At 30.6% G+C, this 57,671-nt stretch carries 56 protein-coding genes, 1 tRNA gene and 1 pseudogene (2 of these 58 running past the window's edge); 40 read left to right on the plus strand and 18 right to left on the minus strand.

All coding sequences use genetic code 11. The annotated features are described in order from the left end of the window. Window positions 1-35 carry the beginning of a catalase/peroxidase HPI gene (katG, locus tag Q0739_RS08950; RefSeq protein ID WP_298238378.1) on the minus strand. 2,161 nt of this gene lie to the left of the window's left edge, so only the first 35 of its 2,196 coding nucleotides appear in the window; it begins with the start codon at window positions 33-35; the stop codon falls past the left edge of the window. A gap of 214 nt (window positions 36-249) precedes the next feature. Here katG and tpx point away from each other — a divergent pair, with 214 nt between their 5' ends. From tpx to ribB, 6 genes are all read left to right on the plus strand, one after another. Then, a complete protein-coding gene (tpx, locus tag Q0739_RS08955) occupies window positions 250-747 on the plus strand; it encodes a thiol peroxidase (protein WP_298238379.1) in 498 nt (165 codons plus the stop codon). Window positions 748-760: 13 nt separating this feature from the next. Beyond that, window positions 761-1,129 (plus strand): diacylglycerol kinase family protein, encoded by a 369-nt coding sequence (locus Q0739_RS08960; protein ID WP_298238380.1) that lies wholly within the window; start codon window positions 761-763, stop codon window positions 1,127-1,129. A gap of 64 nt (window positions 1,130-1,193) precedes the next feature. After that, window positions 1,194-3,584 carry a DNA translocase FtsK gene (locus Q0739_RS08965; protein ID WP_298238381.1) on the plus strand — a complete coding sequence of 797 codons (2,391 nt, stop codon included), beginning with the start codon at window positions 1,194-1,196 and terminating at the stop codon, window positions 3,582-3,584. Between the two features lie 7 nt (window positions 3,585-3,591). Next, complete coding sequence (locus Q0739_RS08970) at window positions 3,592-4,230, plus strand: outer membrane lipoprotein carrier protein LolA (RefSeq protein WP_298238382.1); 639 nt, start codon at window positions 3,592-3,594, stop codon at window positions 4,228-4,230. After that, window positions 4,227-6,248 (plus strand): LptF/LptG family permease, encoded by a 2,022-nt coding sequence (locus Q0739_RS08975; RefSeq protein ID WP_298238383.1) that lies wholly within the window; start codon window positions 4,227-4,229, stop codon window positions 6,246-6,248. The genes Q0739_RS08970 and Q0739_RS08975 overlap by 4 nt, the downstream gene beginning before the upstream one ends. Window positions 6,249-6,282: 34 nt before the next feature. After that, the gene (gene ribB, locus Q0739_RS08980; RefSeq protein WP_298238384.1) at window positions 6,283-7,425 is read left to right on the plus strand and encodes a 3,4-dihydroxy-2-butanone-4-phosphate synthase; all 1,143 of its coding nucleotides are present in this window, start codon (window positions 6,283-6,285) and stop codon (window positions 7,423-7,425) included. A gap of 3 nt (window positions 7,426-7,428) precedes the next feature. Here the strand turns inward: ribB and Q0739_RS08985 are convergent, their stop codons facing one another. Together Q0739_RS08985 and Q0739_RS08990 are read right to left on the minus strand one after the other, a co-directional pair. Then, window positions 7,429-8,622, minus strand: a complete 1,194-nt coding sequence (locus tag Q0739_RS08985; protein WP_298238385.1) for a DegT/DnrJ/EryC1/StrS family aminotransferase — start codon at window positions 8,620-8,622, stop codon at window positions 7,429-7,431. 145 nt (window positions 8,623-8,767) lie between these two features. Further along, window positions 8,768-9,397, minus strand: coding sequence for an NAD(P)H-dependent oxidoreductase (locus tag Q0739_RS08990; protein WP_298238386.1), 630 nt, complete (start codon window positions 9,395-9,397; stop codon window positions 8,768-8,770). Window positions 9,398-9,618: 221 nt separating this feature from the next. Here Q0739_RS08990 and Q0739_RS08995 point away from each other — a divergent pair. From Q0739_RS08995 to Q0739_RS09015, 5 genes are all read left to right on the plus strand, one after another. Further along, window positions 9,619-9,703, plus strand: a tRNA-Ser gene (locus Q0739_RS08995). 240 nt (window positions 9,704-9,943) lie between these two features. Beyond that, window positions 9,944-11,164, plus strand: coding sequence for a site-specific integrase (locus Q0739_RS09000; RefSeq protein ID WP_298238387.1), 1,221 nt, complete (start codon window positions 9,944-9,946; stop codon window positions 11,162-11,164). A 38-nt stretch (window positions 11,165-11,202) separates the two neighbouring features. Beyond that, window positions 11,203-12,177: a hypothetical protein gene (locus Q0739_RS09005; protein ID WP_298238388.1), complete on the plus strand. Its 975-nt coding sequence runs from the start codon at window positions 11,203-11,205 to the stop codon at window positions 12,175-12,177. Window positions 12,178-12,262: 85 nt separating this feature from the next. Beyond that, window positions 12,263-12,562, plus strand: a complete 300-nt coding sequence (locus Q0739_RS09010; protein WP_298238389.1) for a helix-turn-helix domain-containing protein — start codon at window positions 12,263-12,265, stop codon at window positions 12,560-12,562. Between the two features lie 187 nt (window positions 12,563-12,749). Continuing rightward, window positions 12,750-13,223, plus strand: a complete 474-nt coding sequence (locus Q0739_RS09015; protein ID WP_298238390.1) for a helix-turn-helix domain-containing protein — start codon at window positions 12,750-12,752, stop codon at window positions 13,221-13,223. 188 nt (window positions 13,224-13,411) lie between these two features. Here Q0739_RS09015 and Q0739_RS09020 read toward each other — a convergent pair whose 3' ends face one another. Then, window positions 13,412-13,630, minus strand: a complete 219-nt coding sequence (locus Q0739_RS09020; RefSeq protein WP_298238391.1) for a hypothetical protein — start codon at window positions 13,628-13,630, stop codon at window positions 13,412-13,414. Window positions 13,631-13,640: 10 nt separating this feature from the next. Then, entirely contained in the window at window positions 13,641-13,844 is a 204-nt protein-coding gene (locus Q0739_RS09025) for a hypothetical protein (protein ID WP_298238392.1), read from the minus strand. A gap of 166 nt (window positions 13,845-14,010) precedes the next feature. On the opposite strand from Q0739_RS09025, the gene Q0739_RS09030 reads away from it, so the two are divergent. The 11 genes from Q0739_RS09030 (at window position 14,011) to Q0739_RS09080 (ending at window position 28,423) form a co-directional block, all read left to right on the plus strand. After that, window positions 14,011-15,090: a hypothetical protein gene (locus tag Q0739_RS09030; protein WP_298238393.1), complete on the plus strand. Its 1,080-nt coding sequence runs from the start codon at window positions 14,011-14,013 to the stop codon at window positions 15,088-15,090. A 113-nt stretch (window positions 15,091-15,203) separates the two neighbouring features. Further along, complete coding sequence (locus Q0739_RS09035; protein WP_298238394.1) at window positions 15,204-15,413, plus strand: helix-turn-helix transcriptional regulator; 210 nt, start codon at window positions 15,204-15,206, stop codon at window positions 15,411-15,413. Next, window positions 15,400-18,570 (plus strand): helicase-related protein, encoded by a 3,171-nt coding sequence (locus Q0739_RS09040; RefSeq protein WP_298238395.1) that lies wholly within the window; start codon window positions 15,400-15,402, stop codon window positions 18,568-18,570. The genes Q0739_RS09035 and Q0739_RS09040 overlap by 14 nt, the downstream gene beginning before the upstream one ends. Next, window positions 18,571-19,383: a DUF4391 domain-containing protein gene (locus Q0739_RS09045; protein WP_298238396.1), complete on the plus strand. Its 813-nt coding sequence runs from the start codon at window positions 18,571-18,573 to the stop codon at window positions 19,381-19,383. It abuts the gene before it with no gap. Beyond that, window positions 19,337-21,319: a site-specific DNA-methyltransferase gene (locus Q0739_RS09050; RefSeq protein WP_298238397.1), complete on the plus strand. Its 1,983-nt coding sequence runs from the start codon at window positions 19,337-19,339 to the stop codon at window positions 21,317-21,319. The genes Q0739_RS09045 and Q0739_RS09050 overlap by 47 nt, the downstream gene beginning before the upstream one ends. Window positions 21,320-21,324: 5 nt before the next feature. Next, window positions 21,325-24,342, plus strand: a complete 3,018-nt coding sequence (locus Q0739_RS09055; RefSeq protein ID WP_298238398.1) for a DEAD/DEAH box helicase family protein — start codon at window positions 21,325-21,327, stop codon at window positions 24,340-24,342. A 9-nt stretch (window positions 24,343-24,351) separates the two neighbouring features. Further along, window positions 24,352-24,930 (plus strand): hypothetical protein, encoded by a 579-nt coding sequence (locus Q0739_RS09060; RefSeq protein WP_298238399.1) that lies wholly within the window; start codon window positions 24,352-24,354, stop codon window positions 24,928-24,930. Next, window positions 24,923-25,750: a hypothetical protein gene (locus tag Q0739_RS09065; RefSeq protein WP_298238400.1), complete on the plus strand. Its 828-nt coding sequence runs from the start codon at window positions 24,923-24,925 to the stop codon at window positions 25,748-25,750. Before Q0739_RS09060 ends, Q0739_RS09065 begins: the two co-directional genes overlap by 8 nt. Before the next feature lie 14 nt (window positions 25,751-25,764). Further along, complete coding sequence (locus Q0739_RS09070; protein WP_298238401.1) at window positions 25,765-27,504, plus strand: hypothetical protein; 1,740 nt, start codon at window positions 25,765-25,767, stop codon at window positions 27,502-27,504. A 5-nt stretch (window positions 27,505-27,509) separates the two neighbouring features. Beyond that, the gene (locus tag Q0739_RS09075) at window positions 27,510-28,136 is read left to right on the plus strand and encodes a hypothetical protein (RefSeq protein ID WP_298238402.1); all 627 of its coding nucleotides are present in this window, start codon (window positions 27,510-27,512) and stop codon (window positions 28,134-28,136) included. 2 nt (window positions 28,137-28,138) lie between these two features. Beyond that, complete coding sequence (locus tag Q0739_RS09080) at window positions 28,139-28,423, plus strand: helix-turn-helix domain-containing protein (protein ID WP_298238403.1); 285 nt, start codon at window positions 28,139-28,141, stop codon at window positions 28,421-28,423. A 9-nt stretch (window positions 28,424-28,432) separates the two neighbouring features. Here Q0739_RS09080 and Q0739_RS09085 read toward each other — a convergent pair whose 3' ends face one another. Further along, window positions 28,433-28,657 carry a helix-turn-helix transcriptional regulator gene (locus tag Q0739_RS09085; RefSeq protein ID WP_298238404.1) on the minus strand — a complete coding sequence of 75 codons (225 nt, stop codon included), beginning with the start codon at window positions 28,655-28,657 and terminating at the stop codon, window positions 28,433-28,435. A 95-nt stretch (window positions 28,658-28,752) separates the two neighbouring features. On the opposite strand from Q0739_RS09085, the gene Q0739_RS09090 reads away from it, so the two are divergent. After that, entirely contained in the window at window positions 28,753-29,256 is a 504-nt protein-coding gene (locus Q0739_RS09090) for a hypothetical protein (protein ID WP_298238405.1), read from the plus strand. A gap of 1,100 nt (window positions 29,257-30,356) precedes the next feature. On the opposite strand, the gene Q0739_RS09095 is transcribed toward Q0739_RS09090, so the two are convergent. From Q0739_RS09095 to Q0739_RS09140, 10 genes are all read right to left on the minus strand, one after another. Next, window positions 30,357-31,442: a Fic/DOC family N-terminal domain-containing protein gene (locus tag Q0739_RS09095; RefSeq protein WP_298238406.1), complete on the minus strand. Its 1,086-nt coding sequence runs from the start codon at window positions 31,440-31,442 to the stop codon at window positions 30,357-30,359. Window positions 31,443-31,857: 415 nt separating this feature from the next. After that, on the minus strand, window positions 31,858-32,586 hold the full coding sequence (locus tag Q0739_RS09100; RefSeq protein WP_366140782.1) for a hypothetical protein: 729 nt from the start codon (window positions 32,584-32,586) through the stop codon (window positions 31,858-31,860). A gap of 126 nt (window positions 32,587-32,712) precedes the next feature. Beyond that, a complete protein-coding gene (locus Q0739_RS09105) occupies window positions 32,713-32,961 on the minus strand; it encodes a universal stress protein (RefSeq protein WP_298238407.1) in 249 nt (82 codons plus the stop codon). A gap of 71 nt (window positions 32,962-33,032) precedes the next feature. Then, window positions 33,033-33,863, minus strand: a complete 831-nt coding sequence (locus Q0739_RS09110; protein WP_298238408.1) for a universal stress protein — start codon at window positions 33,861-33,863, stop codon at window positions 33,033-33,035. A 10-nt stretch (window positions 33,864-33,873) separates the two neighbouring features. Further along, window positions 33,874-34,716, minus strand: coding sequence for a universal stress protein (locus Q0739_RS09115; RefSeq protein WP_298238409.1), 843 nt, complete (start codon window positions 34,714-34,716; stop codon window positions 33,874-33,876). A gap of 23 nt (window positions 34,717-34,739) precedes the next feature. Beyond that, window positions 34,740-35,588: a universal stress protein gene (locus Q0739_RS09120; protein WP_298238410.1), complete on the minus strand. Its 849-nt coding sequence runs from the start codon at window positions 35,586-35,588 to the stop codon at window positions 34,740-34,742. Between the two features lie 432 nt (window positions 35,589-36,020). Beyond that, window positions 36,021-36,419 carry a hypothetical protein gene (locus tag Q0739_RS09125; RefSeq protein WP_298238411.1) on the minus strand — a complete coding sequence of 133 codons (399 nt, stop codon included), beginning with the start codon at window positions 36,417-36,419 and terminating at the stop codon, window positions 36,021-36,023. Between the two features lie 6 nt (window positions 36,420-36,425). Then, on the minus strand, window positions 36,426-37,274 hold the full coding sequence (locus Q0739_RS09130) for a universal stress protein (protein WP_298238412.1): 849 nt from the start codon (window positions 37,272-37,274) through the stop codon (window positions 36,426-36,428). 87 nt (window positions 37,275-37,361) lie between these two features. Next, window positions 37,362-38,417, minus strand: coding sequence for a response regulator (locus tag Q0739_RS09135; protein WP_298238413.1), 1,056 nt, complete (start codon window positions 38,415-38,417; stop codon window positions 37,362-37,364). Next, window positions 38,414-40,294, minus strand: coding sequence for a PAS domain S-box protein (locus Q0739_RS09140; RefSeq protein ID WP_366140783.1), 1,881 nt, complete (start codon window positions 40,292-40,294; stop codon window positions 38,414-38,416). The genes Q0739_RS09135 and Q0739_RS09140 overlap by 4 nt, the downstream gene beginning before the upstream one ends. 105 nt (window positions 40,295-40,399) lie before the next feature. Between Q0739_RS09140 and Q0739_RS09150 the strand changes: the two genes are divergently transcribed. The 7 genes and pseudogenes from Q0739_RS09150 to Q0739_RS09180 all read left to right on the plus strand — a co-directional run bounded on the left by Q0739_RS09150 (window position 40,400) and on the right by Q0739_RS09180 (window position 44,968). Further along, window positions 40,400-40,822, plus strand: a complete 423-nt coding sequence (locus Q0739_RS09150; protein ID WP_298238414.1) for a hypothetical protein — start codon at window positions 40,400-40,402, stop codon at window positions 40,820-40,822. Between the two features lie 4 nt (window positions 40,823-40,826). Beyond that, window positions 40,827-41,126: a thioredoxin gene (gene trxA / locus Q0739_RS09155; protein WP_298238415.1), complete on the plus strand. Its 300-nt coding sequence runs from the start codon at window positions 40,827-40,829 to the stop codon at window positions 41,124-41,126. 12 nt (window positions 41,127-41,138) lie between these two features. Continuing rightward, complete coding sequence (locus Q0739_RS09160) at window positions 41,139-42,218, plus strand: efflux RND transporter periplasmic adaptor subunit (RefSeq protein ID WP_298238416.1); 1,080 nt, start codon at window positions 41,139-41,141, stop codon at window positions 42,216-42,218. Then, window positions 42,218-43,480 (plus strand): FtsX-like permease family protein, encoded by a 1,263-nt coding sequence (locus tag Q0739_RS09165; RefSeq protein WP_298238417.1) that lies wholly within the window; start codon window positions 42,218-42,220, stop codon window positions 43,478-43,480. Before Q0739_RS09160 ends, Q0739_RS09165 begins: the two co-directional genes overlap by 1 nt. A 1-nt stretch (window position 43,481) precedes the next feature. Continuing rightward, on the plus strand, window positions 43,482-44,156 hold the full coding sequence (locus Q0739_RS09170) for an ABC transporter ATP-binding protein (protein ID WP_298238418.1): 675 nt from the start codon (window positions 43,482-43,484) through the stop codon (window positions 44,154-44,156). Window positions 44,157-44,224: 68 nt separating this feature from the next. Then, window positions 44,225-44,392 (plus strand): annotated as a pseudogene (locus Q0739_RS09175) (DnaJ domain-containing protein); the annotation flags it as partial. A 267-nt stretch (window positions 44,393-44,659) separates the two neighbouring features. Next, window positions 44,660-44,968 (plus strand): hypothetical protein, encoded by a 309-nt coding sequence (locus Q0739_RS09180; protein ID WP_298238419.1) that lies wholly within the window; start codon window positions 44,660-44,662, stop codon window positions 44,966-44,968. 156 nt (window positions 44,969-45,124) lie between these two features. On the opposite strand, the gene Q0739_RS09185 is transcribed toward Q0739_RS09180, so the two are convergent. Continuing rightward, window positions 45,125-47,215 (minus strand): TonB-dependent receptor, encoded by a 2,091-nt coding sequence (locus Q0739_RS09185; protein WP_298238420.1) that lies wholly within the window; start codon window positions 47,213-47,215, stop codon window positions 45,125-45,127. A 78-nt stretch (window positions 47,216-47,293) separates the two neighbouring features. After that, the gene (locus Q0739_RS09190; RefSeq protein WP_298238421.1) at window positions 47,294-47,695 is read right to left on the minus strand and encodes a hypothetical protein; all 402 of its coding nucleotides are present in this window, start codon (window positions 47,693-47,695) and stop codon (window positions 47,294-47,296) included. 136 nt (window positions 47,696-47,831) lie between these two features. On the opposite strand from Q0739_RS09190, the gene Q0739_RS09195 reads away from it, so the two are divergent. The 10 genes from Q0739_RS09195 to Q0739_RS09240 all read left to right on the plus strand — a co-directional run. Further along, window positions 47,832-48,305 carry a hypothetical protein gene (locus Q0739_RS09195; protein ID WP_298238422.1) on the plus strand — a complete coding sequence of 158 codons (474 nt, stop codon included), beginning with the start codon at window positions 47,832-47,834 and terminating at the stop codon, window positions 48,303-48,305. Window positions 48,306-48,416: 111 nt separating this feature from the next. Then, entirely contained in the window at window positions 48,417-49,070 is a 654-nt protein-coding gene (locus tag Q0739_RS09200) for a DUF6799 domain-containing protein (protein WP_298238423.1), read from the plus strand. Window positions 49,071-49,417: 347 nt separating this feature from the next. Beyond that, window positions 49,418-50,392, plus strand: coding sequence for a hypothetical protein (locus Q0739_RS09205; protein WP_298238424.1), 975 nt, complete (start codon window positions 49,418-49,420; stop codon window positions 50,390-50,392). Between the two features lie 11 nt (window positions 50,393-50,403). Continuing rightward, on the plus strand, window positions 50,404-50,826 hold the full coding sequence (locus Q0739_RS09210) for a DUF4405 domain-containing protein (protein WP_298238425.1): 423 nt from the start codon (window positions 50,404-50,406) through the stop codon (window positions 50,824-50,826). Window positions 50,827-50,864: 38 nt separating this feature from the next. Beyond that, window positions 50,865-52,175, plus strand: coding sequence for a TolC family protein (locus Q0739_RS09215; RefSeq protein ID WP_298238426.1), 1,311 nt, complete (start codon window positions 50,865-50,867; stop codon window positions 52,173-52,175). Between the two features lie 100 nt (window positions 52,176-52,275). Next, window positions 52,276-53,355, plus strand: a complete 1,080-nt coding sequence (locus Q0739_RS09220; protein ID WP_298238427.1) for an efflux RND transporter periplasmic adaptor subunit — start codon at window positions 52,276-52,278, stop codon at window positions 53,353-53,355. 125 nt (window positions 53,356-53,480) lie between these two features. Then, window positions 53,481-56,675, plus strand: a complete 3,195-nt coding sequence (locus tag Q0739_RS09225) for an efflux RND transporter permease subunit (protein WP_298238428.1) — start codon at window positions 53,481-53,483, stop codon at window positions 56,673-56,675. Window positions 56,676-56,772: 97 nt separating this feature from the next. Beyond that, entirely contained in the window at window positions 56,773-57,078 is a 306-nt protein-coding gene (locus Q0739_RS09230) for a hypothetical protein (RefSeq protein ID WP_298238429.1), read from the plus strand. A gap of 11 nt (window positions 57,079-57,089) precedes the next feature. Then, window positions 57,090-57,278 (plus strand): DUF2892 domain-containing protein, encoded by a 189-nt coding sequence (locus tag Q0739_RS09235; protein ID WP_298238430.1) that lies wholly within the window; start codon window positions 57,090-57,092, stop codon window positions 57,276-57,278. A gap of 268 nt (window positions 57,279-57,546) precedes the next feature. After that, window positions 57,547-57,671 carry the 5' portion of a nicotinate-nucleotide adenylyltransferase gene (locus Q0739_RS09240; RefSeq protein WP_298238431.1) on the plus strand. Its footprint extends 373 nt past the window's final position, so 125 of the gene's 498 nt are visible here — the first part of the coding sequence; its start codon is at window positions 57,547-57,549; its stop codon lies off the right edge, out of view.

A 57,671-nucleotide genomic window follows, 5' to 3' on the forward strand; every position in this document is an offset into this window, starting at 1 on the left:
GGACATTTACCTAGGTCGTCATTATTATTTCCCATTGATATTTTATTTTAATTTGTTACACTCTAAATTTACTAATTACTTACCAAAACTCAAGCTTTTCATATTTTAATAAATTATGTTTTAATTGAAAAAATTTATAGTAACCTATATCTTTTATAGAAATAAAGTAATTTTTTATAGCTTTTCAAAAATTTATCTTTTTTTACAATTTTATATGCTTACTTTTAAGCCTCAATAAAAAATAAAAAAATGGCAAGTATAACATTAGGAGGAAATCCAGTTGAAACTATTGGAAGTCTTCCAGAAATTGGATCTCAACTTCTTGATTTTAAATTAACAGCTAAAGATCTTTCAACAAAAACACTTCAAGATTTTAAAGGTCATAAACTAGTACTAAATATTTTTCCAAGTGTAAATACGGGTGTTTGTTCTGCTTCTGTAAGAAGCTTTAATAAAGCAGCGGCGAAATTAGAAAACACTAAAGTTCTTTGTATTTCTAGGGATCTTCCTTTTAGCCAAGAACAGTTTTGTGCAGCAGAAGGTCTTGAAAATGTTGTAATGCTATCTGATTATAAAGATGGTACATTTGGGAAAGACTACGGCTTAATTATGTTAAATGGTATTTTTGATGCTTTACTTTCTAGAAGCGTTATTATAGTTGATGCAAATGGTAAGGTAATTTATACCGAACAAGTTCCAGAAATAGGTCAAGAACCAAATTACGAAGCCGCTTTATCTGCATTGTAACCACTCTTTATTAATGACTAAAAAAGAATCTTTTTTCTTAAGCAGAATTAAAAGTGTAGGCTATGCTTTTAAAGGAGCCGTATTACTTTTAAAGACAGAAGCCAGCATTAAAATACAGTTTGTATTAGCTCTAATAATTACGGCAGCGGGATTTTTTTTTAATATTTCTACAAATGAATGGATAGTTCAATTTTTAGCCATTGGTTTGGTAATGAGTATTGAAGGAATAAATACAGCTATTGAAGAGATTGCTAATTTTATTCACCCAGAACACCATAAGAAAATTGGACTCATTAAAGATATAGCAGCAGGAGCCGTATTTATCGCTGCTGTTTTTGCTAGTATTGTTGGTTTAATTATTTATCTTCCAAAGATTTTTTAAAATACTATTACCCTTAGGATAAACGTTAGTAATTTGTATTTTTGCTTAAACCAATATTTCGTTAATGGCGAAGAAAAAAACTAAGACTAAATCAATACCAAAAAAGAAACTTAAAATGCCGAGTTTTAAGTTAAATAGCCAGCAAAAACTCATATTTGGTAGTTTCTTGGTTCTATTTGGTGTCTTATTATTTATAGCATTTGTATCGTTCTTTTTTACAGGTAAATCAGATCAAAGTGCTATTTCAGATTTTTTATCTCGTGAAGTTCAAACAGAGAATTGGCTAAGTAAAACTGGAGCTTGGTTAAGCGACTTTTTTATTCAACGTGGTTTCGGAATTTCCTCATTCATTTTTTCAGGTTTAATATTCTTATCTGGAGTTTATGTATTAATGGATATTAATAAGTCTAAGTTAAGAACCCATTGGTTTTGGGGAACTTTAATAGTTATTTGGCTCTCAACATTGCTTGGTTTTTTTGCAAATAAAAATGATCTTCTTGGTGGCACTATAGGGTTTGAAGTAAATACGTTTTTACAAGACTTTATTGGTAAAATAGGAACTATCGTTCTTCTTCTTTTTGGTCTTATTACCTATCTAGCTATACGTTTTAAAATTACAGCACAAAGTTTTGTAAGCTTATTTAAATCGGCAAAGAATGATTTTAAAAGTGAATTTAAAAATGAATCTGAAGATGATTTTGTCGTAACTGTAGATAATAATTTATCTGAAGAAGCCGAAGCTATTAAAACAGCTTTTGAAATTCCGCTAGAAAAAGAAGAACCAACAAAAAACACCATTGAAAAAGATAGCAAACCTCCAACTCCGTTAGAAGTTGAAGTTAAAAATGAAGATGCAACCGAGGAAGAAGAACTTGAAATGGAGGTTGAAACGGTAAAAGAAGAACTCTCTGAAACCGACAATCTATCTAATAAACTTGTTGAAGATTTTGGGTTATTTGATCCAACATTAGAATTAGGGAATTACAAGTTCCCTCCTATTGATTTACTAAAAAAGTATGATACCGAAGGCATTACTATTAATCAAGAGGAATTAGAAGAAAACAAAAATAAAATTGTTGAAACGCTCAATAATTATAAAATAGGAATTGCAAGTATAAAAGCTACGATTGGTCCAACAGTTACCTTATATGAAATCGTACCAGAAGCGGGAGTTAGAATTTCAAAGATTAAGAATTTAGAGGACGATATTGCGTTGTCTCTTTCGGCACTAGGTATTCGTATTATCGCTCCTATACCTGGAAAAGGAACCATTGGTATTGAAGTACCAAACAAAAATTCTACTATTGTTTCGATGCGATCTGTTATTGCGTCTAAAAAGTTCCAAAGCTCAGAAATGCAATTACCAATAGCTCTTGGTAAAACCATTAGTAATGAAACCTTTGTTGTAGATCTTGCCAAAATGCCTCACTTACTTATGGCTGGAGCTACTGGACAAGGTAAATCGGTAGGTTTAAATGCCGTTTTAACATCGTTACTTTATAAGAAACACCCAGCAGAAGTTAAATTCATTTTAGTAGACCCTAAAAAAGTTGAGCTTACTTTATTCAATAAAATAGAGCGTCATTATTTAGCAAAATTACCAGACAGCGAAGAAGCAATTATTACAGACAATACAAAGGTTATTAATACATTAAATTCTTTATGTATTGAAATGGATAACCGTTATGAACTTCTAAAAAATGCAATGTGTAGAAACATAGCAGAATACAATACAAAATTTAAAGCACGTAAACTTAATCCTAATGATGGGCATCAATTTTTACCATACATTGTTTTAGTAGTCGATGAGTTTGCAGATCTTATAATGACTGCTGGGAAAGAAGTTGAAACTCCTATAGCCCGTTTAGCACAACTTGCGCGTGCTATTGGTATTCATTTAATAATTGCAACACAACGACCTTCTGTTAATGTCATTACAGGTATAATTAAAGCTAATTTCCCAGCACGAATTGCATTTAGAGTGACTTCAAAAATAGACTCTCGAACTATATTAGATAGTTCTGGCGCAGACCAATTAATTGGTCGAGGCGATATGCTTTTTACTCAAGGAAACGATGTTATTCGTGTACAATGTGCATTTGTAGATACACCAGAAGTTGAAAAGTTAACAGACTATATTGGTTCTCAAAAAGCGTATCCAGACGCTTACCTTTTACCTGAGTATGTTGGTGAAGAAAGTGGCACAAGTCTTGATATAGATATCTCAGAAAGAGATAAATTGTTTAAAGACGCTGCAATTGTTATTGTAACCGCACAGCAAGGTTCTGCTTCCTTATTACAACGTAAATTAAAATTAGGTTACAATAGAGCGGGCAGACTAATAGATCAATTAGAAGCTGCAGGAATTGTTGGGCCTTTCGAAGGAAGTAAAGCGAGACAAGTTTTAGTAACAGATTTAGCTGCTTTAGACAATCTTTTAGAAAACGAAATTTAATTTAAAGATGAAAAAAACTATTACCATATTATTTATTGCGCTAACGTTTATGGGTTTTGCTCAAGATTCGAATAAAGGAAAAGCATTACTTAAAGAAGTTTCAGAAAAAGTTAAAAGCTATAATAATATAGCTATTGATTTTAAATACGTATTAGAAAATACTGCCGAAAACATAAAACAAGAAACTCGTGGTGATGTGATAATGCAAGGAGACAAATACATTTTAAACATTTTAGGTGTAACTAGAATTTTTGATGGAAAAACAATGTATAATATTAGTCCAGAAGATGAAGAAGTAACTATATCTTCAGATAATGATGAGGACGATAACATCACACCTAGTAAAATGCTGTCTTTTTACGAAGATGGATATACCTATAAATTAGATATAGAACAAAGTGTAAAAGGTAGAAAAATTCAATATGTAAAATTAGTTCCTATTGATACAAACTCAGAAATAAAACATATTTTACTTGGTATTGATTCTAATACTAAACATATTTATAATTTAATTCAGATAGGAAAAAATGGTACTAAAACGACACTTACCGTTAATTCTTTCAAAACAAACCAAACGTTGTCAAAAACCTTATTTACCTTTGATGCAAATAAATACAGTGATTATTACATCAATAAACTAGATTGAAAATACTAGACCGTTACATACTAACCTCCTATCTTAAGACTTTTATCAGCGTGTTTTTAATTCTCATGCTGATTTTTGTATTACAGACTATTTGGCTTTATATAAAGGAGTTAGCAGGTAAAGACTTGGATTTAGAAGTTATCCTTAAGTTTTTATTCTACATGACACCCAAGCTTATCCCTTTGGTTCTTCCTTTAACAATCCTTCTTGCATCTATAATGGTATTCGGTAATTTTGCAGAAAACTATGAGTTCGCCGCTATGAAATCGACAGGGATTTCTTTGCAACGTGCTATGTCTGGGCTTAGTGTTTTTATAGTAATACTTGGTTTTACCACCTTCTTATTTTCCAATAACGTAATTCCTTGGGCAGAATACAATTCTTATAACTTACGAAAGAACATTGCAAAGCTTAAACCTGCAATGTTTTTAGCTAAAGGACAGTTTAACCCAGTTGGTAATTATAATATTAAGTTTGTAGAGAAAAGTGGTGAGCGTGGTCAATATCTTCATGATGTTATTATTCATATTAAAGCTGCGGATGGTAGAACCAATGCCACAACTATAAAAGCAAATAATGGCGAACTCGTAGGTAAAGAAAGCTCCAATGTGTTAAAGCTTATTTTATTTGATGGTAATTATTATAATGACATTATACCTAAAAAACCTGCAGCAAGAAAGAAGAAACCTTTTGCAAAAAGTAAATTTGAAAAATACATTATTAATATTGATTTAACCAAATTAAATAATGTAGACATAGACGAAAAATCGTATTCAGATAAATACAATATGCTTAACTTAAGTGGTTTAGATAAGGCTATTGATTCTTTATCGGATAAATACCAATCTGATTACGCATCCTTTGCTACAACACTTTATCAGCGTACGAATATCAATAATCTTACAAAAAAAATTGGTACTAATAGCAAAGAGAAAGCAAAGTCAACATCAAAAAACAAAAAAATTAAGGAAAAGAATAAAAAAATTGTACATGACTCTATATACACTACAAACCTTTTAGATTTATACAAAACAAAAAACAAATCTCAAATTGTAAATATTGCCTTAAATTCTTTTAATAGCACCAAGCAAATTATAGTTTCTAAAGAGAATACCATTAAAATTTCTAAAACTAATTTTAAAAAACACATTATCTCATTTCATGAAAAACTAGCACTTGGGTTTGCCTGTGTTATTTTGTTTTTTGTTGGTGCTCCACTTGGTGCATTGATACGCAAAGGTGGTATTGGATTACCTATGGTTATTGCCATTCTACTATTTTTAACATATCATTTTATAGGTATTTTCGCTACTAATAGTGCTAAAACTGGTAATTTCAATCCTATTTTAGCAAGCTGGTTTTCTACACTTGTAATGTTACCCCTAGGTGTCTATTTAACAAGACGTGCCACTGCAGATAGAGGCTTATTTGAAGTAGAAAACATAATAGAACCAATAAAGAAAATTCTTAAAATAAAAGAGAAGGATAAAGTAGATTATAAATTCTTATCCTCTTATAAGAATGAAGAATTAATTGATGTCATTAAAAATTATGAAAACTTAGGACATGATGAAGATACATGTTATGAGGCTATAAAAGTATTAGAACATAGAGGTCTTTCAATTTCAGAATTAAGGGAAAAAGGTTTATCTGTTAATCATTCATTTGACACAACAGAAATAATAGCAAAAAACTACAAAGAACATACGCAATTTGCAATTACGCTATTTTCAATAGGAGCTGTTTTATTAGTCTTATTCTTTGTTTTTAGAAATAATAAGTTGCCTTCTTTAGCCTCAGCATCTATTCAGCTTAGTTTGGCATCTCTATTTTTATATATAATTTACTATATTAAATCTGTATTCAATTTATTTAACTTCTACAAACATATCAAAAGAAAAACTCCTAATTTAATACTTTTGCTACTAGGTCTACCAATATACATGCTTACTTATTTTTTCTTAAAAGTTAAAATGAGAGAAGACTTAAGATTGAATTGTTTAGATAGTTTAAAATAAGCAATATCTTTGCGCTATGATTTTTGAAAAAACCATGACAACTAAAACCGCAACTTTTAAACTAGATTCTATTCATGATGCCATTGATGATATTAGAAATGGTAAGGTCATTATTGTTGTAGATGATGAAAATCGTGAAAATGAAGGTGATTTTGTTGCTGCTGCCGATAAGGTTACACCAGAGATGATTAATTTTATGGCAAAGCATGGTCGTGGTCTAATTTGTGCACCTCTTACAGAAACTAGGTGTAAAGAATTAGAATTAAACATGATGGTTCGTAATAATACCGATCCTATGGAAACTGCTTTTACCGTTTCGGTAGATTTACGAGGTAACGGTGTTACTACGGGTATTTCGGCTAGTGATAGATCGAAAACCATTAAAGCTTTAATTGATTCTAATATTAAACCATTCGAATTAGCACGTCCAGGTCATATTTTTCCGTTAGTAGCCAAAGAGGGTGGTGTTTTAAGACGTACAGGCCATACAGAGGCTGCCATAGATTTTGCTCGATTAGCAGGTTTAGAACCAGCAGGCGTTATTGTTGAAATTATGAATGAAGATGGCTCTATGGCGCGTTTACCAGAGCTATTTGAGGTTGCCAAAAAATTGAATTTAAAAATAGTTTCTATTGAAGATTTAGTGGCATACAGAATGCAACATGACTCTTTAATTGAGAAAAAAGAAGATTTTGAAATAGAAACTCGCTTTGGAAGTTTTAGGTTACGTGCCTACAAACAAACAACTAATAATCAAGTACATATTGCGCTTACAAAAGGACAATGGAAAGACAATGAGAAGGTACTTACCCGAATAAATTCTACTTTAATAAATAATGATATTCTAGGTACACTAACCAATAATGTTGATAAGCAGTTAGAAGACATGTTTCAAGTAATAAATACGGAAGGCAAAGGTGCTATTATATTTATTAATCAGGAATCGCAGTCTATGAATATTTTAAAACGTCTAACTTATTTGAAAGAACACCAATCTACAAATAAAGTTATTAAAGCACCTCGTGTAAATATGGATTCTCGCGATTTTGGTATTGGCGCACAAATACTTCATGATCTCAATATTCATAAACTTCGATTACTTTCTAATGCAGAACAGACTAAACGTGTTGGTTTAATTGGTTATGGGTTAGAGATTGTTGACTACGTAAACTACTAATAATTACAATACATTCTTTATAAGACGTGCCATTTTAGAAGCTCGATCCTTAACCTCTTGTTCTGTCCAAGAAAGTTTTATTAAGCATGATATATTCCTCGATATGTAGTAATCTGATTTTGAAAAATCTTTAGTTTTAAGATATTCTAATCCTTTTTTTACTTCGGTAGAAATTGGATATAACGATTTTAAGTCTTTTAGATGGTGCCACTCTCTTATATAATGCCAATTGTTATTATAATAATTCCAAAACGCATCTACTCCATTTTCTTTAAAAGTTTTTGATACTTTATTTACAGTTTCTAAATCGGGTAAAAAGAAATTTAAAAATGCACAACTTTCTACACCACCCTCTGGAACGGTTCTAAAAGTTACTTCTGGAATTTCTGCTAAGGCTTCTTTAATGATATTAAAGTTTCTTTTTTGAATTTCAAGAAAATCTTGCAAGCGTTTTACTTGTGCTAAGCCTACAGCTGCATGTAGCTCTGAAATACGAAAATTATACCCTAAAAATGGATGTGCTTCTGCGCCTCTATCGCTACCAATATGGTCGTGTCCGTGGTCGCTGTAATGGTCGGCATTTATATAATATGTTTTATTGTTTGTTATTACTGCACCGCCTTCTCCACAGGTTATTGTTTTTACAAAATCGAATGAGAAGCAACCTAGGTCGCCTATACTTCCTAAAGGCTTTCCTTTATACGTGCCACCAATGGCTTGACATGCGTCTTCAATAAGCAATATATTGTGTTTGTCTGCAATGGTTTTTAAAGCATCCATATTTGCCATACTGCCACACATTTGCACTACCATGATGGCTTTTGTTTTTGATGTGATGGCATTTTCTACGGCTTCTGGATTTAAGCCTAGAGTATCATCTATATCTGCTAATACTGGTATTGCACCAAGCATCATAATGGCTTCAAAACTGGCAACAAATGTAAATGTTGGCATGATTACCTCATCTCCTGCTCCTACGCCTGCAGCTGCTAATGCTACAGATACTGCTGCTGTTCCGCTTGATACGAGTTGTACGTGTTTTGATTGAAAGGTGTTTTGTAATTCTGATTCTAGTGCTTTGGCTTTCCAATGGCCGTTTCGCATACCATCGAAACCGTAGCGCATTAAAACACCATTGTCTAGTACATCGTTTACTTCTTTTCTTTCTAAGTCTCCAAATAATTCAAATCCTGGCATATTGTATGATCTTTAATATTAAAACGGACGCTGGCCCTGCGTTAGGGATTGAGGTATTGTTGAAGCTCTTTTTGTGTTGTTGCACCTATGCAACACAAAAAAGCGACTACCGAAAGCCCGACCCTTGGGTAACGCCCTAAATACTTTATAATTCTATTATTACTTCGTTTATGGATTTTCTAACTTTTTTAAAGCCTGCAAACATATCGTCTTTTGCTCTATACCCCACTGGCAGTAACAAAACAGATTTTAAACCTCTATCTTTAAGTTTTAAAATCTCATCGTACTTTTCGGGTATAAATCCTTCCATAGGACATGAGTCTATATTTTCTAAAGCGCAAACTGTCATTAAATTTCCTAAAGCTATATATGCTTGATTAAGAGACCATTTCTGCTGTTTTTCTATAGACTTGTTATCCATAATGTTAAGGAGGTTATTTTTGTAGGGTTCTAATATATCCTCTGGGGTCTCTCTTATAGCTTTTATATTATCGAAATAAGCATTGACATCTTGTTTACTAATAGCATCTTGTATACATATTATTAATAAATGTGAAGCTTCTAACACTTGCTTCTGATTAAACGAATGTGAAACTAACTGCTCTCTTAACAACTCGTTTTCTATAACTAGTAATTTTATAGTTTGCAAACCAAAGGAGGTAGCTGTTAGATTAAATGCTTTTTTTAAAGTTAGTAACTTTTCTTTGGATAGCTTTTTATCAACATCAAACTTCTTGGTTGCGTAGCGCCATTCTAGCTTTTCGATAATATTCATAAATGTTTTAAAATTTATACAAAAATAAGATATGTATTATCTTTTTTGGCATATTGCGTGCGTAATTAATTTATTTGCAGCTTTTAAAAAAAATATAACTAAAAATTGATGCTTTTATTTGAAAGAAATAAAAAAGGGTTCTATATTTGCACCCGCCTACGCAATGCCACAGGCATCACTTGGGCGGGCAAGCCCGTAAAAAGGCAAAAGCATAAGACACTGGAGAAATGGCAGAGTGGTCGAATGCGGCAGTCTTGAAAACTGTTGAGGGTCACACCTCCGGGGGTTCGAATCCCTCTTTCTCCGCAAGAAAAGTTGTCAAAAGACACTTTAAAAGTCAAAACCCTTTAAACACTACGTTTAGAGGGTTTTTTGTTTTTGGTATATATTCAAAATACACATTATATATCAAAGTTAGGTTACCCTATAGGTTACCCTACTAAATGAAAAATATATAGGGTAACTAAATTCTAGGGAATGCTAGGGAGTCCCTAGCTATACTTGAGTTTTACTAAGACTTTTGTCAAACATTAAATTAGTAAAACTATGATTAAAACTTATTTCTTCATTAAAACAGACAAGCGAAACAGTAAAGGAGAATCTCCTATTTATGCAAAAATTGAATTACAGGGAAAAACCTCAACATTAAGTACTGGTAAATATATTACTAAAGACCGTTGGGATGTAACAAATAAGTTAAAAAATACATTACGTGTTACAAGTGAAAAAAATTGCAAAACAACTTTAAATATTATTGAATCTAAAATTGAAAGTATCTATCTAGAACTAGTAAAAGTCAATTCTAACGTTACCCTGAACGACATAAAAAACCAACTTAGTGGTAAAAAACCAAAATCTACCAAAATTGATATTATTAAATTATTTGAAAATCATAATAACTATTTTAAAAGAAAATTTGAAGCTGGAGAACGCTCTAAAGCATCTCTTCAAAAATATAATAGAGCAAAAGGTTTATTATACAATTTCATTAGCCTAAAACACAGAAAAACGAGTTTTAATGTAGTGGATATTGACAATACCTTTGTATATGAATTAGAATCTTTCTTAAAATATGAATCTACTTTTAAAAGTAAAATTGGTATAAATCATAATTCTGTTGTAAAATATTTTCAATGTTTTAAAACAGTCTGCAACTATGGTATAAAAAGAAATATAATTTCTAAAAATCCGTTTTTAAGTTACGATGAAAAACTAATAATAAAAGAAGCTATTTTTCTTACACAGGATGAACTTCATAGAATCGAAAAGAAAACTTTTAGCACTGAACGATTAAACAGAGTAAAAGATATTTTTCTATTCTCTTGCTTTACTAGCTACGCCCCTATTGACATTAAAAATTTAACTAAAAGTAATTTGATAAAAGATAATGATGGTGATTATTGGATTAAAACCAACAGAGCAAAAACAACCATTAAATCTAATGTACCTTTATTACCACCAGTTTTAAAAATAATTGATAAATATTCAGATTTGGAAGGTGACAAACTATTACCTAATATCAGCAATCAGAAAATAAACGAATATCTAAAAGAAATTGCAGACCTATGTAATATTGAAAAAAAGCTAACACATTATGTAGCTAGACATACGTTTGCCACTACTGTAACGCTTGGAAATGGAGTTGCTATTGAAAACGTATCTTCTATGATGGGACATACTCGAATAACCATGACCCAACACTACGCTAAAGTTCTTGATTCAAATATTAAAAATGATATGAAAAAACCTAAATCAAAATACGCATAGTTTTTTATCTTTATTGGCTAATTTAATTTTTAGATTCTATGAGAGAAATTGCAGAGGTTGCAAAAATAATACGTGATACAATTGAGCTAAGAATTGAATATAATGGTGTAGTTCAAAATTTTACGTATCAAGGTAATTGGGTTAATGAAATACAAAAAACTTATTTCGATAAAACAGTTTCTTTAGTTGTAAAGCAGATTGATGAAATTCTAGATTATGACAATCCTAAACACATTGACTATGTTAAAGGGATATCTAATAAATTAAAAAGAAAACTAATCGACATTAATACTTTAAAGACTGATAATTTAGAGAATTTAGATTATCAAATTTACGATTGGGATATGTCTTTAGTATATCCTGTAAATCCACCTAAAGAAAAGACAAAGGAGTTATGGATAAATTCTATATCTGGAAAAGACGATAGATACGAATATGTTTTGCAGATAATTGCTGGTTTTTTTGACATTGATTATGATAATCCAGTCACGCATAACCAAGAAGAACTTAATTTATATTTATTTGAAAAACACTCTGTAAAAAAGGATGACTTACAACTTATTTACGCTAAAGCCCATCTGGCTTATATAATAGAATTACATAGGATTCTGATATTTTCATTACATCAAAAATTTCAAACAATAATTGAGTTTATTGAGGAATTGGAACAATTTAAAGGAGATTATCTACCACAAGAAAACACTAGCAAAAAAGGTAAACTTTACTACAAAGGAGCAAAATATGAACTCGCTTTTTTGTTTAATTTCTTGTATGACTATGATTATGTTATAGGCAGTACTAGAGAGAGTGATTCTATAAGGTACATTAAACACTTTATAAATGAAAGTGAAATGTATTTTTTCAAAGGCAAAGAACCCATAAAAGTAGCGGGAATAGTTAATGATTTCGGACGTATAGGAAATGGTGAAGGTCACGTGGAGAAAGAAATAAAGTTTACCGAAAAACTAATAGAAAATCTTGAAAAACGCCTTGATGAACTAAATGATATGTAAAATTCTAGGGAATGCTAGGGAGACCCTAGCTATACCTAGATAAAACCCAAAAATTTGCATCATAATAATTTAAAAAACTATAATTATGATGACACAAGAATCACAGATTTCAATTATTCCATTTGGAGAGCTTAAAAAGCTTTTACTTCCATTACATAACAAGTTAGCTCAACTTGAATCAAAACTTGATAAAACAAGCTCTAAACCATTAAAAAAGTACTACCGTAACAAAGAACTAAAGTTGCATTTTGGTTTATCACAAAATACTATAATTAAATATAGAAATAATGGTCAAATTCCATTTACTACAATTGGAGATGTTTATTTATACCCTGTTAAGGAAATAGATGAAATTTTATCTAAAAACCTTCAGTCCTACGGTTGAGATTAGAATTTTTAAAATTAAAATTGAAACACCTCGAAGAGGAAACCTATTAATAGTTCTTTTAGTCTAATAATAAGTTTTATCTAATAATTTATATAGTATAATACAGGTCTATTCAGAAGTACTTCAACTTGTAATCTACAAATTTGAACTATACTGTTTTAGATATAACAATTAATAAAATACAATGCCAGAAAATAAAAAGAATTACGACCACCAGTTTACCAAGATTTACAAAAAAGTAAAATCGGCAAAAAACTTAAGTGAATTAGAAAAGCTTATTTTATCAGAAATTATAAGCTACCAAATGCACGGACGCTATTTCTATATGACTAATGACAGTTTAAGTTTAGAGTTTGGATGTAGCCCTAAAAGAATACAAACAGCAATTTCAAACCTAAATCCCATACTTCATAAGGAACATTATTATCCAGTACCACCAGAGGGTGGAAGACCAAAAAAACGAAGAAAACTATTGGTTAAAAATTTAGTTGGAATAATACCTCAAAAAGTACTACTAGAAATGAATATTGATATTGAAGAATTTAAAACTATAGAAGATTTTATAAAATGGGCAAAACTCACATTGGTAACAAGTGAATTAATAACAGCTTTCTTGGAACTAAACCCTATTATTGAAAAAAAACTGGGGAAAATTTAAAATATTCTATAAATGACACTAACCCAATTTATGAATATCACTGATTTTAGTACCATAAAAGCTAATAAATCATTATTGCAGGTTCTCTTTACCCGTACATAGAATTTTATAAAAATAAAATTAAGCAATCAAATGTCATGCAATAAGGCTTTATAAACCAGTATGTTGAGAGAAAGGTAACGGGTAAATCAATCCCCAAATTGTAATTCCAAGCGTTCTGGAGAAGTTAAATACTCAACTTCGTTTAAATAGGCTAATATATTATTCCTCTTCAAATAATTATATTCTTGTACTAATGAATAGTTGGAATAATCAGAAGCTTCTTCATAGTTTAAACTAATATAATTTATTAATTGTTGTTTTAATAATGGCATATACTCTATTGTTGTTTCGTTTACTTCTATCATAATTTTAATTTTATTCTTGATTATTTCTTTTTGGCGCAAAATATTTCAACAAGCTATTGTGTATTCTCCACTTTTTATTTTGCTTGGATAATAGTAATGGTTGCCCTTTATATTTCTTCTTCAGTTCTACCAAACGGTAGCGAAGTGTACGCTCTGAGATGTCACATATTTGCATAACCTCAGCACTTGAATAATAGGTTTTAATCTTTTTCATAATATTGCTTTTACATATAAATAGCACGTGAAATAAAAAAGTTCAGAAATATTTCATGAAGAAGTAAATTTTCCTGAATAGTCCTAAATTTTAACTATTATTGTAATAGAATTTTTCTCTCAAGAATATTAATAGCACTTTTAAAAACTTATTAAAACATATTCTTATGATTAAAAATTTCATTCTATTATTGTTAGTCATTCTACTAACAAATTATTCATTTGGTCAAGTCTTTAAAAATAGCTCTGGTAAAGGCATATTTTTTACAGAAAAAGCAAAACAGTTTACTGTTGAAACTACAGCTTCAGAAAAAACAACAAAATTCGATTTTAAGTTTAACACTTTACTAAATAAAAAAGGTAAAGATTGGTCAACTTCATATTATAAGTTAGCTGACCTAAATAATGACGGCAAAAAAGAAGATACAGAACGATTAAAAACAGTTCAAACTTCGGTTGGGTTAACATTTAAATTGGGAATCGAAAATGAAACTTCTTTAGTCAATAATTTAAATCATCCAGCAATAAGTTTTCAATTTGGTATAATAAAAAGTGTTGATTCACTTAACCAGAATAATTTTGCTAGTGGTGCGCCTATACCATTTTCTTTTGGTTTAACCGTTAGTGGTAAATATGATAACAAAAAGACATTATACGATACCAATAGTGAAACCTTTAGTACAGAACATCCATATAGTTTTTCTGTAGATGGTCATACAGAATTATTCTTCAGAAATATTAACTGGTTCACATTAGGTTTTACTGGTGGTTTTGTAAACACCACCAATTATGGAGACTTAACATCTTTTCAGTTGATTGATTCTGAGGTTATTATTGATAATAATATTACATCATTATCTTCAAAACCTGATGGTAAAATTGGTGACTTAGATAGAGTTAACAACTTTTATTTTAGTGCTTCTCTACCATTATTCCCATTCTCTAAAAAGGAAACCAGAAACATTGCTAATTCGGTGATTGAAAAAATAGGTTTCACACCTTTTTATTACGGAACTTTTGGAGATTCAAAAACGGATAATGCTGGGTGTTTAATTTCTTTTGTAAATAAGTCATTTAGAAACAATGAGTATTCATCATTATTTGATGGAAGTTTCAATTTTGGTGTTGATTGGGCTAAAAAAAGTGGTAATTGGGGGAAGCCAGTTTACTTCATTGGTGGCACACTATCTATTGATGGCATAATTAAAGGCTCAAGACCAGTTGATGAAGATAAAAGCAATAGATAAGTTTCTCTTTTCTGGTTTAATAACTATTTAAATAAATTATTTTATTAGTATTAATTTATACATCATTTAATGATATATAAATACTATATTTATTGATTCAAAAATCTCTCTACATGAATCGAATTAGAATAATCCTTGATGAGAAAGGAATAAAACAAACTTGGTTGGCTGAAAAGCTTAATAAAAGTTACAATATGGTCAACAGCTATGTAACAAATAAGAGACAACCTAGCGTGGATGTTTTATATCAAATAGCAGAACTATTAAATATTAGTGTGAAGGATTTATTAACTGATAACCAAGAGCTGAATGCAGATAATTAACAATAAAGACAGCCGATTACTAGATGTTCTAAAAACAATAGTAAATGAAAAATCCAATATATATTTAAGTTGCAATAACTTCACATCGTTTGCCGTTTTTGAGCTTATCGATATCTTAAAAAACTCAAATAAAGTTGAAGTTTTACTCGATTTTCATACTCAAAACGAAGACGACTTCAAATTCATTCAAAATAATAATGAGAAGCAACTCAATTTAAAATTAGACAGAAAACATAGAATAAATCAGGTTATTAGTTTAATTGAAGATAAAATTCAATTTCGCAAAGGTAGCGTAGGCAATCAGAATATTTTAATTATAGAAAATGAAGGTACTTCTACCTGTTTCACATTAACTCCAATGAATCTGGATTCTGTTAGTTTAGGAGTGTTGCCTTCAGACATACCAATTTTTATCAATTCATTTGAAGACACCAATAATCAATATTTAAGCTTGTTTCAGAACTCGTGGAATAATAGTAATCAGTCATTAAATGATTTAGTCGTAGAAAAATTAGAAAAAGGAACAAGAAGTTATACAGGTGAAGAAATTTATAAATACTGTATTCGTGAGATATTCCATTATTCAACTGTGAATGAAAGAGCGGATGAAAAATTAAAAAAAATTGGGTTTAAAGATTCTAAAATTTGGAGTTTACTTTATAATTTTCAGAAAGATGCTGTCATTGGAGCAATTGAAAAAATAGAGACCTATGGTGGTTGTATCATTGCTGATTCAGTTGGATTAGGAAAAACTTTTGAAGCTCTAGGTGTAATTCACTATTATTCTCTTCAAAACAAGAACATTTTAGTGTTATCTCCTAAGAAATTAAGAGAAAACTGGACACTATATTCAAGGAATACAGATAAAAGAAATATTCTAGCTAAAGACCGTCTTAATTATGACGTATTAAATCATACAGATTTATCCAGAACACGTGGAAAATCAGGCGATATAGATTTAGACACTATTAATTGGGGGATTTATGACCTTGTGGTGATTGATGAATCACATAATTTCCGTAATAATCCTAATAAAAGGGGTATTACACGCTATAGGCGTCTAATGACTGATATTATAAAAGCCAATGTTAGAACACGTGTATTAATGTTATCTGCCACCCCAGTTAACAATAAAATGAATGACCTTAAGAACCAAATTGCATTCATTACTGAAGGTGATGATGCAGCCTTTATTTCTCAAGGAATAGACAGTATTACTCAAGTCATGCGTGATTCTCAACGTAGATTTACTCAATGGTATCGTGATGGTGACCCAGATGACCTTGATGTAAACGAACTAATGGAAAGTTTAGATGGTTCATATTTCAGAATTTTAGACATGCTGACTATTGCTAGGTCAAGAAAGCATATTGAAAAATACTATGACACTTCAAATATTGGTAAGTTTCCAACTCGTTTAAAGCCAGATACTGTACATCCCGAAATTGATACCAAAGGAAAATTTAGAGATATTGGTCAAGTTTATGATGAGATAAGTACACTTACACTAGCCTCTTATACGCCTTTAGGATATGTAAGAGCAGATAAACGAGATTTCTATGAGGAAAAATACGATATGCAAACGCATACAGGTAGCGTATTTAGACAAGTAGACCGTGAACAGAGTTTGATATATTTAATGCGTGTTAATCTCTTAAAACGTCTAGAAAGCTCTATTCATTCCTTTAAGTTAACTACAGAAAAGTTAATTGAATTGGTAAATGCTAATTTAAAGCAACTTAAAGACCATCAAAATGGAGAAACTGATTACGACCTCAACATCACAGATGTAGATATTGATGATACAGAACTGGAAGATTTATTAGTTGGTGGAAAAACCAAAGTATTAATTCAAGATATTGATACTATTCGTTGGAGACAGGATTTAGAACATGATAAGCGCATTTTAACAAAGTTATTAGGGAACATCAAATTAATTGATGTAGAACGGGATGCAAAACTTAAAGAGTTAAAAGACCGCATTTCTGAAAAGGTAGACAAACAACCATACAATAAAGGAAATAAAAAGGCTATTATTTTCACAGCTTTTGCTGATACTGCAAACTATTTGTACAAGGAATTAAGTGGTTGGTTAAAAGAAGAAAAAGGGCTCAATAGTGCTTTAGTGACAGGTTCTGGAAACAACAAAACCAATATGAAGGATTGTCGAAGCGACCTCAGCTCGATTTTGACTCATTTCTCACCTCGTTCAAAAAACAGAAAAGATATTTTTCCAGATGCTACCAGTGAGATAGATATTTTATTTTGTACCGATTGTATTTCTGAAGGTCAAAACCTTCAAGACTGTGATTATCTAGTTAACTATGACATTCACTGGAATCCAGTACGTATTATTCAACGTTTTGGACGTATTGACCGTATCGGCTCTATTAACGAAAGTATTCAGTTAGTAAACTTTTTTCCTTCAATGGAGTTAGACCAGTTTATAGATTTAGTAGCTCGTGTACAAGGACGTATGGTAATGCTTGATGTTTCCGCTACAGGTGAAGATAATGTAATTAGTAGGTCTAACCGTGAAATGCAAGACCTAGATTACCGTAAAAGACAATTAAAACAATTACAAAATCAAGTATTGGATTTAGAAGATATTGATGGAAATATTTCTATTACCGACATGACCTTTAATGATTTTAAAATTGATTTAGAAAAAAGCTCAGACCAACAATTAGCAGATTTAAGTGACATTCCACCAGCATCTTATGCTGTGGTAAAATCTAATCTTTCTGAAGTTAAAGAAGGGGTGATTTACTGCTTAAAAGATACAAGTGCAGATTATAAGGACAAGCTTAAAAATAACATATTGTATCCATTCTTTTTAGTTTACATTAGTCTAGATGGCACACACATGGTTAAACCATCTCAATCGAAAAAAGCTCTAGATTATTTCCGTAAACTATGTATGGGGCAAGATGGTGTATTAACAGATTTAGTGGCTCAATTTGAAAAAGAAACCAAGAACACCAAAAATATGACGGCTTACACCAAAGCTTTAAAAAACACCATTCAAGAAGTTATTGGGGTTCAAGAAGAAATAGGATTAGATTCCCTAGCTAGTCAAGGTGGTACAACATTGTTTAGCAAAGCTATGAGTGATGAAGATTCGTTGGAATTAGTAAGTTATTTAATAATCAAATAAATGGCGTTTCAATATAACAACATATTAAATATTCCTGAACGAAGCATTTTAGATAAACGCTTAACTAAAGCCTTTTTTCTAAAAAATTTCTCGTTATCTGCTGCTGAAAAAAAGCTATTAAATAATAATATTCAAAGCATGACTTGGTTAGCAAGTATTAAACCAGCCACGGTTAATATTCCTGCTGTTATTAATGCAGATTATAATTATGAAGAAATTCAAATTATGGTGTGTACAATTGCGGATAATAAGTTAAACGAACTTGCAGAAAAATGTATGACACTATTTCAAAAGTACATTCCTTACCAGATGCTTGTTATTGTTGAAGATGCTAATGAATTTAAAATCAATGTATGTGATAAGCGTATTAATAAAGCAGAAACAAACAAACGTACTATAGACCGTTCCTTTATAACAAATAATCTATCCAAACTTTATAAAAACAACCTCAGCGAATTATTTTTTAAGGCACTAGATTTTAAAAATTTAGATAAAACCAATCTAGAATTACTTTACAAAAGCTATATACAAGCTGTAGTGCAATTTCAAGCTGCGAGTATTACAGGTAGCTATCAAAAAAGAACAAACAAGCGTACTGTTGAAGATATGCAGAACCTTGAAGCTATAGAATTATTGGAGCGAGACATAATTTCACTAACAAACCAAATAAAAAAAGAAAACCAACTGAACGAAAAAGTACAGTTGAATATTAAAATACAAGAAAAACGTAAAGAGATACAATCTCTTAAAGATACACTAACCAAAGATGAGCATAGAAAAAATAAACAAAGGAGACAACCTCAGTCAAAGTGAAAACATTGTAGAAACCAATATTGACAAACTAAAAGTTTTGTTTCCTGAAATCATTACCGATGGGAAAATAGATTTTAAGATTTTACAAGAAATTTTAGGTAATGAGGTAGAAGAAGATGAAGAATATTTTCAATTTAATTGGTCAGGTAAATCAAAAGCTCGGAGAGAATCTCAAAAACCAAGTACAGGAACTTTAAGACCTTACCCTGAAGATTCTAAAGATTGGGATAGAACTCAGAACCTATACCTAGAAGGAGACAATTTAGAAGTACTTAAGCTTTTGCAAAAAGGCTATTCAGGCAAGGTTAAAATGATTTATATAGACCCACCATATAATAGAGGTTCAGATTTAGTATATAAAGACAACTATAAAGACAACCTAAAAAATTATCAAGAAGTAACAGGTCAAATAGATAGGGATGGAAACCTAATGTCAACTAATACAGAGAATGATGGGCGATTTCATTCTAAGTGGTTAAGTATGATGTATCCTCGTTTGAGATTAGCTAGAAATTTGCTTTCTGATGATGGTGTGCTATTTGTCTCAATTGGAGTAGAAGAATTATCAAACTTAAAATCACTAATCAATGAAATTTTTGGTGAAGATAATTTTGTTGAAATTTTCTCATGGGTTAAAACATCAACCCCACCAGCATTATCAACAAAATCTAGAAAAACGAATGAGTATATTTTATGCTATGAAAGAAAAAATAATTCTATAAAGTATAATGGCGAAGAGTTAGATGGCGGTGACCAACCGCTTCTAAATAGTGGGAATTCTGTTAGAGAACTTATTTTTCCTAAAGAAGTTGTTTATTTTAAAGAAGATAAATTCCCAGATGGTTTATTAAAAAGTGGAAAAAATGATAGAGTTGAATTGGTGCATGATATTGAAATAAGCAAAGGATACTCTAAAAAAGATTTTGTTTTAAAAGGTGAATTTAAATGGACTCAAGAATTTTTAAATGAAGAAATTGAAAAGGGAACAAAATTCGTAATTAAATCAGAGAAACTTTCTATAAGATTTATTAGAAACGAAGAAGGCTATAAACGACCAACAAATTTTATTAAATCAAAATATTCATCACCAATAATAAATAAACCAAATAATGGTGTTGGAACAAACGAAAATGCTTCGAGTGCACTTATTGAATTGATGCAAGGAGATTATTTTGATTATCCAAAACCAGTAACTTTAATTAAATATCTTACTAATTTTGTGTGTAAAGAGAATGATATTGTAATTGATTTCTTTGCTGGTTCTTCAACTACAGGAGAATCAGTTTTAAGATATAATTTAGATAATAACACAAAGCTTCGTTATATTCTTATTCAATTACCTGAAGAACTTAATGTTGAAAATGGAAACACTTTAAAGGAGAAGGAGAAGATAAAAAAAACAATTAAATTTTTAGAGAGCATTAACAAGCCTAACAATATTGCTGAAATAGGAAAAGAGCGTATCCGTAGAGCAGCAACTAAAATATCAGAAGAACATCCAGAAAAAGCCAAAGAGCTAGACCTAGGTTTTAAAGTCTTTAAACTGGATACTTCAAATATAAAAGGATGGGATGGCAATCCAGATAATTTAGATGAAAGCCTTTTTGATGCCCAAGATAATATTAAAACAAACCGTACAGAACATGATGTATTGTATGAGATATTACTAAAATATGGATTAGACCTCACTTTACCTATTGAAGAAAAAACAATTGAAGGTAAGACAGTCTTTAGTGTCGGTTATGGAGCTTTATTTATTTGTTTAGCAAATAACATTACCAGCAGAGTAGCTGAAGGCATTGGTATATGGAAAGAAGAACTACAACCAGAAGTTTGCAGAGTGGTATTTAAAGATTCAGGCTTTACTGATGTAGAGAAAACCAATAGTGTACAAACTTTAAAACGCTTTGGCATTACAGAAATAAAAAGCATCTAAAACCTATGAAGATTCAATTTGACAGTAGTTTAGACTACCAAAAAGATGCTATTAAAGCTATTACAGACGTATTTCAAGGTCAAGAAGTATGTGAGGCTAACTTTACTGTATACTCACCAGAATTTTTAGCTAAACAACAAAATATAGCCTTTAACGATATTGGTTACGGTAATCGTTTAACACTAACAGAGGGTAATATAGTTGAGAATGTACAAAACATTCAACTTTCTAATGGTCTAAAACCTTCAGATAGAAGTGAGATTGATAGAAATCATCTAGATTTTACTATTGAAATGGAAACAGGTACAGGAAAAACTTATGTGTATCTGCGTACTATTATGGAGCTATACAGAAAATATGGTTTTTCAAAACATATCATTGTAGTGCCTTCTATTCCAATAAAAGAAGGTGTTTATAAATCACTTCAAATCACCAAAGAGCATTTTAAGCAATTGTATGACAATATCAACTACAATTATTTTATATATGATAGTAGTAAACTAAATGAAGTTAGAGACTTTTCTACTAACGATGGTTTAGATATTATGGTTATTAATATTGATGCTTTTCGTAAAAGTTTCGAGAATCCTGATGATGCTAAAAAGAAAGCAAACATTATACACCGATATAATGATAAACTAGGTTATAAACCTTTAGACCTCATCAACAACACCAATCCTGTCGTTTTTATTGATGAACCGCAAAGTACTATGAGTACACCTCTTGCAAAAAAAGCAGTACAAGGTTTAAATCCATTAACCATATTACGTTATTCTGCTACACATAAGGAAAAAGTGAACTTAATGTATAAGTTGGATGCTGTTGATGCTTATGATAAAAAGTTGGTGAAGCAAATTGAAGTGGGGTCTATCCAAACTGAAGGCATGAATAATCAAGCTTATATAGGGTTATTAGATGTACGTTCCAGAGGCGGTAATATTGATGCTCGTGTTGAGGTTGATGCTTTACAAAGTGGAAAGATTAAACGAGTAAAAAAATGGGTAAAACAAAATCAAGATTTAGAAGAACTTACTGGGCGTATTGAATATGAAGGGTATATTATTAAAGATATCTATGTTCAAGATGAATATATAGATTTTACCAGTCGTGATGAAGAGTTAAAAGTTGGTGAAGCTATTGGTAATGTTGATGATAAACAAATTAAAACAGCTTTAATTAGTAAAACTATTGAGGCTCATCTAGATAAAGAACTTGTTCTTAATCATCAAGGTATTAAAGTATTGAGCTTATTTTTTATTGATTCAGTTGGTAAATATCGTGTATACGATGAAGATGGAAATTCATCTTTAGGAGAATATGCCGAAATATTTGAAAATGAATACCAGAGACTCATCAAGAAGACTAAATATGCTAGTCTTTTTGGAGAAATGAAAGATGTTGAGATAAATGCTTCAGAAGTTCATAATGGGTATTTCTCAATAGATAAGAAAAGTAAAGCCAGTAACAAAAAAGAAAAGTTTGAATATTTTAGAGATACTACTGGTAAAATAAATGCTGATGAAGACACCTATAACCTCATCATGCGAGATAAGGAAAAATTATTGAGTTTTGATTCTAAGTTGAGGTTTATATTCTCACATTCAGCATTAAAAGAAGGTTGGGATAATCCAAACGTTTTTCAGATATGTACATTAAAAGATGCTGGTAATTCAGATATAAGAAGACGACAGGAAATTGGTCGTGGCTTACGTTTATGTGTAAATCAAGAAGGTGAACGAGTATATGGCTTCGAGACCAATACATTAACAGTAATGGCTACTGAATCTTATGTTGATTTTGTAGATAATCTTCAAAAAGAAATAGAAACTGATACAGGAATTCGATTTGGTATTTTAGAATCTCACAGTTTCAATAATGTTGTAATAAGTATTGATGGTGATGAAGTTAATTATTTAGGTCAGGAAAAATCAGAACAGTTATACGATTATCTTATTTTAAAAGGCTATATCGATACCAGAGGAAAGGTTCAAGATTTATTACGTGTTGCCATAAAAGAAGATAATGTTGAGCTTCCTGAAGAGTTTACAGAAAGTGAACACATTGAAAAACAGATTTTAAGTAACTTAAAGGATGCTGCTGGAAAACTTCAAATTAAAAATCAAGACGATAAAAAGAGAGTTAAAGTTAATAGACGTATTCTCAATAGCCCTGAATTCAAAGAACTTTGGGAGCGTGTTAAATACAAAACAACATTTGCTGTAAACTTTGATTCAAGCAACCTTGTAAAAGAGTGTATAAGAGCTTTAGACGATAGATTAAAGATTACAAGAGGTAAGCTTCATTATACTAAAGTTAAGCTAGAAATGAACATTGGTGGACTTCAAGTTAATGAAGACCCAAAAACGTATTCTGAGAATGTTAAAGAAGAGGTTGATGTGTTACCAGACATTGTTGGATATCTTCAAAATGAAACACAATTAACACGAAGGTCTATTGTTAGGATTTTAACTGGTACTAATAAGCTTCCTTATTTTAAAATAAATCCTCAAAAATTCATTGAAGGTTGTATTGACATCATTAATGAACAAATGCGTTTACACATCATTGATGGTATTCAATATAAAAAAATTGGAGATTCTGAGTATTATAGTCAGGAACTATTCGAAAATGAAGAACTATTTGGGTATTTACAAAGTAATTTAAAGGAAAGCGAAAAATCACCTTATGACTATGTAGTTTATGATTCAGCTATAGAATCAAAATTAGCAAACGACTTTGAGAATAGTGATAACATTTCTGTATACGCTAAACTTCCAAACTGGTTCAAAATAGATACACCATTAGGAACTTATAATCCTGATTGGGCTATTCTCTGGAAAGATGGTAATGATGAAAAACTATACTTTGTTGTAGAGTCAAAAGGAACTACTTTATTTGGAGATTTAAGACCAAAAGAACAAGGGAAAATTGATTGCGGTAAAAAACACTTTAAAGCTTTAGATACTGAAATGATAGTTGCTGCTAATATGGAAGATGTAACGAATCAAGCTTTGATGAGGTAAGAAATAACTATGGAAAAACCAATTAAAGAAATTAGGGAAAATTATTCCAAGTATGAGGAGTTATTGGGTAAAACTAAAAACAGTTCTACTCCAACTATTACCTTAGATGAGGTTAAAGGTAATCACCAAAATACTAGAGTAAAAAAAGTAGAAGTAGCACATACTTCAATTCCTGAAAAACTAGAATTAATTGTTGAGTCTAAAATTGAAAATAAAAAAGATTTCAAATTTAAATTAAGAGCTCCTGAATACACTGGAATTCCATTTTTTAGATTTGACTCAGATGGTGTTGCACATTATAACAGAATACCAGATTTAGAACTACCAAAGCAGAAAATAGATACACCACATTTCCATAAATTTGATTCTGAAGGAAGAAATATAGCGTATAAAACCGAGGCATTAGAAAAAGCTACTGAATGTGATGCTTTACTTAATGATATAAGCTTATGTATGGCTCATTACTGTGATGAATCCAAGACATATTATAACAATGAAAATTATTTAGAGATAATTCAAACACCACCAACTGAATTAGATTTTGATAGTAATAAAGATAATCCAACTGAAGGCGTAGAATATGACTAAACTTGAAAAAATTGCAATCAATGTTCGAGAATGCTTTGACCAGTTATGGTCTTTTAAGCTAAGAGGAACAGATACAATAGAAATTAGTACACCTTACTCAACAACCACAAGTAAATTCGTTTCGATTTATGTAACAGAACGGGATGGAAAATATATTGTTTCGGACGGTGGACTTTTAAATTCTGAAGCTTATGAATCTGAGATTGATTATGAAAATCAATGCTTATTAAAAATTCTTTATCATTTTGAATCTTTTTATGAAGTTAAACGTACTCAAGATAAACAGGGAATTAAACATTATTACAAAACAACTATAAAGGAAAATTTAATTCCTAATATGGTTTACGAGATGGCTCAATTTGTTTCTATGTGTGCCTCGGCAGCTACAGTACAATTTGAAGACCCTAAAGAAATAGAAGAACGAAATACATTTAGAACTAAAGCAACGTCATACATAAGTACAAATTTCCAAAAGTATAAGCCTAAATTTAGAGCTCCCTTAGATAAACAGGATTTTCGTTCTGTACGTTTTAGTGCCATAATAGAAAGGAAAAACAAGTTAAGCCTTGTAAGTTATATAACTGGTTCAAATCCTGCGAACTTTAGAAACAGTATTGCAAGAGCTAATATGAATTTTGAAATAGCAACTTCTTCAAAATATAATGATTACATAGATAATAAACTTGTATTGGTAAATAACACAGCTGACGGCTTTGTTTTGAATCAAATAGCCAAACAGTTAAACATTTTGGAAGAACATACTGGCCAAGATGCAATACAATGGTCGGAACGTGAAAAATTACTTGCTATATTGAATTAACCTACGTCTGCACTATGACCTTAAAATCAATTGAAATAAGAAATGTAAAGGGGATTGAACACAAGAAATTTGACCTAGATATTACACCAAATAAACCAAGTCTTCTTGTTGCTCCTAATGGTTTCGGTAAAAGCTCATTTACATGTGCTTTTGGTTCAATGAATAATGCTCGTATTGTTTTATCTGATGAAAACAGGTATCGTGGTAATGCTGCTAATGAACCTATTATTAATATTTCCTATGAAAAAAATGCAGGTGATGTTTTACAATTAACTGCTACTCACAATTCAAATACAATCAAAAATGAATTTGACTATTTTGTTATAAAAAGTACCTTAAAAGCAAAAGGAGCAGCTTCTTTTTATGGTGGTGGAGCTACAGCAAAAATGATTATTGAAGATATTGTTCTTATAGATAACATTCCTGCCAACAGAAATTTTAATAATTATACTGTAGCTGAAATGGGAGAAAGATTTGGGCTTAATAGTAAAGTATTACCGAACCCAAATGTGGTCTTAAATAACAGGTTATTGGTTGAAAGTCTTTCTGAAAACTATATTTCACTTACTAGAGCTAGCGGTCAACAAGTAACAAACAGTATACAAGCAGTAATTGATGATGTAAATGGGCAAGTTGGTACAGCCATCCAATTAATACAATGGTTAGAAGACAATTGTCTAGAAAGACTTAGTGGTATTAGGCATTTATCTGATATAGCAGAAATAATTAGAAGTTTTGATATAAACATAGATACTGAAGCTGCTAATTATCTATTGGCAATTCAAATCATTTGGATATTTAACAAAGATATTGACAATTTCAAGTTAGCATGTAATTACAGTAATTATAGAATGGCAAGAAATGAATTTGATATTAACTTAAGCCATTTTGACTCTACTTGGAAAAATATAAGAACCGCTCAGGAGCAAAATAAACTAGTCATAAAATTTCCAAAAGCAAGTGAAATATCTAATGGTCAACGTGATATATTATCATTTATCTCTATGTTATTTAGAGCTAAGATGAAGTTAAAAAAGAATGCTAGCATTCTTGTAATAGATGAAGTATTTGATTATTTAGATGATGCAAATCTAGTAGCAGCTCAATATTATGTTACCAATTTCATTAAAGAATACAAGGAGAAAGGAAGAAAAATTTATCCTTTAATTCTTACTCATTTGAATCCTTTGTATTTTAAAAATTACACTTTCAGTAATCAAAAAACATATTATTTAGATAAGTCACCAATGCAAGTAATAGCCAGTATGAGGCGTTTGATTGAAAATCGAAAAGATGCTAGTATAGAAAATACAGTATCTTCAAAATTACTTCATTATCACCCCGATACACCAAACAGACGAAACGAATTTAGAGCTTTAAATATAAGAGAACTCTGGGGTATTGACACTAATTTTAGAGATTTCACATTTGAACAAGTCAATAATTATATTGAGAATAATGATTATGACCCTTTTGCAGTTTGCTGTGGTGTAAGGATAAAAGTAGAAATGCTAACTTATAATAAGATAGTTGAAGATGATAATAAAGTACAATTCCTCACAACAAAAATGACACGCCCTAAACTAGATTTTGCTAAATCATTAGGTATTATATCACCTGAACCGTATTATTTGTTAGCTGTAATATATAATGAAGGTATGCATTGGAAAAATAATATTGATAATATTTCCCCCATTGCTTCTAAACTAGAAAATTTGACTATTAAGAAGATTATAAAAGACTTATTTTCTTAGGGTTGATGGCTATTTCAATAGATAATATATTCAGTGAATTTGGACTAGATTATAGTAAGGCATATAATTGGAATCAAAAGTTGGATGCAAATTTTAATGGAGTCTATTTAATAGCTCTCACTAATGACCCTAAAACCCAAAAGCCTCATTCATTTGAATTTGATATTTGTGAAAAAACCTTTGATAATTGGATTAAAGAGGCAACAGATTTAGAAATAGATGGAAATAGAGTTACCGATAAAGGTCAAATTAAAGAATATCTTAAACAGTTTTGGAATCCTAATGAAAATATTTTATATATAGGAGAATCTTCATCTAAGACCAACCCTATTCAAGATAGGGTAAAACAGTTTTATACTCACAAAGTTGGTAAAAAAGGCCCTCATACTGGTGGCTATTGGCTGAAACTTCTTAGTTGTTTAAGTAATGTTTCAATATACTATGCCGAATCCAATAACCCCCGTGAGATTGAATTTAAAATGCTCATGAAATTCATAGAGCTATCTTCTGGTAAATCCTTTTTTGAAATTAAAGACTTTGCTAACTTTCTTCCTTTTGCTAATGTGAAAATAGATGTTTCTAAAAGACATACTTTGAAAAAACATTACAACAATAACAAACGAAAAAAGTGAAATTGAAAGAGAACTTAAAATTTGAAGACTTACCAAAAGCAACTGAATTGCTTCTTGAAAAAGTTGAGCAACTAGAAATAGAGCTGAAAACTATTAAAGAAAATTTTCAGCCAAAAGTCCCTGAAGAATTAATGACAAGAAATGAAGTTGCTGATTATTTTAAGATTAATATCTCTACTTTATGGCATTGGACTAAATCAGGTAAACTTACAGCCTACGGAATTGGTAATCGTGTTTATTATAAACGTTCAGAAATAATCGAGGCTGTGATTCTTTTGAAGAAATAAAGTCTATATCTAAAATCTAAAAAGCTCGGTTACTTTTATATCTAGTGCTTTAGCTAAGACATACACTGTTGAAATAGTTGTATTAACCTCTCCCCTTTCGATTCTCCCAACTTGAGATAACGGTATATCAGCATCATTGGCTAAATCTTCTTGAGTCAACTCAGCCTTTTTCCTTAATGCACTTAGGTTCTTACCAAATGATTTTATGAACTTTTTATTTTTTGTTTTAATCACAGACTAAAAGTCTATAAAACAACACTATTTCGTAAACGCATATATGCGTTATTTATATATATTTGTATTTCGAATTCAATTAAACCAATTTACTTATGAAAAAAATTATAGTATTAACATTTCTATTAGTATTTAGCTATTCATGTTCTAATACAAAAGACCTATCTAGTTGTAGTCATGATGAAATTGTTAAAGTATTATCAAAACAAGAGATAATAGAAAAAGATGACATTAGTGGTGGCTATGGTATTGGTCATAATATTATAAAACTTAAAATATATCCAGATTTAACATTTGAATATTCATTTAAAGAAGAATATGTAGTTGGAAAAAGCAATATTATTAAAGCCAAGGGAAAAGTTGAATTCATTGGAAATCCAATTCGCAAAGGAAATCAAGCTGAACAAAAAATAAACTTTGTTGGAAAGACTGAAAACCGTACTAATTTTAATCTAAATGCTACAGTAGTTCAATTTGGCAGTATTGATAATCTTAGAGATGAGTGGTTTTTTTCATATGATAATTATGCAATTTCTCCAAATATGAAACCAAGCTATAAAAATTACCGTTTACCCAGTAAACACATTTACTTTTATTAAAATTTGTATCTTGCAGTAAGTTCAGTAAAACAGTGAGAGTTACCCTATTAGTTACCCTAAAAAGCTAACCTCTTGAAAGTATTGTAAACACTAGTGTTAAAAGATAGGTGGAAGAACCTCTTTCTCCGCTGATAAAATCCGTAAATATATTGACAATCAATATGTTACGGGTTTTTTGTTTTAATTCTAGTCAACATTTAGTCATAAAAATATCATTCATTCTGAAATTTTTATGATAGAAGCTTGAAAACTTGACAAATATTGACATAATTATATAGAAAAATTAAATAACACCTACTACCATAGGTATGTTTCACCAAAATTATTGATTAAACGTTGACATAGCAATATATCAAAATTTGATAACGTCAACTAGCCTAGGAGTGTTTCGCCAAACTTTTGAGTAAAATATAGCTCATTTTAAGGCTATTTCCCTCAAAAAGGAGCTGTGGAGTAGTTAAGAGAGAGGGAGATTAAAAATAATTTCTCACTTAGCTTACAGATGAAAGCTTCCATTTACACTCTGATTGCTTTTTAGTAACAAGTATTTGAATGAATCGGATATATTGTGATGGTTTTAAAAATCGATTTTTATAACCCACTACCACTGGTTTATGAAAAGCATTCAATCTTTCTATCTTTTCAGAAAGCATTTCAAACACTAATTCCAATCTAAAATTTAATGGAATATCTGAATGCTCACCTGGAGTGAATTCAACAAGTCTAAACGGGTTTTCATAATATTTAACACTATTCAGGCTGCTCTTGTATTCACAGCCAATAAAGGCTTTATTTCGTCCTAACCCTCTATAAACTGGTATTATGTAAAATATCCGCTTATCCCAAGCTCACATTGGAACATACAACCACATTTAGAACTATATTGAAACAATAGTAAGATGAGGTTAGATAAAATATTAGTTATCTCATTCATCTGCACAAAACCATCGTTAAGTCCAAGTATTCCTTACCTCAAGTCTTTGTTTGTTTAATGTGCAAGTGTTTATTGTTTTTAAAAGGTCACATTGAACATCAATAGCATCATTTCGTTATGCGATTGAGATTTTTTAGTTGATGTTTCATTTCGTTAAACAAGTAAATTAGGATGCTTCTAACACAGCCATTAATCTGTGATTGAGATATAGTTTTTCTTTACCAACCTTTTCAGAAATTAAAAACCCAGCTTCTTCTAATTCCATTAAATAATTCCCTACGGTTTTTGGTGTGCCTAATTTAGCATCAATTAAAAACTGTCTTTTGGTATATGGTAATCTAAATAGTATTTCAACCAATTCTTTAGTATATACTTTGGGTAAGGTATTTCTAATTTCTTTGGTCATTTGTTCCATTAAATCGGTGACATCTTTTAAACGTTGTAGCCCTTTGTTAGCAGTATATTCTACCATTTCAAGCATATAGAGTATCCAGCCTTCCCAATCGTTATTTTCGGTTACTTCACGTAATTTAGAATAGTAATCAGCCTTATTTTTAATGATATATTCACTTAAATAAATAGCTGGAGTGTCTAATAATTTTTCAAGTTTTAAATAGAGTAATAACAAAATACGTCCTGTTCTACCATTACCATCACTAAAAGGATGTATCGCTTCAAATTGATAGTGCATTAATGCCATTTTAATTAATGGGTCTACAGCATCTTCACCATTTATAAAGGTTTCAAGGTTAGCCATCTTTTCTCTTATCACAGCTTCACCTGTTAGTGGTGTGTAAATAGTTTCGCCATTAGCATTTTTTAAAGCAGTTCCTGGTGTTGTTCTGATACCTGCGGTATTTTTTTTAATGCTTTGTACAATTTCAACACATAGGTTTGTACTTATAAAAGGACGTGTTTCTATTTCTTGTAAACCATTCCAAAGTGCTTCCTTATAACTTATAACTTCTTTTGTTGCTGGATTATCAAACTTCTTGTCTGCCACCAAAGATTTATACAAATCGTCATTAGTAGTTATTATGTTTTCTATTTCAGAGCTTGCTTTAGCCTCTTGTAAATGAATAGTATCTAAAAACAATTTTGGGTTTGGTAAATTGGTAAGCATACCATTAAGTTGTGCTAATGCTCTACTGGCATCAATAGTCTTGCGTAACACTTTAGTGGTTTCTAAAGTTGTTTTAGGAGGTAATAGCGGTAGGCTGTTATAAGGTGTATTTCTATTAAATTTCGCCATTTTAAACAAGGGTAAATATTACTTGCGCTGTCTTAACGAGGGTAAATATACTAAAAATTTACCTTTGTTTAAATAATAAGGGTAATTATTACTCTCGTTAAATAGATAAGAATAAAATAAAAAAGAAAGCAAATATAGGTAGCTTCCTTCAGCCAACGCTCAATACTGTAAAGGTCAAGCCCTACGGGTTTTGAATAAAACTTTTTTATGAAGCAATCGTAATAGGTTTCAAGATTTTAAAGTAAAAAACTTTTACTCAAAAACCTTGACAGCATCATCCACGCTACCTCTAACATTGGCTGTCTTTTTTCTTTTCTTCAAAAAAATTATGGCAAAAGAAAAAGCCCTACAATAAAAATTATAGGACTCTTTCAGCTTCAAAGGTCAGAATGAAACTATGCTACTTCAACGATATTTAAAACGTTATATGCGCCATTTTTAAGCGGATACTGAACACCATTAATCTCTTGAAGAACTCAACCAATAAAACGAATATATCGTTTCCTGTGCCTGTTGGAACGCCTGCAGGAGTTAGTGTTTGCGTTGCAGACGTTGAATCAATCGGAATATTTACAGTTGGACTGTATTCGATTGAATTATCTGTTGTATCAAAGTCAATTTTTAAGAATGCCGAAGTAAAACTGACGTGTGTTGCACGACTTGGATAGGCAATATCATTGGAAGGTGTCAAATCTGGAATGGTAATTTCACCAGTTGTACCATCTACAGTAAATGGAGCAAATAAAACAGCACTTAAAATGGCTCTATTATTGAAATCCAAGCCTTTTAATATGGCTTTACCTTCTGGTGTTGCTAATCCTGTCGCGACATTTCTTTGTCCTCTTACAGAGGTTGTATCAAAGTTTTTAATTTGTGTCATTTTTTGAGTAACACGACTTGAAACTCGATTGTCTTTTGCTCTAATCATTAAGTTTCTAACTGATGTTCTCAATAACTTACCAGATGATGCAGAACTTCCAAATTCTGAACCATTTTCACGAGTACGTTCAAACGCAGGGTCATTTTGAATACGCTCTTTAGAAACACCGCCTTTAGTTTTTACTAAATAACCCTCTTTCGCTTTGTAAAAAGTTAGGTTGTCTAACGTTCCCTCTAACTTAATAATACCTTTTAATTTTGCCATAACTAATACATTTTTTGATGATGAATACCAAATATACGAGCTATTGACTGTCAATGTATTAGAGGGCTTCCGTAGTGTTTATAAGTTGCCAAAACTTCCGATTTAGTTAGTTTTTTCAATGGGATATTAGTCGTATATTGTATATAAGTGCTTTATAGCTTTAGCTAACCCATTTTCGGAATCTAATTTTGCTGTTTCATACATTTCGCTTCTAGGTTCCATGTTTATTAATGAGTCCATTATATTTCTGGTAGCCGAAAACACGTTGAGAATGTAAAAATCGCAATGGTCTTTTTTAAATAATTCCAAGGCAAAAGTTATGGCATGCCATGCATTTTTAGAAAAATCTGTGGGCAATAATATTTTGCGTTTCATGAGGCTTGTAGTTATAGTTTATCACATAAATTTACCTTTATAAGGTATGGTTGACAATGGTATATATCTATTCATTCTGGTATAACCAAAAATGGTATAATGGGCTGAAATCCTATTTTTTTTATGATGGGTTCGTTAATTATTTTTTCAATAAAACTGTGTTTATAGTTTACCATAGCGAGAATATCTATCTCTAATTCTTCAATAAAATCATTAATTTCAACTGCTATTTTAGCATACTTGGGCATCCAATGAAGGCTGTGTTCATAATTACTCAAATAGGTTTGTAACATTATTATATTATACTCTTGTATATCATTTAGTTTTTCTTCTTTATTTATATGTACAATTCTAATTTTAGAATTATATAAATCTGCTAACTGTTTTATAGGGTACAGTTCTTTATTCTCATAAAACCGATTGAAATCTGTTGGAAACGCTATTTGTTTTGGGCTTACAAAGCTGTATTCTTCTGGGACAATTAATATGGGACAACCTCTAATACCTTTTATAACGTGTATTGTGTTACTGCCAAAGAAAATTTCTTTTGCGCCAGTAGCACCTTTTGTACCCATAATTATTAAATCTATATTCCATTCTTTTATTGTGGCTTTAATAGCTTTTTTTAAATCTTTGTTACTTAAAACTATTTGAAAATCATGGTTTGCATTGGCATTATCACTTTCTGCCAATGCTTTTAAATCCAATAATTCTTTCATAGCAGCTTCCTGCATGGTTTTTAATAGTTTATTTGAAAGATTAGAAAGAGTTGATATTTTTATTATTGTAGAGTTTAAAAAATAAAATTTGCATTCTACATCAGCAAAAAGCTTTAAGGCATAAACAGCAGCACTCCACGAGTTATCTGAAAAATCTGTTGGTAATAAAATGTGTCGTTTCATGATTAAATTTTTATAATTTTGCTGGAATTACCATGAAAGGAATGTTTAAATGAAACCCTATTTGGTTTATGGTATTTTTGAAAAATAAATTTTCGAAAAACGAATGTTTGTTGTTAATCATAACCAGCAAGTTTACTCTGGTCTTTAATTGAAAATTTGTAATTGCATCAAAAACATTTTGGTTGCTTATACTATGAAATAAGTGTGCTTCTTTTTTAAAATACGTTTCTAATACTTTTTTATTGACCTTTTGGATTTCAGATAAGTCATATCCGTAAGTTGCATTTAAAATATTAACTCTTGCATTAAAAAGTGAAATGATATTAATGATAGGGTTTATATGACGACCTTTATAATTAATCTCATAATCTGTTGGAAATAATACCTCATGTGGGGCTTCAAAAACAAAACCATCTGGTATTGCAATTACAGGACATTTTGCATTTTTAAAAACATGAACCGTGTTCGAACCAAATAAAACCTCAATAGCACCTGTAGCACCTTTTGTGCCCATAACCACATAATCTATAGCCTTTTTTTCAACAACTTCCTTTATTTCTGGAATCAACATATTAAATGCTACCATAGTTTCTATAGTATGTTTTGGATTTTTAAACTTTGTGGCTATTCTTGTTTTAAAATTATCTAACTGCTCTAAGGCATTTTCTCTAACAGTATCGCCTAAACCAAATTGTGCTGGATTTCCCAAAACATATTCTGCATCATAAATTACTGGTGTGTATGTATGTAATAGATAAAATTTACAGATTTCGTTTTTAAATAATTGCAATGCAAATTTTATGGCATTCCAAGAATTCTCTGAAAAATCGGTAGGAAGAAGAATATTTTTCATGATACTAAATTTTAAATTTTTACTTAATTGCGTTTCATATTCTGCAATGCTAAAAATGGAATATCTAGATTTAAACTCAATTCATCTATTGAAGACTTAAATAGTATATTTCCTAAAAAAGAATGAGTTGTATTTACCATTACAAGCATATCAATAGGGTGCTCTTTAATGTACTTGTAAATTGTATTAATAATATGTTTACTACTTTCTATTTTAAAGTTGATTGTACTTTTACATAGCTCCTCTCTAATAAAATCTTTATTGTCTTGTTGTCTACGTGATAGTTTACTGCTTTTAGATATATAGAGTATATCTACTATAGTCCTGTATGGTGATATCATTTCGCAAAGTAATTTTAGTTCCCGTCTTTTGTAGGGTATCATGTAATTAGTTGGAAAAAGAATATGCTTAGGTTGCGTGTATTTGTAATTTTCAGGTATAGATAATACTGGACATTGTACGTATTTTATAACTTGTAAGGTGTTGCTTCCAAAGGTTAACTTTTTGTCATTGGTTTTCCCTTTGGTTCCCATAACTATAATATCAATATTTTCTTGATCTACAATTCTATCGGTTTCATTGAGAAGTAAATTATTTGCAGAAATTGTATAAAAAGTGTGTCTGGGGTTAGGAGATATATTAATAATAGAGCTTTTAATATTTTGTAGCTGCTCATCAGATTTTTTACTAATTATTGAGCTTACCTTATTTAACATTTCTCCTGCTATCAATTCCTTGTCAGAATAAATATCATTTTGGTGAGCATGCATGATATGGAATTCGCTAACCTCATACTTAAAAAGATCTGTAGCATATCTTAAAGCATTCATTGCGTTTTCAGAAAAATCGGTAGGAATTAGTATTTTTCTCATGGCTAAAAGCATTATCTCTAAAATTAAATACTAAACCGCTTGGATACAATGATATATATCAGAATTAGAAATTAAGGATTGATAGTAAGTACACTTTTAGGAGTTATAGAATAAAGAATCTCTTGAAACCAAATATTCCCGTAGCAGAGCTATAGTGGTATTTTGCTGCTTGTATTTTAACCTATTGATAAAAACTATTAATAGCAACTCTATAAAACAAGAAACAGGAAGCATACACTTCCTGTTTCAAGTAGGAATTCAATTTTATTATTTAATTTTTAACCTTAAACAACCCATTGCAAAACAACAAATAAAATTAATTAACCAAATAATACTATTAAACTCCAAGATTTTTAAACTGCTATAATGCAAAGAACGTAATTAATTTAATGCTAATTTACAGAGCTATATTCTATAAGAAAATGATATCCATCAGTTTTCAAAACCTATTGGTAAAATTCCATAAGCCATATTAAGCAAAAACAATCCTGTAAAAAATAACATGATATAAATGAGCTGTACTAATTTTACATTAACAAACTTTGGCATAACTACTGTACGCTTTGGAAATATAAACAAGGATAAGCCTATGAAAAGAGAAATCCATCCAATAAGTGTTATTAGGAACTTCCAATTTGCTTCCCATATATTATGAAATAAAATATTTAGCAAACCCACAATTATGGCAATAAATGATGAAATAATTAGAAATTTTTCATCATTCAAATCATTAAAAATCTGTTTGATTCGCCTAGGGTTAAAACTTAATATAACGAAAAAGATGATTAGGTACCAGCCCCAAAATTTTGCTAAAAAAATTGAATTATCCATAGTGTATTATGTTTTTTCATGTAAAACTAAAAAAGGTATTTCTGTATGATAGCTTATTTCTTCAACTTTAGAATGAAATAAAATTTGTTGAAAATAATTTAAGTTTTTTGCTACCATGCATATCATATTTATATTCCTGCTCTCTACAAAACACTGTATAGCGTCCTCCACTTTTTTATTAGTTAAATAATAAAAACTATGGTTTAAGTGATTAAAATAGTCATCCAATAATTCTCGATTTTTATCTTGGTCGATATTTAAAAGCGTTTTCTTCTTTTTAATATGAAGAATTCTTAATGCCGATTGGTACGTTTCTATAATTTCGGAAAGTGGTTGTAATATTTGTATATCGTAGGTTAATGAAAAATCTGTAGGAAATGCTATTTCTTTCAATTTAACAAATTTGGCACTTTCTGGTACTGCTAAAGTGGTGCATTTTACTTTCGTTATAACATCTCCCGTATTACTACCAATAATCATTTTTTTTAAACCAGACGCACCTTTAGTACCCATAACAATAAAGTCTATCTTTCTTTCTTCAACATGTTTTCTAATAGATTCTATAAAAAAGTTGAAATCTGAAAGTTTATAAAATCGATGATTTTTATTGGGTAAAAAATCTTTTATAATACGTTTTAAAATTTTTCGTAATTTTTGTTTTGCTGGTTTAGCATAGACATCTTCTACAACTTGTTCTGTAGCTATATATGGAGAACCGTTAATTATATTGTCACTTACTCTATTTACATGTAATAAGTAAAAGTTACAAGGTTCTTTTTCAAAAAAATTGATGGCATATTTTATAGCATTCCATGAATTTTCTGAGAAATCGGTGGGTAATAATATATTTTTCATCTAAGAGCATCTTTACATTTACTAATTTACAGCTAAGTCGTTTTAGATAAAATGATATTAATCATCTTAAAATTATTGGAAGTATTGCTAAGAAATTCGTTCTAATTGGTGAATATCTATCACCTTAATATTTCGCCCTTCAGCTTTAATAATTCCTTGTTTTTTAAACTCTGTTAAGGCTCTAATTAAGGTTTCTGGTGCAATTCCTGCAACACTAGCCAAATCGTTTCTTGATATTCTAATTGGATCATCGGGTTTGCGATTAATTTTTTGAGCAAATTTTAAAATTGTAGCTGCTGTTTTTTTATTAACTGTACCATAAGCCATTTGTAATAGTTGTTCTTTAACATTAGACAAATCATGAGTTAATAATTCGATAAGTTCTAATACTACTTTAGGATTATTATCAAGAATATTATTAAATTCAATAATTGAAATACCAACTAATTTTGTGTTTACAATGGCTGTTGCCGTTTCCTTATGAGCTATGCTTTGTGTAAACGATGTGTACCCAAACAAATCATCTTCTTTATACAATGCGGTTACTAGTTCTTTACCTTGCTCATCTATTCTATAACATTTTATTGTACCACGATTTATTAAATAGATATAATTGGAATGATCGCCTTCATGATAGATAACATCATCTTTTTTAATGATAAATTCTTCACCATAATCATCAAAAAAAATTTTTAAGTCGTTAAGTGTTTTTATTTCGTTAGCATGCTCCTCAATAAAATCACTTTTTTGGCTGTTTTTTAATTCTCGTAATAAAGATATTTTTGCTAAACGGCTTTCAATAGCACAAATAAGATCCTCTTCTGTAAATGGCTTGGTAATATAATCATCTGCACCTAAATTCATTCCCTTTCTAACATCGCTACGCTCAGTTTTGGCGGATAAAAATATAAAAGGAATATACTTTGTTAATTTACTTTTTGAAAGGATTTTAAGCGCACTATACCCATCTAACTCAGGCATCATTATATCGCAAACAATAATATCTGGGTTTTCTTTTTTAGCTATTGCCACACCTGTTTTTCCGTTTGATGCTTTTAAAACTTTATAGCTAGATAACTCTAAAAGTTCTGCTGTGTTTTCTCTTAAAATAGCATCATCTTCAATAAGTAAAACGGTTTTCATAGTTTTGCTATGTTTGGAAATGTTATTGTAAAAATAGTGCCTACATTCTCTTTACTTTCAAAATAAATTGAGCCACCCAAGTTTTCCAAATGGTTTTTAGCAATATTTAAACCTATACCTGTACCTTGGATGTTAACAACATTTTCTGCTCTATAATAACGTTCAAAAATGCTTTTTTTATCTTTTTCTGGAATGCCAATTCCTTCATCTTTTACCGTAAGTGTGGTTAAAGTTTTATCTTGTTTAATTTGTAAATCTATAACAGATCCCTCTGCTGAATATTTTATTGCATTATGTAGTAAATTAAAAAATATTAACTGGAAAATTTTTTCATCTTGGTACAGCGATAAATCGTCAATATTTTCTGGGTATTTTATTTGTTGACCTTCTTTTAAAAGCATATTGGCATTGTAAACAACTTCATTAACAATTTTACTTAATTTAAAATGTCCAAACTTATAATTCACTTTACCAGTTTCTAATTTTTCAATCGATAAAAAGTCGTTTAGTATATTATTTAAAAAGTATACTTTATCTGTTATTATTTTTAAATGCTTGCCTCGCTTTTCTTGATGCTCGGTTAATTGATATTTGCTAAGTAATTGGCTAGATGTTAAAATACCACTTAATGGCGTTTTAAACTCATGAGACACTAGAGATAAAAATTTGGTTTTCAATTCATTAAGCTCTTTTTCTTTACTAAGTGCTACTTTAAGTTGTTGCGTTCTTTCTTCTACTTTATTCTCAAGCTTGGTCGTGTAGTTTTTTCGTTCTGTAATATCTAAAATTATAGCTACAAAAACATTTCTTTCTCCTAAATTAGATAACTGTAAATGCACTTCTACAGGATACTTAGTGCCGTTTTTGCGTTGGTGTACCGTTTCGAATTCAACTTTTTCTACATTCTTTTTTAATAAAATATCAATAGTTTTTCTAAATTCGGCTCTATTATCATTTGGTTTTATATCTAAAGGGGTCATATTTTTTAATTCCTCAAGAGAGTAACCAATATTCTTTTGTGCACCATAGTTTACATTGATAAACTTTAATGTTTCGGTATCAAAAACATATATTTCATTTAACGATTCGTTAAAAATAGTTGCAAAGTGGTGGCGTTCTTCTTCAGAGTTTTTTTTTAATGTCACATCATTTTGAATACCTATAAAATTTGTGACTAGCCCCTTACTATCGGTAATTGGAAAAACGTACAAATCATTCCAAAACATAGTGCCATCTTTTTTATAATTACGAAGCGTAGCTTGACAACTTTCTCCATTTTTTATGGCTTCCCTTAACCTTTTAAGAGGCTCTTGGTCTCTGTCATTACCCTGCAAAAACCTACAGTTATGGTTTAGTATTTCAGCATCAGAATATCCAGTAAGGGTTTGAAAGGCCGAATTAAAATAAATAATAGGGTTATCATGCTTTTGTGCATCTGTAATTATCACTCCATTCTTCGCAGATTGTAACGCCTGAGTTCTAAGCATCAAGTTTTTTTCAATTGCTTTTTTTTCTGAAACATCCCTAATTAAAGCCATTACATAAACCTTATTATAAATGGTAAATGGATTTAGTTCTGCCTCAATTGGGAAAATGGTACCGTCCTTTTTCAAACCATAGAGATCTTTTGCTTCTCCCATTTTTCGGCGTTTCCCTTTTTCGATAAATTTTTCAAAATATGCAGAATGGCTTGTATGATAATTAGATGGGAGAAGTAAATTCAATTCCTTATTTATAAGCTCACTTTTAGGGTATCCAAAAATAGTTTCTGCCGACGTGTTGACTTCCATTATTTTTTGATGATTATCCACAATAATAACGCCTTCAGAAACAATCTCTAAAAGAATATTGAATATTTCTTGGTCTTGCTGAAACATAATATTTTATGCCTTTGGATGGTACATAAAAGTATGAATTATTCTAGGTGTAAATACTGATTTTTATCATATATAGACAGCATATAAATATGTAATTTTATTAAAATGATTTTTGTAAAAATGACCACAAAAAAGAAAATGACACACACATTTTATCAAAATATTGGTAAGCTTTTTTATGCCCTAGCAGCATCAGATAAACAAGTACGTGATGAAGAATTTAATAAACTTAAAGTAATAGTAAAAAAACAATGGCTAAATGCAGAAATAGTTAAAGATGATCTTAACTCTAAAGCTGTTTACCAAATAGAGTATGTTTTTGAATGGTTGAACAAAAATGAAAAATTAAACGCTAAAATGTACTTTGATGATTTTTTGAAGTATAAAGAGAAGCATCCGCTTTTGTTTACTGAAGCTATTAAAAAACTGATACTAAAAACGGCTCATGCCATAGCTGCATCGTTTTCAGGTTTAAACAAATCTGAACTTATTATGTTGGCTAAACTAGATATAGAATTAAAAAGATAGAGTTATGAAAAGTAATTTTAATGCCATTATAAATTCTCACACCCCAGTTTTAATTGATTTCTATGCCCATTGGTGTGGCCCTTGTAAAACACTTGCTCCTATTTTAAAAGATGTTAAGAAAGAACTTGAAGGCACTATTAAAATTATAAAAATTGATGTTGATAAAAATCAAGCTTTGGCTACGAAATATCAAGTTAGAGGGGTGCCAACTATGATGCTTTTTAAAAATGGAAAACAACTTTGGCGGCAGTCTGGGGTACTACAAAAAGGCGAAATAATAGCCATTATTAATCAACATTCTTAAAGAATAATTAATATGAGATTATATTTTATTTTCATCACCTTTTTCACCCTATGCTCTTGCTCTAAATCGAGTAACAAAATCCTTCCTACAGTAAGAAATCTAACTGAATCTGTGTATTCTTCAGTAACCATTCAACCCGATAGCTTGTATCAAGCCTATGCCATTGTAGCTGGTATTGTTGACAAAAACTTTGTAGAAGAAGGCGATGCGATTTCTATAAACGACCCAATTATTCAAATTATTAATAGCGCCCCTAAATTAAATGCTCAAAACGCAAAATTCACTTTAGAATTAGCAAAAGAAAATTATAATGGTAGTTCTGCAATTTTAAATAGTATCAATGAAGAAATTATAGGTGCAAAACTCAAATATAAAAACGATTCCATTAATTATTACAGACAAAAGAATTTATGGGAACAAAAAATTGGCTCTAAAGTAGACTACGATACTAAAAAACTTAATTACGAGTTGGCTTCAAACAGTTTAAAGCTTTTGCAAAGTAAATATGATAGAACAAAAAATGAATTACAAACCGCAGTAAAACAATCACAAAACAACTATCAAAACGCACTAATAACCACCAAAGATTTTACAGTTAAAAGTAATATTAACGGCAAAGTATATGCCTTATATAAAGAACCTGGGGAAATTGTAAGCACTATTGAACCTATTGCATCTATTGGTAGTACAACTAATTTTATTATTGAAATGTTGGTTGATGAAGTTGATATTGTTCGAATATCTAAAAATCAAGAAATCATTATTCATTTAGATGCTTATAATGGTGATGTTTTTACAGGAAAAGTGACAAAGATTTATCCTAAAAAGGATGAACGCAACCAAACCTTTAAGGTAGAAGCTATTTTTAAAAATCCACCAAAGGTATTATACCCTGGACTATCTGGAGAAGCTAATATTATAATAGCAAAAAAGGATAGTATTTTAACCATACCTAAAGCATACTTAGTTGGTGATGACAAAGTAAAAACCGATAACGGATTAACACCAATAAAAATCGGTTTACAAAACTTAGAATTCGTAGAAGTTCTATCTGGAATAAATAAAGACACACCCATTTACACACCCAACTAATGACAAATTGGAAAGTCATTTTAAGCATTGCAAAAACTCATTTGCTAACCAAAATAAAGCAAACAGCTATAGCATCACTTGGTGTTACTTTTGGCATTGGGTCTTACATTACTTTAGTATGTTTTATGACGGGATTAAACGCTATGTTAGATAATTTAATACTAAACCAAACACCACATATTCATATTTATAATGAAATTGAACCATCAGAAAAACAACCCATTTCCTTATATAACAATGCAGATAAAAGTTTTAACGTAGTACATTCAATAAAACCAAAAATAAGTCAGAAAAAAATTCACAATGCCTTACCCATTATTGATTATTTAGAGAAAAATAAGGATGTGCGCGGTGCACTTCCGCAAATAAAAACACAAATATTTTACATCGCTGGGTCTATTGAGTTAGGTGGTAATCTTACGGGTATAAATCCCGTTGATGAAGCACGATTATTTAATATGGAAGATTATATTGTAGAAGGTTCTGCCGAAGCTTTACAAAATACCGATAACAGCATTTTATTAGGAATTGGAATTGCAAAAAAGATGTCATTAAAAGTTGGAGACCGTGTACAGGTTAGCCCCATTAGTGGGGGCATTTTTCCATTAAAAATTGTGGGGTTCTATCAAAGTGGTATTGCCGATTTAGATGCCATTCAAAGTTTTACAAATATAAAAACCATACAACGTATTTTAGGTAAAGCCAATAATTATATTACAGATATTAATGTAAAACTTCATAACATAGAACAGGCCATCCCATTATCAAAAAAGATAGAACAGCAATTCAAACTTAAAGCTATTGATATTAAAACGGCCAATGCACAATTTGAAACAGGTACAACTATTAGAAACCTAATTACCTATGCAGTTTCAATTACACTACTTATTGTAGCAGGGTTTGGTATTTATAATATATTAAATATGCTTATCTATGAAAAAATGAACGACATAGCCATACTTAAAGCTACGGGATTTTCTGGCAAAGATGTACAGCTTATTTTTATGAGTCAAGCTATGATTATTGGGTTTGTAGGTGGTGTTTTAGGGCTTCTTATTGGTTTAGGTTTAGCAAATTTAATTAGTACTATCCCTTTTCAAACCGAAGCTTTACCAACAGTTGAAACTTATCCTGTAAACATAAATCCTTTGTTTTTTATAATTGGGTTTTCATTTGCCATGCTATCTACTTTTTTAGCAGGATATTTACCTTCAAAGAAAGCTAAGAGAATAGATCCTGTTCGAATTATAAGAGGTCAATAAAATGCGTGTTGTATTAGAAGCAAAACATATTAATAAATATTTTAAAAAGCCTGTGTTATTCCATGTTTTAAAGGATATTAATTTTCAAGTTAAAAAGGGAGAATTTGCCTCAATCATGGGGAAATCTGGTTGTGGAAAATCTACTTTACTCTATATATTATCAACCATGGATACCGATTATAAGGGAGAACTTCTTTTAAATAATCAATTGGTAACAAATCAAAACAGTAACCATCTTTCATATATAAGAAATAAGCACATAGGTTTTGTATTTCAATTTCATTATTTATTATCTGAATTTTCAGTGTTAGAAAATGTGATGCTTCCTGCTAAAAAACTAGCCGAAAAATCACATCAAGAAATAGAGCACGATGCCATTGAAAAATTAAAAATGTTAAACATAGCGCATTTAGCTAAAAAACGTGCATCAAGAGTTTCTGGTGGTGAAAAACAGCGCATTGCTATTGCTAGGGCTTTAATAAATAATCCATCAATTATAATGGGCGACGAACCTACTGGGAATTTAGACAGCCATAATGCTGAAAACGTTTTCAATATTTTCAAAAAATTAAGTGATGAACAAGGTTTATCCCTTTTAATTGTAACCCATGACAAGGATTTTGCCAATAAAACAGACCGTATTATTCAAATGGCAGATGGCAAGATTATTACTTAGTTTTAATTGATTAATATCATTTTATATATTTTTTAATAATAGTAGCTTGATTTAAAATAACAGCAACTATGACTTTTATTGACTATTACAAGATACTTGGTATTTCAAAAACGGCAACCGAAGCAGATATTAAAAAAGCCTATAGAAAATTAGCACGCAAATACCATCCAGATTTAAACCCCAATGATAAAGCAGCCGAAAAAAAATTTAAAGAAATAAATGAAGCTACGAGGTTTTAAGCAACACCATAATCATGCATAATATAACCAATATGGAGAGCATTGGCTAATGGCTATTCAAAAATGTATTAAAGCGCATTTCGTACTAAAGGCTAACTTACATTTAATTTGGAAAGCATACAAAGATTATGTAACCAGAAAAAATTAGAATAAATGAATTAACTCCATGTAAGTATACTGTTGTTCTATTAATTTCGAGCAACCATTTCGTGTTTTCTACATCTAATAAATATAATTAAAAAGAAAAATATGAAAATTGAAAAATTGAGTTTGTTAGTCTTATTGGGATTATTAATGTTTACAAGCTGTATTAATGATGATGAATTAGAAGGTCAATTTGAATCATCTGCTACAATTTCAGGTTTCGATATGACTTTATGTGCTTGCTGTGGCGGTTGGATAATAGATATAGATGGACAAGAACCTGACAAACGCTTTTCTGAGTTACCTGAAAACTCAAATATTGATTTACAAAATTCAACGTTTCCTCTATCTGTTAAATTGAATTGGTCTGAATCTAATGAATATTGTAACAATGGGATTACTATTGAATCAATTGAACTGGTTAATTAAAAACAACTACTGCCAACAAAGTATATGTAAAATTGCTAGTTTGTTAGCTAGAGATAAAATGGTGTGTAAGGCTAATATCAATATTGGTAGTGTATCATGTTGCCTTGTCCAGAATAAAAACAATTCCCCGAAGGCTCTGCATCGGGGAATATTTATTTAAAACTTATATTGAAGAAATGCTGTTAAGTTTCTCCCAGGGTCTGTAATTGGTATTCTTCCAAATTCTGCTTGATTTGTAAAAGAGAAGTTTAAATGGTTGTTATAAGCTTCATCAAAAACATTTAAAGCTGCCACACCAAACGTTACATTAATAAATGGTTTTACACCTAAACGGATATCTAATGTTTGGTAACTATCCGTTTTTGTTTCACCAAAACTTCTAGAAATATTATCCTGTTTACTTGTTAAATTATATTGCACATTAGCCCAGTATGTTTCTTTTTCTAAACCAAGAGAAAACTTAGTTGTAAAAGGAGCTGTAAGCGGTAAAGATTCATTTAAGTCTTTATTTTTTGTATATACATAAGCCAATTCTGTTTTAAAATAAAAATCTTCTAAGAAATCAATTTGTGTCATGGCTTCAAATCCTGTTTTATAAGCTTCATCTAAATTTTTAAAAACTTTAGGATGCTTAGGTTCTGCCATTGGCATATACTTTCTGCTTAAATTTTCGTCAACTACAGCTACAATATAGTTTTCAAAAGCAGCATAATAAAACGATGCTGCATATTTAAAGCTATTTAAGTTTGAGCGTCCTTTAAAACCAATTTCAAACTGGTTATTCACTTCAGCATCTAAATCTGGATTTCCAATATATTCATAAGAATCTTGTCCTACAGTAAAATGATTAATATATCGCTCAATCATATTAGCCGAACGTACTCCACGACCATAAGCAGCTTCTAAAGTAAAATTATTTGAAACTAGTTTTTTAACAGAAATAGTACCACTTACATTATTTTCTGTACGTTTTTTTAAATTGTACATCGCAGCAAAATTAACTTCTGGGTCTTTAATGTTAGACAATACCATATCATAACGCAAACCAGCGGTTAATATAGTTGATTGACTTACAGACCATTTTGCTTCTGTAAACACACCAAAATCATCAACGTATGAATCTTGCCAAACTTTATCTATAAACATCATTGGCATAGGTAGCGGGTTACCATTCATAATTTTAACTAATCGTGTTCTATTACCGTCTCTAGCGATATGCATAGCATCAAAACCACTAAAAAGATTTAGTTTATTTATTGGCTGCCAATTTAATTCTAATTTCCCTCCAACAGTTGTAGCTTCAACAGCCGAAGACGCTTCCATCTTCATAAATGATGGTCTTTGATAATTAGTCATTAAATGGCCTACATAACTATAATAGGCCTTTGCGGTTAAACTTTTTATTGTTTTTCCCAAATCAGAGATTTTATAATCTAAAGATAAAATGCTACTGTTATCATAGTCTGTATCCATTGGTAAACCAGCGTGTAATACATCGCGTCCAAAGGATTGCCTCCAATGTACTTGTAAACGCTCATTTTCTGTAAAGTTATAACCTAATCTTAGACCATAATCTGTACTTTTAAAAGATGATGGAATTTCTGTTCCGCTTCCATCTTCATAGTTTCCAAAATCTCTATAACCTGCATTTCCAACTACATCATATTTATCTTCTATATATTGCAGTTGAACCATGTTTACAAAAGAGTTTCCGTTACTTTCAAATCCAGATGAAACTTTTCCTTGAAACCCCCTACCCAAGTAATCTGGTTTATGTGTTACCATATTAATAATACCTCCAAAAGTGGCTCCGTAGCGTACCGTATAAGGGCCTTTTATAATTTCAATTCTTGAAATTTCTTCAGGAATAATATGAGTTGTTATAGGGTCCATTCTATTGGGGCAAGCATGCATTGCCTTTGTTCCTCCATCGTATTGAATGTTGAGTTGTTCGTATTGAGACGCTCTAAACGAGGGGTCTATAGCATAGTTCCCTCTTTTTATTACAGAAAAACCATTTATTTCGTTAAACAAATCGGCTACGTTTTTTGGCTGAACTACTTTTTCAACATAATTATTAGAAATTGATGTTAAGACAGGGTCTGTTTTTACATTTCCGGTAATTAAAACCTCATCAAGTCTTACTCGCTTTTGTGTGATAGTATCTTTTGCTTTATCGTTTTTTTCTTGAGAAAATGATATAGCTGAAATAAGTGCACAGAAAAGCACACTATAAAATATTTTCATTATATAAAATTTATAAGTTGTTTAAAATTAATAGGCTCAATGTTTTGAAACAGTTGAGCATAAAATCTAAAAAGCAGACTATACTTGTGGAGGGTGAAAACAGGCTTTTATTCTTGAAAAAGCATATAGGTTTAGATATGCTATTTCCAATTGTTTTGTTGAAGTTTTTTGTTGTGAAAATGAGTAATCTATAGCCGTATTTGAGTACAGCAATAGCTCTTTAAAATCGATAATACTTTCTGGGATTTTTTGTTCTTTATTTTGAGATTGAGATACTTTTTTTAAATGACATTTACCATTACATTGCAATTCTGGTTTGTCTTTATTTTCACATAAATTTTCGATAAAACCTACCATATCAATAGTATAATATGCATAAGTAGCCGTTATATGCAGAGTATTGAACAATAAGATTATTGCCAACAAAAAAGAAATGATAATGTTACCTATTTTCATGACGTACAAACTTAATTGTTTCATAAATTTTATAATGTGACAAAAGTCACTTTATCTCATTATAAGTTTTGCTAAATGAAAATTAAAAATGAGCAATATCATTGTAGCTAGATTGCTCCCAAACTACCTTTATTCTTATAAATTAAAATTATTGAAAGTCATGAAATTTTTAACATTAAAAGCACTATTAATATCACTAATAATAGTCTTAACTGCAAATACAGATGTTTTTGCACAACAAGGAAACACGGGTTGGGGACGAAACTCTAACTACAATCGATTATTCAATCCAAAAACAGTCGAAACTTTAAAAGGTAAAGTGCTTACCGTAAAGCGAACTTTAATAGAAAAAAACATGTCCTATGGTATTCATTTAAAAGTAAAGACAAAGTCTGAAATCATTTCTGTACACTTAGGGCCAGCGTGGTACTTGGATAATCAAGATATACAATTTATAAAAGACAATAATGTTACCATTACAGGTTCAAGAATTGCATACAAAAATGCACCTGCAATTATTGCGATGCATGTTATAAAAGAAAATTTAGAACTTAAATTAAGAGATAATAACGGCTATCCCGTATGGAGTGGTTGGCGCAAAAGGGGGATGATAAATAGAAGAAGCATAAAGTAATCTTTATGTAATTATATATTGTATGATAATTATATGCCAAACTGATGCATATCATTGTAATGATACTACTTTAAAATTACATTAGTCTATAATTAATAAATATAAAAGATTATGAAGAAAATAGTTTTAGTGGTATTGCTTATCGCTTTAGGTATTACCACATTAAAGGCACAAGATCAAGTACAGGATAGAGATAGAGATCGTGTGATGTTTGTTGATGGTGATGTTTTACAAATTAGAGATCGCGATCAAATTAGGTTAAGAGATAAGATAACCTTAAATGATGGAACAGTAGTTTATCCAGATGGAAGTTTTGAAACCAAAGATCATGTTAGGCTACGTTTGAGAGATGGCGAATGTTTAGATAATGATGGTGTTATATACCGTAATGAATACCAATATCGCTATAAAGTACAACAAGAAAACAAGGGCTTAACACAAGCACAAGTAAAAGAACGCAACCAAAACAGATACCAAATAATGATAATTGATAACGAAGCGTATCAAATTAAAAATCAGTCTCAAAATCAAGTTCGTCAACAATTAAAGCTTAATAATGGAACCGTTATTAATCCCGATGGAAGCTATCAAACCAAAGCTAAAAAACAATTACGTTTAAAAGATGGCGAATGTTTAAACATGAATGGCAAAATTTTTAAAAACACTTATCAGCACAGAAAAATGAATGTAAACAAACCTCAAATGAAAAATAAGGTTCAAAAAAAGTTGATAAAAAAAACAAACAAAAAGCGAGGGGTAAGTTAATTAACCTGAGTTCGTTATATTAAAATATTGACAATCAATATTTTAAATTATTTCAATATAGCAACGGTGTCATTCCAAACACTATCGAAAACAAAATATACTTTGTTTGAAGATACCAAGCGTAGTTTGTGAGGAGGAATCTCACTTAAATGAGGTATTCTAAGTTTATCTTGAGCACAGTCGAAAGGCTCACAACTTCGCTCTGCCTATGTTACAAAATCATTGCCTGCCAGTAATTTTTTGGTTTTTATTTTTTTGAAACTTATGTCGAACTCACTTTAATCATTAACAACAAAGGGTTTATGCAAAAAATAAACCCTTTGTCTCTAATTTTAAAAATATGAGTCATGAAACCTCTAACACTTAAACTTATTAGTTTTATTTCGCTTTTTATATGGAGTACTGCTGTATTTACACAAGATGATCCAGATACAGAACCACAAGACAATCCAGAAACAGAACTTCAAACAAAAGATAAAGATTCGTCTTATTTTTCATTAAGCCTAGGTTTTATAAATGATGCTGTTTTTTTAGGAAGAAAAGATTCTGTTAGTGCACCATATTTATACCCATCCATTATGTATTACAATAAATCTGGGCTCTACGCTTCAAGTTCATTTTCGTATCTTACTAAATCTAGCTCAAGTAGAATTGATTTATTTTTAGGCACAATTGGATACAATTTCACCAAGAAAAAATTTGAAGGGGATGTGTCTTTTACAAAATACTTTTTTAATGACGATAGTTATAATGTTATTTCTGAAGTTGAAGCAGATATAACAGCAATGTTTAGTTATGATTTTAATATTATAAACTTGACAGTATCTGGAATTACTTTTTTTAATAGTAACAGTGATGCTGACATTATTATATCCTCGGAAATAAGTCATGATTTTATTACCAAAAATCAAAGATTTCAAATATCTCCAACTGCTGGTATATACCTTGGCTCTCAAAACTTTTATGAAGAATATTATATAAACACCTATTTTGAAGGTGGTAATGGCTCTGGTTCGGGTAATGGTTCGGGTTCGGGTAATGGTTCGGGTTCGGGTTCAAGATCTGGTCAAGGTACTGGTCAAGGTAATGGTACAGTAATACAAACAACTACATTGAAATTAAATGAAAATGAAAAATTTGGACTTATGGCTTTTGAATTCAGTTTACCTATTTGGTATGTAAATAAACCCGTAGCTATAACATTTTCACCAGTTTGGGCTATTCCACAAAACCCTGCTACATTAACTACTAATGATACTATATATCAAGAAGATTTAAAAAGTACATTCTATTGTTTAATTGGTGCTAGTTATATGTTTTAATAAACTATGACATGAAAAAACCTGTTTTAAATTTCACTATTAATACTGTTATGTCTATATGCATGTCAGCTATTATTGGCACAGGTTTTCTTATAAAATACATACTAATTCCAGGTAAAGAACGCTGGGTAAAATACGGTAATAATGTTGAGCTTTATTGGCTTGGAATGGACAGACATGAATGGGGAACACTACACCTTATCTTAGGCTTAGTTTTATTGGCTTTGGTTATTGTTCATATTTTTTTGCATTGGAAAATTATTGTTGGTGTTTATAAAAAACTTATTGCACAACCTTTAACAAAAAAGATAGTAGCCCTAGCCTTTCTATTCTTATGCTTGCTTTTAATTTTTGGTTCATTCTTTATTGAACCAAAAGTTAAATCTGTTAAAAAAAATAATGGCCAACAAGTAACAATAGTTACACCCTTATAAAAAAACACCTCTAATTTTGTTTAGAAACTTGAATCTCAATGAATAAAAATATAAAAATATTTTTGGTTGGTTTTTTAAGCTCTATACTACTTCAGGCGCAACAACTTAAACCTATTTCTCAGTCTGAAGTAGTGGGTAGAGCAATTAAAGACAATCAAAATCTAAAAATTTCAAGACAAGACTTCAATTTAGCAAAAGCCGATTATAGACAGACTAACGCAGTATTCTTACCAAATATTTCAATGACGTACACAGGCATTTCTACCACCAATCCTTTAATGGCTTTTGGATCTAAATTGAATCAATCAATATTAACACAAAATGATTTTAATCCCAATTTATTAAACAACCCCAGTACAACTCAAAACTATGCTACCCGTTTTGAAATTCAACAGCCTCTAATCAATTTAGATGGTATTCATAAAAGAAAAGCTGCAAAAAATAAAATGGGTGCTATGGTATTACAAACCAAACGTACCACAGACTATTTGGAGTTTGAAGTTCAAAAGGCATATATGGAATTACAATTAGCTTATAAAGCTGTGAATGTGCTAAATAAAACACTAAACGCTACAAAATCTAATAAAAAACTAGCCAATGATAAGTTTAAACAAGGGTATTTACAACGTTCAGATGTATTATTGGTTGAAGTACGTACTATTGAGGTCGAAAACCAATTACAAACGGCAAGAAGTCATGTTAAGAACGCTTCAAATTATATATCCTTTTTAATTAATGATAGCGAAGATGTTATTTATAAACCTACTGATAGCTTAACTATTTTATCAATAAATTCCAAAAACAATATTCAAGTTTCCAAAAACCGAGCAGACATTAAAGCCATGGAACTGGCTTCTAATGCATTCAAAAACTTGAGTAAAGCCGACAAGTTAACCTTTCTGCCAACATTGAATGCCTTTGGAAGTTATGAGTTATATGACAATGATATTTTTAAAGGAGACGCTAACGGCTACATTATTGGAGCACAACTAAATTGGACACTTTTTGAAGGTTATAAACGCTTTGGTAAAACCCAAAAAAGTAAGGCTGAATATGAAAAATCAAAAATTCAATATAAGCAATATGTAACGCAAAGTCAATTGGAATTAAAAAAAGCAAAGCGAGCTTTATTAGATGCTGAAAATAAATTAAAGTTAACCTCTTTAGCATTACAGCAATCTGAAGAAGCATTACGTATTAGAATCGATAGATTTAAAGAAGGTCTTGAGAAAACATCCGATTTATTATTAGCAGAAACCCAATATTCTCAAAAAGAGTTGGAGTATTATCAAACCATTTATGAATACAATTATGCTCAAGTATATTTAGATTTTTTAACTAAAGAATAACAATAGAATACTGTAAACTGTTGCAGTATTCATTCAGAAAATAAAAATGATTATTCTGCATGATTTTAAAAAGCTTGTAGGTATTAAAAATAAATTCAAAATGAAAAAATACACATACATATTGACTATAATTTTAGCATCCATATTTATGGCTAGTTGTGGTAGCGATGATAAAAAAATATTGGCAGATAATTCGCCAATAATTAACGTTAAAGTCGATAAGGTTTCAGTTAATAAAAGGGGATCGTTTTTGTCTGCTAGTGGCAAAATTCAATCGGTTTATAACGCCGATTTAAGTACCCGAATCATGGGGTTTGTAACTCAAGTCCATGTAAATGTTGGCGATAAAGTTAGCAAAGGCCAACGACTTATTTCAATTAATAATGTAGACTTACAGGCTAAACAAGCTCAAGCTAACGCTAGTATTACAGAAGCCACTGCCGCATTTATAAATGCCGAAAAAGACTTTACCAGATTTAAAAATTTATTCAAAAACAATAGTGCCTCTCAAAAAGAGCTTGATGATATTACTGCTAATTATGAAATGGCTAAAGCACGTTTAGAAGCTGCTAATCAAATAAAAAATGAAGTTAATGCACAATTTGCGTACGCCAATATCTCAGCACCATTCAATGGAATAATAACTGGAAAATTTGTTAAAAAAGGAGATATAACACATATGGGAGCACCTTTAATATCTATTGAAACGCCTAATGCTTTTGAAGTGGTTGCCATGATTCCAGAAAATGAAATCTCTAAAATAAAAAAAGGCACTAAAGTTGATATTCTAGCAAAATCTATTGATGAAGCTTTAAAAGGAAAAGTAACCGAGATAAGTACATCTGCTAAAAATACTGGTGGTCAATACTTAACTAAAATAGCATTAGATAAAACGAATGCCAATATTTTATCTGGAATGTTTGTTACCGTGTTATTTCCTTTTGAAAACCCAGAACAAATAGAAATGGTTTTAATACCTAAAAATGCTATTGTAAATAAGGGACAATTATCTGGGGTTTATACAGTAAGTCAAAATAATACAGCACTATTGCGTTGGTTACGTTTGGGTAAAACATATGGTGATTCCATAGAAGTACTATCTGGATTATCAACCAATGAATCCTATATAGTATCAGCAGATGGAAAACTATTTAATGGCGCAAAGATTAGTATTCAGTAAGCAGTTACAAGTATATTCTGCAAGGATTTAAAAACCTTGTAAGGATAAGACATAAAAAGACAAGTATTAATTAAAAAAATCCATATCAGTTTTCCTTTGTAGGGAAATTAAAAGGGCTTTAAATTATGAAAGAAGGTTTAGCAGGAAAGATTGCCAAAAACTTTATAAACTCAAAGCTTACGGTACTTCTCATGATAGTATTCATGGTTATTGGCGTGTATAGTTCGTTTTTAATTCCGCGTGAAGAAGAACCACAGATTGATGTGCCTATAGCTGATATTTTTATTGGTTATCCTGGAGCAAGCCCTACCGAAGTTGAGTCTCGGGTTATAAAACCTTTAGAGAAGTTAATTTCGAATATTAAAGGCGTAGAATATGTGTATTCTACTTCGATGCAAGAACAAGGGATGGTAATTGTGCAATTTTATGTGGGTGAAGATATTGAACGTTCATTTGTGAAATTGTATAATGAAATTAACAAGCATATGGATCAAATGCCTAAGGGCGTAACATTTCCATTAGTAAAAACACGTGCTATTGATGATGTGCCTGTTTTAGGCTTAACACTTTGGAGTGAAACCTATGACGATTATCAATTAAAACAAATCGCAGAAGAATTAACAAACGAAATAGAAAAAGTTAGCGATGTCTCTGCAACCCAAAAAATAGGTGGTAGAAATAGACAATTACGAGTGGTGTTGGACAAAGATAAATTAGCAGAAAGCGGACTGGATTTTTTATCGGTTTCTAAAATGATTAAAGCTAACAACCAACAGTTAAGTGCAGGAAATTTTGATAAAAATGATATTGAATTTTTAGTGTCTACAGGTAAATTTTTAGAAACCGTTGTAGATGTTGAAAACCTAGTAGTTGGTGTTCAACAAAACCAACCTATTTATTTAAAACAGATTGCCACCATTATTGATGGTCCCGAAATACCAACAAATTATGTCTCCTTAGGCTTTGGTCAAGCTAGCGAAAAAGTGACTACATATAACTCTGAATATCCAGCAGTAACCATTTCAGTTGCTAAACGAAAAGGCGCAGATGCCATGAAAATTTCGGATATAATTATTGATAAAGTAGAACACTTGAAAACCAACTTGATCCCAGATGATGTGCATGTTGAAGTTACAAGAAATTATGGCGAAACGGCTTCACATAAAGTGTCCGAATTATTGATGCATCTTATTGGCGCAATTATAGCGGTAACACTTGTAGTTATGCTAGCTATGGGTTGGCGTGGTGGCTTGGTTGTATTCTTGTCTGTTCCCATTACGTTTGCTTTAACCTTATTGAGCTACTATATGCTTGATTATACACTAAACCGAATTACATTATTTGCTTTGGTATTTGTAACTGGTATTGTGGTGGACGATTCTATTATCATAGCCGAAAATATGCATAGGCATTTTAAAATGAAACGGCTTCCCTTTAAACAAGCAGCTCTATATGCCATAAACGAAGTAGGAAACCCTACTATATTAGCAACTTTTACAGTAATAGCCTCTGTATTACCCATGGCTTTTGTATCTGGGTTAATGGGGCCATATATGAGTCCTATGCCTATTGGTGCCTCCTTAGCGATGCTATTATCATTATTTGTAGCCTTAACCATTACGCCTTATTTGGGCTATATTTTCTTGCGTGAGAAAGATAAAAAAGGAGGTAAACAAAAAGTTAAAAAGCCTATAGAAGATGGTTTCATTTACAAGGTATATTCAAAATTTGAAACTCCATTAATTGAAAACAAGAAAACACGATGGTTGTTTTTAGGTATCACATTTTTATTACTTATGGGTTCTGTGGGACTATTTTTCACCAAATTAGTGGCGGTAAAAATGTTGCCTTTTGATAATAAAAATGAATTTCAAGTAGTTATCGATATGCCTGAAGGTAGCACCTTAGAACGTACGGCTACTGTAACCAAAGAAATAGCGCAATATTTATCTTCCAGAACAGAAGTGGTAAATTATCAAAACTATGTGGGAACCTCTGCCCCTATTACGTTTAACGGATTGGTACGTCATTACGACTTACGTGGCGGTAGTAATATGGCAGATATTCAAGTAAATCTTACCGATAAAAAAGAACGAAGCCTACAAAGTCATGATATTGCAAAATTAATGCGTCCAGACATTCAAAAAATAGCCCAAAAGTATAAAGCCAATGTAAAATTAGTAGAGGTGCCACCAGGGCCACCAGTACTTTCAACCATTGTTGCAGAAGTTTACGGGCCTAATTATGATGCGCAAATTGAAGTAGCAAATAAAGTGCAGAATATTCTAAAAAATACTACCGATGTTGTGGATGTCGATTGGATGTTTGAGGCAGACCAAGTAGAATACAAACTTATAATCGACAAAGAAAAAGCTATGCTATATGGTGTTACGCCAGAGCAGATTGTATATACCATGAATATGGCATTGTCTAATAAAGCGGTTACTAATTTATATGATGAAAATGCTACAACTCAAGTAGGTTTGGTTTTAGCATTAGATGAAAAAGAAAAATCTACCATTCAAGATATTTCTCAATTAAAAGTAAAATCAAATCATGGGTATATGGTTCCTATTGGCAATTTGGTAACTGTTCAACAAAATACAAAAGCCAAGAGTATTTACAGAAAAAACCAAAAGCGAGTGGTTTATGTTATGGCAGATATGGCAGGTACGTTAGAAAGCCCTGTTTATGTGATACTTGACATGGAAAAAAAATTAAAAGATATTAAACTTCCTGAAGGGTATAAAATGAACGAATTATATTTAAATCAACCCGATTTTGAAGACAATTACACCGTAAAATGGGACGGAGAATGGCAAATAACTTTAGAAGTTTTTAGGGATTTAGGAATAGCCTTTTTAGGGGTTATTATTATCATTTATATCTTGATAGTCGGGTGGTTTCAAAACTTTAAAGCACCTGTGGTTATGATGGTTGCCATACCCCTATCATTGATAGGTATTGTTTTAGGGCACTGGCTTATGGGCGCATTTTTTACAGCCACTTCATTTATTGGCATGATTGCACTTGCTGGTATTATGGTAAGAAATTCGGTATTACTTATCGATTTTATAAACTTAAGGTTAGCCGATAACATTCCATTAAAACAAGCTGTAATTGAAGCTGGAGCAGTGCGTACCACACCCATACTGTTAACTGCTGGAACGGTTGTTATTGGTGCATTTGTAATTCTATTTGATCCCATTTTTCAAGGTTTAGCCATTTCACTAATGGGTGGTACCATTGTAAGTACGTTTTTAACTCTATTGGTAGTGCCTTTGGTTTATTATATGATTGAGCGCAAAAACTATAAATAGTTGTCCGTTCGAGCACAGTCGAGAACTACTTCTCGTTAATAGAATTTAAACAGGTCTCTACTAAGCTCGACCAAACAATTTAAAAATTATAAATAAAATGAAATTAGTAATTGTTACAGCAGTAGAGGAATTTCAAAAAGATGTTCTAAAGTTATTTAAAAAGGCTAACATAGAAAGTTTTAGTAGTCATGATATTGATGGTTATAAAAATGCACCATCTGTTTTAAGAACATCTAGTTGGTTTCCTAGTGAAGCGGTGGGCAACGAGTCGCAATTATTTTTTTCTTTTACTAATGAGAGTCACATCGAAAATCTATTTAACTTAATAGAACTATTTAATAAAAATTTAGAAACCAACAACCCTATAAAAGCGGTTGTATTACCTATTGAGAAGCATATTTAAAACTTATCATTATGAAAAATAGAATTGTTAGAGCCGTGGCAGGAACTTTTATATTAACAAGTTTATTACTTGCTATTTATGTTAATATAAATTGGTTATGGTTTACAGCATTTGTAGGTGCAAATTTGTTACAATCATCAATTACAAAATGGTGCTTAATGGATACTATTTTAGAAAAAATATTTAAAGTGAAAGATTGATATTACAATGTTATAATTTTCATTAATGCTAACAGGCTTTTAGACTTATTTTCCTCATTTTTTATAAAATTTACCCATTGTATATTTATAAAAATCAAAAAGAGGCATGCTCACATTTAAAAACTTCAATATTGGTCTTTAAGAGATAAACGGAGGTTTAAGAAGCATTAACATACACTTCATAATTATCTCCAAAACTGATGAGCATCATTGCCTACACTACTTTATGGGCTTAACTTTATTTCATATTAACCAAAAAGTTATTATCATGAAAAAATTAATGCTTGGTTTATTTTTATTAGGATTAACCACCCAAGTTTATGCTCAAGGCTCCGAAACGTTTCCTGCGGTATACATCGTCCATAACTACAAATATTTAAGTGATGTAAACTC

Source organism: uncultured Algibacter sp., from assembly GCF_947487605.1.
In the GTDB taxonomy this organism is placed as follows: domain Bacteria; phylum Bacteroidota; class Bacteroidia; order Flavobacteriales; family Flavobacteriaceae; genus Algibacter_D.

What these genes read in the sequence shown, in the direction of transcription:
- Q0739_RS09040 (WP_298238395.1), top strand. Translation starts at nt 15,400, where the DNA reads ATGCAGATAATTAACAATAAAGACAGCCGATTACTAGATGTTCTAAAA.
- Q0739_RS09235 (WP_298238430.1), top strand. Translation starts at nt 57,090, where the DNA reads ATGAAAAATAGAATTGTTAGAGCCGTGGCAGGAACTTTTATATTAACA.
- Q0739_RS09220 (WP_298238427.1), top strand. Translation starts at nt 52,276, where the DNA reads ATGAAAAAATACACATACATATTGACTATAATTTTAGCATCCATATTT.
- Q0739_RS09185 (WP_298238420.1), bottom strand. Translation starts at nt 47,215, where the DNA reads ATGAAAATATTTTATAGTGTGCTTTTCTGTGCACTTATTTCAGCTATA.
- Q0739_RS09090 (WP_298238405.1), top strand. Translation starts at nt 28,753, where the DNA reads ATGAAAAAAATTATAGTATTAACATTTCTATTAGTATTTAGCTATTCA.
- Q0739_RS08970 (WP_298238382.1), top strand. Translation starts at nt 3,592, where the DNA reads ATGAAAAAAACTATTACCATATTATTTATTGCGCTAACGTTTATGGGT.
- Q0739_RS09210 (WP_298238425.1), top strand. Translation starts at nt 50,404, where the DNA reads ATGAAAAAACCTGTTTTAAATTTCACTATTAATACTGTTATGTCTATA.
- Q0739_RS09015 (WP_298238390.1), top strand. Translation starts at nt 12,750, where the DNA reads ATGCCAGAAAATAAAAAGAATTACGACCACCAGTTTACCAAGATTTAC.
- Q0739_RS09200 (WP_298238423.1), top strand. Translation starts at nt 48,417, where the DNA reads ATGAAGAAAATAGTTTTAGTGGTATTGCTTATCGCTTTAGGTATTACC.
- Q0739_RS09135 (WP_298238413.1), bottom strand. Translation starts at nt 38,417, where the DNA reads ATGAAAACCGTTTTACTTATTGAAGATGATGCTATTTTAAGAGAAAAC.
- Q0739_RS09225 (WP_298238428.1), top strand. Translation starts at nt 53,481, where the DNA reads ATGAAAGAAGGTTTAGCAGGAAAGATTGCCAAAAACTTTATAAACTCA.
- Q0739_RS09190 (WP_298238421.1), bottom strand. Translation starts at nt 47,695, where the DNA reads ATGAAACAATTAAGTTTGTACGTCATGAAAATAGGTAACATTATCATT.
- Q0739_RS09115 (WP_298238409.1), bottom strand. Translation starts at nt 34,716, where the DNA reads ATGAAAAATATTCTTCTTCCTACCGATTTTTCAGAGAATTCTTGGAAT.
- Q0739_RS08960 (WP_298238380.1), top strand. Translation starts at nt 761, where the DNA reads ATGACTAAAAAAGAATCTTTTTTCTTAAGCAGAATTAAAAGTGTAGGC.
- Q0739_RS09045 (WP_298238396.1), top strand. Translation starts at nt 18,571, where the DNA reads ATGGCGTTTCAATATAACAACATATTAAATATTCCTGAACGAAGCATT.
- Q0739_RS09215 (WP_298238426.1), top strand. Translation starts at nt 50,865, where the DNA reads ATGAATAAAAATATAAAAATATTTTTGGTTGGTTTTTTAAGCTCTATA.
- Q0739_RS09120 (WP_298238410.1), bottom strand. Translation starts at nt 35,588, where the DNA reads ATGAGAAAAATACTAATTCCTACCGATTTTTCTGAAAACGCAATGAAT.
- Q0739_RS09020 (WP_298238391.1), bottom strand. Translation starts at nt 13,630, where the DNA reads ATGATAGAAGTAAACGAAACAACAATAGAGTATATGCCATTATTAAAA.
- Q0739_RS09150 (WP_298238414.1), top strand. Translation starts at nt 40,400, where the DNA reads ATGATTTTTGTAAAAATGACCACAAAAAAGAAAATGACACACACATTT.
- Q0739_RS09160 (WP_298238416.1), top strand. Translation starts at nt 41,139, where the DNA reads ATGAGATTATATTTTATTTTCATCACCTTTTTCACCCTATGCTCTTGC.
- Q0739_RS09060 (WP_298238399.1), top strand. Translation starts at nt 24,352, where the DNA reads ATGGAAAAACCAATTAAAGAAATTAGGGAAAATTATTCCAAGTATGAG.
- trxA (WP_298238415.1), top strand. Translation starts at nt 40,827, where the DNA reads ATGAAAAGTAATTTTAATGCCATTATAAATTCTCACACCCCAGTTTTA.
- Q0739_RS09095 (WP_298238406.1), bottom strand. Translation starts at nt 31,442, where the DNA reads ATGGCGAAATTTAATAGAAATACACCTTATAACAGCCTACCGCTATTA.
- Q0739_RS09065 (WP_298238400.1), top strand. Translation starts at nt 24,923, where the DNA reads ATGACTAAACTTGAAAAAATTGCAATCAATGTTCGAGAATGCTTTGAC.
- Q0739_RS09035 (WP_298238394.1), top strand. Translation starts at nt 15,204, where the DNA reads ATGAATCGAATTAGAATAATCCTTGATGAGAAAGGAATAAAACAAACT.
- Q0739_RS09130 (WP_298238412.1), bottom strand. Translation starts at nt 37,274, where the DNA reads ATGAAAAATATATTATTACCCACCGATTTCTCAGAAAATTCATGGAAT.
- Q0739_RS09140 (WP_366140783.1), bottom strand. Translation starts at nt 40,294, where the DNA reads ATGTTTCAGCAAGACCAAGAAATATTCAATATTCTTTTAGAGATTGTT.
- Q0739_RS09000 (WP_298238387.1), top strand. Translation starts at nt 9,944, where the DNA reads ATGATTAAAACTTATTTCTTCATTAAAACAGACAAGCGAAACAGTAAA.
- Q0739_RS09105 (WP_298238407.1), bottom strand. Translation starts at nt 32,961, where the DNA reads ATGAAACGCAAAATATTATTGCCCACAGATTTTTCTAAAAATGCATGG.
- Q0739_RS09005 (WP_298238388.1), top strand. Translation starts at nt 11,203, where the DNA reads ATGAGAGAAATTGCAGAGGTTGCAAAAATAATACGTGATACAATTGAG.
- Q0739_RS09025 (WP_298238392.1), bottom strand. Translation starts at nt 13,844, where the DNA reads ATGAAAAAGATTAAAACCTATTATTCAAGTGCTGAGGTTATGCAAATA.
- Q0739_RS09010 (WP_298238389.1), top strand. Translation starts at nt 12,263, where the DNA reads ATGATGACACAAGAATCACAGATTTCAATTATTCCATTTGGAGAGCTT.
- ribB (WP_298238384.1), top strand. Translation starts at nt 6,283, where the DNA reads ATGACAACTAAAACCGCAACTTTTAAACTAGATTCTATTCATGATGCC.
- Q0739_RS09125 (WP_298238411.1), bottom strand. Translation starts at nt 36,419, where the DNA reads ATGGATAATTCAATTTTTTTAGCAAAATTTTGGGGCTGGTACCTAATC.
- Q0739_RS08965 (WP_298238381.1), top strand. Translation starts at nt 1,194, where the DNA reads ATGGCGAAGAAAAAAACTAAGACTAAATCAATACCAAAAAAGAAACTT.
- Q0739_RS09055 (WP_298238398.1), top strand. Translation starts at nt 21,325, where the DNA reads ATGAAGATTCAATTTGACAGTAGTTTAGACTACCAAAAAGATGCTATT.
- Q0739_RS09075 (WP_298238402.1), top strand. Translation starts at nt 27,510, where the DNA reads ATGGCTATTTCAATAGATAATATATTCAGTGAATTTGGACTAGATTAT.
- Q0739_RS08990 (WP_298238386.1), bottom strand. Translation starts at nt 9,397, where the DNA reads ATGAATATTATCGAAAAGCTAGAATGGCGCTACGCAACCAAGAAGTTT.
- Q0739_RS08985 (WP_298238385.1), bottom strand. Translation starts at nt 8,622, where the DNA reads ATGCCAGGATTTGAATTATTTGGAGACTTAGAAAGAAAAGAAGTAAAC.
- Q0739_RS09170 (WP_298238418.1), top strand. Translation starts at nt 43,482, where the DNA reads ATGCGTGTTGTATTAGAAGCAAAACATATTAATAAATATTTTAAAAAG.
- Q0739_RS09110 (WP_298238408.1), bottom strand. Translation starts at nt 33,863, where the DNA reads ATGAAACGACACATTTTATTACCAACAGATTTTTCAGATAACTCGTGG.
- Q0739_RS09030 (WP_298238393.1), top strand. Translation starts at nt 14,011, where the DNA reads ATGATTAAAAATTTCATTCTATTATTGTTAGTCATTCTACTAACAAAT.
- Q0739_RS09205 (WP_298238424.1), top strand. Translation starts at nt 49,418, where the DNA reads ATGAAACCTCTAACACTTAAACTTATTAGTTTTATTTCGCTTTTTATA.
- Q0739_RS09100 (WP_366140782.1), bottom strand. Translation starts at nt 32,586, where the DNA reads ATGGCAAAATTAAAAGGTATTATTAAGTTAGAGGGAACGTTAGACAAC.
- Q0739_RS09195 (WP_298238422.1), top strand. Translation starts at nt 47,832, where the DNA reads ATGAAATTTTTAACATTAAAAGCACTATTAATATCACTAATAATAGTC.
- tpx (WP_298238379.1), top strand. Translation starts at nt 250, where the DNA reads ATGGCAAGTATAACATTAGGAGGAAATCCAGTTGAAACTATTGGAAGT.
- Q0739_RS09050 (WP_298238397.1), top strand. Translation starts at nt 19,337, where the DNA reads ATGAGCATAGAAAAAATAAACAAAGGAGACAACCTCAGTCAAAGTGAA.
- Q0739_RS09165 (WP_298238417.1), top strand. Translation starts at nt 42,218, where the DNA reads ATGACAAATTGGAAAGTCATTTTAAGCATTGCAAAAACTCATTTGCTA.
- Q0739_RS09070 (WP_298238401.1), top strand. Translation starts at nt 25,765, where the DNA reads ATGACCTTAAAATCAATTGAAATAAGAAATGTAAAGGGGATTGAACAC.
- Q0739_RS09230 (WP_298238429.1), top strand. Translation starts at nt 56,773, where the DNA reads ATGAAATTAGTAATTGTTACAGCAGTAGAGGAATTTCAAAAAGATGTT.